The 57671-nt window shown below is 36.3% G+C and carries 56 protein-coding genes (1 of these 56 running past the window's edge); 22 read left to right on the top strand and 34 right to left on the bottom strand.

Features of this window, described 5'->3' with window-relative positions:
- Nucleotides 1–155 carry the 5' portion of a hypothetical protein gene (locus tag CXF85_RS10330; RefSeq protein WP_101228443.1) on the bottom strand. It extends 52 nt beyond the left edge of the window, so the window shows 155 of its 207 coding nt (coding positions 1–155); it begins with the start codon at nt 153–155; its stop codon lies beyond the left edge, outside the window.
- A complete protein-coding gene (locus CXF85_RS22775; protein ID WP_157829071.1) occupies nt 143–283 on the bottom strand; it encodes a hypothetical protein in 141 nt (46 codons plus the stop codon). The genes CXF85_RS10330 and CXF85_RS22775 overlap by 13 nt, the downstream gene beginning before the upstream one ends.
- 714 nt (nt 284–997) lie before the next feature.
- On the opposite strand from CXF85_RS22775, the gene CXF85_RS10325 reads away from it, so the two are divergent.
- From CXF85_RS10325 to CXF85_RS10310, 4 genes are all read left to right on the top strand, one after another.
- Nucleotides 998–1879 (top strand): LysR substrate-binding domain-containing protein, encoded by an 882-nt coding sequence (locus CXF85_RS10325; protein WP_232771151.1) that lies wholly within the window; start codon nt 998–1000, stop codon nt 1877–1879.
- 124 nt (nt 1880–2003) lie between these two features.
- A complete protein-coding gene (locus CXF85_RS10320) occupies nt 2004–2516 on the top strand; it encodes a hypothetical protein (protein ID WP_101228441.1) in 513 nt (170 codons plus the stop codon).
- 34 nt (nt 2517–2550) lie between these two features.
- Nucleotides 2551–2679, top strand: coding sequence for a hypothetical protein (locus tag CXF85_RS23300; protein ID WP_269801172.1), 129 nt, complete (start codon nt 2551–2553; stop codon nt 2677–2679).
- 242 nt (nt 2680–2921) lie between these two features.
- Nucleotides 2922–3875 carry a PDC sensor domain-containing protein gene (locus CXF85_RS10310; protein ID WP_101228439.1) on the top strand — a complete coding sequence of 318 codons (954 nt, stop codon included), beginning with the start codon at nt 2922–2924 and terminating at the stop codon, nt 3873–3875.
- A gap of 54 nt (nt 3876–3929) precedes the next feature.
- Here CXF85_RS10310 and CXF85_RS10305 read toward each other — a convergent pair whose 3' ends face one another.
- On the bottom strand, nt 3930–4658 hold the full coding sequence (locus CXF85_RS10305; protein WP_101228438.1) for a hypothetical protein: 729 nt from the start codon (nt 4656–4658) through the stop codon (nt 3930–3932).
- 106 nt (nt 4659–4764) lie between these two features.
- Here CXF85_RS10305 and CXF85_RS10300 point away from each other — a divergent pair, with 106 nt between their 5' ends.
- From CXF85_RS10300 to CXF85_RS10290, 3 genes are all read left to right on the top strand, one after another.
- The gene (locus tag CXF85_RS10300) at nt 4765–6549 is read left to right on the top strand and encodes a putative bifunctional diguanylate cyclase/phosphodiesterase (protein WP_101228437.1); all 1785 of its coding nucleotides are present in this window, start codon (nt 4765–4767) and stop codon (nt 6547–6549) included.
- Nucleotides 6550–6987: 438 nt separating this feature from the next.
- Entirely contained in the window at nt 6988–8229 is a 1242-nt protein-coding gene (locus CXF85_RS10295) for a lipase family alpha/beta hydrolase (protein ID WP_101228436.1), read from the top strand.
- 46 nt (nt 8230–8275) lie between these two features.
- Nucleotides 8276–9076 (top strand): substrate-binding periplasmic protein, encoded by an 801-nt coding sequence (locus CXF85_RS10290; RefSeq protein WP_101228435.1) that lies wholly within the window; start codon nt 8276–8278, stop codon nt 9074–9076.
- A gap of 27 nt (nt 9077–9103) precedes the next feature.
- On the opposite strand, the gene CXF85_RS10285 is transcribed toward CXF85_RS10290, so the two are convergent.
- Genes CXF85_RS10285 through CXF85_RS10275 form a run of 3 tightly spaced genes read right to left on the bottom strand, consistent with a single transcriptional unit; the run spans nt 9104 to nt 9945 of the window.
- Nucleotides 9104–9484, bottom strand: a complete 381-nt coding sequence (locus CXF85_RS10285; RefSeq protein WP_101228434.1) for a TM2 domain-containing protein — start codon at nt 9482–9484, stop codon at nt 9104–9106.
- 13 nt (nt 9485–9497) lie between these two features.
- Nucleotides 9498–9728, bottom strand: coding sequence for a membrane protein insertion efficiency factor YidD (gene yidD, locus CXF85_RS10280; protein ID WP_101228433.1), 231 nt, complete (start codon nt 9726–9728; stop codon nt 9498–9500).
- On the bottom strand, nt 9721–9945 hold the full coding sequence (locus CXF85_RS10275; RefSeq protein ID WP_101228432.1) for a DUF4177 domain-containing protein: 225 nt from the start codon (nt 9943–9945) through the stop codon (nt 9721–9723). The genes yidD and CXF85_RS10275 overlap by 8 nt, the downstream gene beginning before the upstream one ends.
- Nucleotides 9946–10184: 239 nt before the next feature.
- Here CXF85_RS10275 and CXF85_RS10270 point away from each other — a divergent pair, with 239 nt between their 5' ends.
- Nucleotides 10185–10910 (top strand): YebC/PmpR family DNA-binding transcriptional regulator, encoded by a 726-nt coding sequence (locus tag CXF85_RS10270; RefSeq protein ID WP_101228431.1) that lies wholly within the window; start codon nt 10185–10187, stop codon nt 10908–10910.
- Nucleotides 10911–11096: 186 nt separating this feature from the next.
- Here CXF85_RS10270 and CXF85_RS10265 read toward each other — a convergent pair whose 3' ends face one another.
- From CXF85_RS10265 to CXF85_RS10255, 3 genes are all read right to left on the bottom strand, one after another.
- Nucleotides 11097–13055 (bottom strand): alpha/beta hydrolase family protein, encoded by a 1959-nt coding sequence (locus tag CXF85_RS10265; RefSeq protein WP_101228430.1) that lies wholly within the window; start codon nt 13053–13055, stop codon nt 11097–11099.
- A gap of 200 nt (nt 13056–13255) precedes the next feature.
- Nucleotides 13256–14452 carry a metallophosphoesterase gene (locus CXF85_RS10260; protein WP_101228429.1) on the bottom strand — a complete coding sequence of 399 codons (1197 nt, stop codon included), beginning with the start codon at nt 14450–14452 and terminating at the stop codon, nt 13256–13258.
- A gap of 145 nt (nt 14453–14597) precedes the next feature.
- Nucleotides 14598–17654, bottom strand: a complete 3057-nt coding sequence (locus CXF85_RS10255) for a TonB-dependent receptor domain-containing protein (protein WP_101228458.1) — start codon at nt 17652–17654, stop codon at nt 14598–14600.
- A 560-nt stretch (nt 17655–18214) separates the two neighbouring features.
- Between CXF85_RS10255 and CXF85_RS10250 the strand changes: the two genes are divergently transcribed.
- On the top strand, nt 18215–20449 hold the full coding sequence (locus CXF85_RS10250; protein ID WP_101228428.1) for a winged helix-turn-helix domain-containing protein: 2235 nt from the start codon (nt 18215–18217) through the stop codon (nt 20447–20449).
- Nucleotides 20450–20655: 206 nt separating this feature from the next.
- Here CXF85_RS10250 and parC read toward each other — a convergent pair whose 3' ends face one another.
- The 7 genes from parC to CXF85_RS22770 form a co-directional block, all read right to left on the bottom strand.
- The gene (gene parC, locus CXF85_RS10245) at nt 20656–22959 is read right to left on the bottom strand and encodes a DNA topoisomerase IV subunit A (RefSeq protein WP_101228427.1); all 2304 of its coding nucleotides are present in this window, start codon (nt 22957–22959) and stop codon (nt 20656–20658) included.
- A 148-nt stretch (nt 22960–23107) separates the two neighbouring features.
- Nucleotides 23108–24400 (bottom strand): GGDEF domain-containing protein, encoded by a 1293-nt coding sequence (locus CXF85_RS10240; protein WP_101228426.1) that lies wholly within the window; start codon nt 24398–24400, stop codon nt 23108–23110.
- Nucleotides 24400–26301: a tetratricopeptide repeat-containing diguanylate cyclase gene (locus tag CXF85_RS10235; protein ID WP_232771148.1), complete on the bottom strand. Its 1902-nt coding sequence runs from the start codon at nt 26299–26301 to the stop codon at nt 24400–24402. Before CXF85_RS10235 ends, CXF85_RS10240 begins: the two co-directional genes overlap by 1 nt.
- A 103-nt stretch (nt 26302–26404) precedes the next feature.
- Nucleotides 26405–27625 carry an organoarsenical effux MFS transporter ArsJ gene (gene arsJ / locus CXF85_RS10230; protein WP_101228425.1) on the bottom strand — a complete coding sequence of 407 codons (1221 nt, stop codon included), beginning with the start codon at nt 27623–27625 and terminating at the stop codon, nt 26405–26407.
- A 1-nt stretch (nt 27626) separates the two neighbouring features.
- Complete coding sequence (locus CXF85_RS10225) at nt 27627–28682, bottom strand: ArsJ-associated glyceraldehyde-3-phosphate dehydrogenase (RefSeq protein ID WP_101228424.1); 1056 nt, start codon at nt 28680–28682, stop codon at nt 27627–27629.
- 422 nt (nt 28683–29104) lie between these two features.
- Entirely contained in the window at nt 29105–29521 is a 417-nt protein-coding gene (locus CXF85_RS10220) for a hypothetical protein (RefSeq protein ID WP_101228423.1), read from the bottom strand.
- A 173-nt stretch (nt 29522–29694) separates the two neighbouring features.
- On the bottom strand, nt 29695–29841 hold the full coding sequence (locus CXF85_RS22770) for a hypothetical protein (protein WP_157829070.1): 147 nt from the start codon (nt 29839–29841) through the stop codon (nt 29695–29697).
- Between the two features lie 205 nt (nt 29842–30046).
- Here CXF85_RS22770 and CXF85_RS10215 point away from each other — a divergent pair, with 205 nt between their 5' ends.
- Nucleotides 30047–30571 carry a hypothetical protein gene (locus CXF85_RS10215; RefSeq protein WP_101228422.1) on the top strand — a complete coding sequence of 175 codons (525 nt, stop codon included), beginning with the start codon at nt 30047–30049 and terminating at the stop codon, nt 30569–30571.
- A 165-nt stretch (nt 30572–30736) separates the two neighbouring features.
- Here the strand turns inward: CXF85_RS10215 and CXF85_RS10210 are convergent, their stop codons facing one another.
- Nucleotides 30737–31210: a hypothetical protein gene (locus CXF85_RS10210; protein ID WP_101228421.1), complete on the bottom strand. Its 474-nt coding sequence runs from the start codon at nt 31208–31210 to the stop codon at nt 30737–30739.
- A gap of 192 nt (nt 31211–31402) precedes the next feature.
- Nucleotides 31403–32179 (bottom strand): formylglycine-generating enzyme family protein, encoded by a 777-nt coding sequence (locus CXF85_RS10205; RefSeq protein WP_157829069.1) that lies wholly within the window; start codon nt 32177–32179, stop codon nt 31403–31405.
- 129 nt (nt 32180–32308) lie between these two features.
- Between CXF85_RS10205 and CXF85_RS10200 the strand changes: the two genes are divergently transcribed.
- The 8 genes from CXF85_RS10200 (at nt 32309) to CXF85_RS10165 (ending at nt 37834) form a co-directional block, all read left to right on the top strand.
- Nucleotides 32309–32698 carry a hypothetical protein gene (locus tag CXF85_RS10200; protein ID WP_101228419.1) on the top strand — a complete coding sequence of 130 codons (390 nt, stop codon included), beginning with the start codon at nt 32309–32311 and terminating at the stop codon, nt 32696–32698.
- A gap of 62 nt (nt 32699–32760) precedes the next feature.
- Nucleotides 32761–33129 carry a hypothetical protein gene (locus CXF85_RS10195; protein WP_101228418.1) on the top strand — a complete coding sequence of 123 codons (369 nt, stop codon included), beginning with the start codon at nt 32761–32763 and terminating at the stop codon, nt 33127–33129.
- 61 nt (nt 33130–33190) lie between these two features.
- Entirely contained in the window at nt 33191–34171 is a 981-nt protein-coding gene (locus CXF85_RS10190) for a hypothetical protein (RefSeq protein ID WP_101228417.1), read from the top strand.
- Nucleotides 34172–34199: 28 nt separating this feature from the next.
- Nucleotides 34200–34577 (top strand): hypothetical protein, encoded by a 378-nt coding sequence (locus tag CXF85_RS10185; protein ID WP_101228416.1) that lies wholly within the window; start codon nt 34200–34202, stop codon nt 34575–34577.
- 112 nt (nt 34578–34689) lie between these two features.
- The gene (locus tag CXF85_RS10180) at nt 34690–35985 is read left to right on the top strand and encodes a hypothetical protein (protein ID WP_101228415.1); all 1296 of its coding nucleotides are present in this window, start codon (nt 34690–34692) and stop codon (nt 35983–35985) included.
- 105 nt (nt 35986–36090) lie between these two features.
- Nucleotides 36091–36513 carry a hypothetical protein gene (locus CXF85_RS10175; protein ID WP_101228414.1) on the top strand — a complete coding sequence of 141 codons (423 nt, stop codon included), beginning with the start codon at nt 36091–36093 and terminating at the stop codon, nt 36511–36513.
- A gap of 143 nt (nt 36514–36656) precedes the next feature.
- Complete coding sequence (locus CXF85_RS10170) at nt 36657–37232, top strand: hypothetical protein (RefSeq protein ID WP_157829068.1); 576 nt, start codon at nt 36657–36659, stop codon at nt 37230–37232.
- A 278-nt stretch (nt 37233–37510) separates the two neighbouring features.
- The gene (locus CXF85_RS10165; protein ID WP_101228412.1) at nt 37511–37834 is read left to right on the top strand and encodes a hypothetical protein; all 324 of its coding nucleotides are present in this window, start codon (nt 37511–37513) and stop codon (nt 37832–37834) included.
- Between the two features lie 77 nt (nt 37835–37911).
- On the opposite strand, the gene CXF85_RS10160 is transcribed toward CXF85_RS10165, so the two are convergent.
- A complete protein-coding gene (locus CXF85_RS10160; RefSeq protein ID WP_101228411.1) occupies nt 37912–38775 on the bottom strand; it encodes a hypothetical protein in 864 nt (287 codons plus the stop codon).
- A gap of 396 nt (nt 38776–39171) precedes the next feature.
- Between CXF85_RS10160 and CXF85_RS10155 the strand changes: the two genes are divergently transcribed.
- The gene (locus tag CXF85_RS10155; protein ID WP_101228410.1) at nt 39172–39396 is read left to right on the top strand and encodes a hypothetical protein; all 225 of its coding nucleotides are present in this window, start codon (nt 39172–39174) and stop codon (nt 39394–39396) included.
- A 22-nt stretch (nt 39397–39418) separates the two neighbouring features.
- Here CXF85_RS10155 and CXF85_RS10150 read toward each other — a convergent pair whose 3' ends face one another.
- The 10 genes from CXF85_RS10150 to CXF85_RS10105 form a co-directional block, all read right to left on the bottom strand.
- Nucleotides 39419–39748: a CPCC family cysteine-rich protein gene (locus CXF85_RS10150; RefSeq protein WP_198555579.1), complete on the bottom strand. Its 330-nt coding sequence runs from the start codon at nt 39746–39748 to the stop codon at nt 39419–39421.
- 69 nt (nt 39749–39817) lie between these two features.
- Nucleotides 39818–40384: a hypothetical protein gene (locus tag CXF85_RS10145; RefSeq protein ID WP_101228408.1), complete on the bottom strand. Its 567-nt coding sequence runs from the start codon at nt 40382–40384 to the stop codon at nt 39818–39820.
- 46 nt (nt 40385–40430) lie between these two features.
- Nucleotides 40431–41234, bottom strand: a complete 804-nt coding sequence (locus CXF85_RS10140) for a hypothetical protein (protein WP_101228407.1) — start codon at nt 41232–41234, stop codon at nt 40431–40433.
- Nucleotides 41235–41367: 133 nt separating this feature from the next.
- On the bottom strand, nt 41368–41739 hold the full coding sequence (locus CXF85_RS10135) for a hypothetical protein (RefSeq protein ID WP_157829067.1): 372 nt from the start codon (nt 41737–41739) through the stop codon (nt 41368–41370).
- Nucleotides 41740–41932: 193 nt separating this feature from the next.
- The gene (locus tag CXF85_RS10130) at nt 41933–42403 is read right to left on the bottom strand and encodes a hypothetical protein (protein WP_157829066.1); all 471 of its coding nucleotides are present in this window, start codon (nt 42401–42403) and stop codon (nt 41933–41935) included.
- 573 nt (nt 42404–42976) lie between these two features.
- Nucleotides 42977–43492 carry a hypothetical protein gene (locus tag CXF85_RS10125; RefSeq protein ID WP_157829065.1) on the bottom strand — a complete coding sequence of 172 codons (516 nt, stop codon included), beginning with the start codon at nt 43490–43492 and terminating at the stop codon, nt 42977–42979.
- A gap of 167 nt (nt 43493–43659) precedes the next feature.
- Nucleotides 43660–45396, bottom strand: a complete 1737-nt coding sequence (locus CXF85_RS10120; RefSeq protein ID WP_101228403.1) for an ABC-three component system protein — start codon at nt 45394–45396, stop codon at nt 43660–43662.
- Nucleotides 45386–45640, bottom strand: coding sequence for an ABC-three component system middle component 6 (locus CXF85_RS10115; RefSeq protein ID WP_101228402.1), 255 nt, complete (start codon nt 45638–45640; stop codon nt 45386–45388). Before CXF85_RS10115 ends, CXF85_RS10120 begins: the two co-directional genes overlap by 11 nt.
- Nucleotides 45637–46548, bottom strand: coding sequence for an ABC-three component system protein (locus CXF85_RS10110; RefSeq protein WP_101228401.1), 912 nt, complete (start codon nt 46546–46548; stop codon nt 45637–45639). Before CXF85_RS10110 ends, CXF85_RS10115 begins: the two co-directional genes overlap by 4 nt.
- Before the next feature lie 8 nt (nt 46549–46556).
- Complete coding sequence (locus tag CXF85_RS10105; RefSeq protein WP_332870688.1) at nt 46557–47504, bottom strand: WYL domain-containing protein; 948 nt, start codon at nt 47502–47504, stop codon at nt 46557–46559.
- Nucleotides 47505–47785: 281 nt separating this feature from the next.
- Between CXF85_RS10105 and CXF85_RS10100 the strand changes: the two genes are divergently transcribed.
- From CXF85_RS10100 to CXF85_RS10090, 3 genes are all read left to right on the top strand, one after another.
- Nucleotides 47786–49555, top strand: coding sequence for a TniQ family protein (locus tag CXF85_RS10100; RefSeq protein WP_101228400.1), 1770 nt, complete (start codon nt 47786–47788; stop codon nt 49553–49555).
- Nucleotides 49556–49698: 143 nt separating this feature from the next.
- Nucleotides 49699–50055: an MbcA/ParS/Xre antitoxin family protein gene (locus CXF85_RS10095; protein WP_157829064.1), complete on the top strand. Its 357-nt coding sequence runs from the start codon at nt 49699–49701 to the stop codon at nt 50053–50055.
- Nucleotides 50056–50122: 67 nt separating this feature from the next.
- Nucleotides 50123–50443 (top strand): DUF6957 family protein, encoded by a 321-nt coding sequence (locus tag CXF85_RS10090; RefSeq protein ID WP_101228398.1) that lies wholly within the window; start codon nt 50123–50125, stop codon nt 50441–50443.
- Between the two features lie 511 nt (nt 50444–50954).
- Here the strand turns inward: CXF85_RS10090 and CXF85_RS10085 are convergent.
- The 5 genes from CXF85_RS10085 to parE form a co-directional block, all read right to left on the bottom strand.
- Entirely contained in the window at nt 50955–52031 is a 1077-nt protein-coding gene (locus tag CXF85_RS10085; protein WP_101228397.1) for a TniQ family protein, read from the bottom strand.
- Nucleotides 52012–53034 (bottom strand): TniB family NTP-binding protein, encoded by a 1023-nt coding sequence (locus CXF85_RS10080; RefSeq protein ID WP_157829063.1) that lies wholly within the window; start codon nt 53032–53034, stop codon nt 52012–52014. Before CXF85_RS10080 ends, CXF85_RS10085 begins: the two co-directional genes overlap by 20 nt.
- Nucleotides 53027–55006: a DDE-type integrase/transposase/recombinase gene (locus CXF85_RS10075; protein WP_101228395.1), complete on the bottom strand. Its 1980-nt coding sequence runs from the start codon at nt 55004–55006 to the stop codon at nt 53027–53029. Before CXF85_RS10075 ends, CXF85_RS10080 begins: the two co-directional genes overlap by 8 nt.
- Nucleotides 55003–55665 carry a TnsA endonuclease N-terminal domain-containing protein gene (locus CXF85_RS10070; RefSeq protein ID WP_101228394.1) on the bottom strand — a complete coding sequence of 221 codons (663 nt, stop codon included), beginning with the start codon at nt 55663–55665 and terminating at the stop codon, nt 55003–55005. Before CXF85_RS10070 ends, CXF85_RS10075 begins: the two co-directional genes overlap by 4 nt.
- Before the next feature lie 114 nt (nt 55666–55779).
- Nucleotides 55780–57666, bottom strand: coding sequence for a DNA topoisomerase IV subunit B (parE, locus tag CXF85_RS10065; RefSeq protein ID WP_101228393.1), 1887 nt, complete (start codon nt 57664–57666; stop codon nt 55780–55782).
- Nucleotides 57667–57671: the final 5 nt, after the last annotated feature.

Here is a 57671-nt window from a genome sequence, read left to right as displayed (position 1 = left end):
TGCAATGTACCAGCGTTATATTTTAAATAAGCTAAACCAATTTCGATATCACTCTCTGTTTCAAAGACTGAACCAGCACTGAAAGTATTTACATAGTCTGTAGTGTTATTTTCACTTGTTTCTTTATTACGCTCAATCTCAGCTAAGTGTTCCATGACTCATCACTATTAAACGTGTAAACGAGATTAACAGCAACTTCACTTTCATTATAATGATCAATAGCTTCATATCCGCACTCACTCTCTTTAGCAATAGCACCTACCACTAAAGTAAACTGAGCCATGAAATCATGCGGCCAATCAGCACTAAAGAATACTGCATGAATACTTGCTTGCTTTGTCGAATGTTAAATAGAAAAAAGCCCCTTGTCAGCCTAGCTACCATCTGCGATATACGCAGATAAATGGTCCTCAATACGCATAAGTGAAAAAATTTAACCCATTAAGTTAAGTTATTTCGTTTGCTGAATTTAAGTGAAAAAATTACTATGATCTTGTTTTCTGAATCTTCCCCGATTCTTTTAGAACACTTAAGTACATTGTTTAATTTGATTCACTTATAGGACATCTTTTGATGTCCTTTTTTTTATGCTAATTTTTACTTAGGTAGATAGTTATATTAAATAATGTTCAACATGATAAGTGAAATAATTTAACCCATTAAGTTAAGTTATTTCGTTTGCTGAATTTAAGTGAAAAAATTACTATGATCTTGTTTTCTGAATCTTCCCCGATTCTTTTAAAACACTTAAGTATATTGTTTAATTTGATTCACTTTAAGGACATCTTTTGATGTCCTTTTTTTTTAGCTGATTCTTATTTATGTATAACGTTTTAAGTTCAAAAAACCAAAACGGTGCAAACAAACCAAAACAGTGCACAAAAAAAGATACAACTTATTCACACAACAACAATAATATTATAAATCAACACGTTAAAAACAGGCACGAGTATTGCCTCTCATATATGTCGTCATCTATATAATTTTAACTATGTCTATTCAAACACCAATACGTGGCTTACGTTCATTTTGTGTCGCCTCAAAATGCTTAAGCTTTAAACACGCAGCAGCACAATTATTTTTAACGCCCTCAGCAGTTAGTCACCAAATAAAACAATTAGAAGAACAATTAGGCTTTATGCTCTTCAAAAGAAACACCCGCTCAATTGAACTAACAAGTTCGGGTAAACAGTTTTACCAGTCAATACAGCCGATAATTCACCAATTGGAATCTACCATATCGGAATTTACCCACAATCAACAAAATCAAACCATTGTCATCAGTTTGCCTGAATTTTTTGCCAGTGAATTATTCATTCCTCGCTTAAGCGAATGGTCTGAAAAGAATCCAACAATTAATCTTCAATTAGAGACAGTAAAAGCGGGCAGTGAACCATCACAAATTGCTGATCTATCTATTGTATTAGCCAATGGAAAACCCAATGCAAGTATCGTTCAGGAATTGTTCCCTATCCGTTATGCTGCTGCTTGTAATAAAAAGCTCTATAAAAAATTGAAAAACACTGGCTTTAAAGCATTAAAAAATACGCCACTAATATTGCATAGGTCCCGACCTTGGTCATGGCATCAATGGGCTGAAAACTTAGGCGTTGACGATTTCGATCCTAAACAAATTATACAATTCGACAGTATGTTTGGTGTTGCTCGCGCAGCACAACAAGGCATGGGAATAGCATTAGTCCCTTTACCAATGAGTAAAACTTGGTTTAGTGAACAGCTCTTAGTTAAGTTATTTGACGAAGAACTTAATACTAATGATCGATATTATTTAATTCAGCATGAAAATATGGAAAGTAAAATAGAATTAACCTTATTTGCTAACTGGGTTAAAGAAACCTTCATCACTGAATACCTATAGTTAGTAATTTCATAAGTGAAATTAATTCATGCAATGAGTGTTTTTTAATAGTTTGTCAGCGATATGAAAATTCCCTAAATTAAATGTGTATCAAGGTGATACGCATTTTAACTGGAGAAATAACATGACAACTAAATCTATAATTTTTAAGACCCTTTTAGCGAGTATTACATTAGCGAGTCCTATCTCAGCTTTGGCTAGCGATCTCGCATTAAAAGTTGCGGTAATTAAAGATACTATCGGTAGTAAAAATATTATGGCTGGTGATTCAGCTACCGGAATAAAAAGACTGACAAGAGTTAATAGGGCTGAACAAACTTTTGAAAACAACATGAGTTTATGTGTCGCATATATACAATCGAATAACGTAATAAAATCAGAAAATGCCTGCTCTGCTGCAATTAAAAGCACTAAATCAATGCCATTACATAATGAACAAGCCATTTACCTTAAATCACTTAGCTATAGCAATAGAGGCGTTTCACGTTACTTCAGTGATGACTTATCAGGTGCTATTAATGATTTAACAACGGCCATATCAATTAACTCGAATTCTATTACTAAAAGTAATTTAAGGCTTGTTACTGGTCTTTCCGTTGAGCCGAATGAATCAACAACTAGCTTACTTTCCGATTAAAACTTCGCACATAATGATTAACTGGAGTACTGAGATGCTTAATAAAGTAATAAAAACCATCCATTCAATAAGCTTATTCATTGATGAGATAAAACATATATCAATTAGTCAGTGGGACGTAGAACATAATGAAGACAGCGGTAATGGCCACCAAAAATATTAGCAAAGGTAAAGTATGGTTAAATTAATACATAGCGTAGCAACATCTAAATTGAGCCTTAAATAATGCTTAGTGTGAATTACGTATTCATAGATGTTGCCTTTCTAACAACCGTCATACCCTTATCAATTAATGTATCTCATTCCTAACATTGTAAGTACGTAGCTAAATATATTTTAAAGATAAAAACAAAACTGAACTTCGAATGACAACAAGCGAAACAACATTTAGAACCCAAATAACATATGAACTACATTAGTGTAATTGAAAGATATCATGATTATAAAACGGCCATCCACGAACTCATGGCATCGATTATAACGGGTGCATTTGATGAAGATTTCTTCATAGATGATAAAAGCTTGGTTAGATCAATGAAGTGGCTAGGAAAAACTTACCCTTTCGTCAACTTAATGTTTACATTAGATAATAAAGGTATTCAATTAAGTCCTAATATATTTAATAACGTTTCTCAAGCGAATATAGCGAACTCGGGCGTAGGTATTGACCGGTCTTACCGGCCATATTATCTTAAGGCGAATGAAGAAGAAGGTGTGGTTGTTACTGAACCATACCTCTCAACATCTAATCATAATCTCTGCATATCTACAGCGATTAAGCATATCAACAAAGCGGGTGATGTCATGGGTATATTAGTGCTCGATATTGATCTTTCCCATGCGATAGAGTTTTTGATGGGTGACAGAAAACGTAAAAAATTCCATCCCTTTTTCATTTGTGTTTATTCTGCTATTGTCATTGGCCTATTTTTTATAGTTGGTATTCTTCTGTTTTCTGCTGGCAGTGAAATAGTCAGTTTATTTATAGCGCCCACTCCTGAAAATCTCCAATTAAAGCCTTTTGGCATCATTATCTATTTAACCTTAGCACTAGCGATATTTGACCTAGGTAAAACGACAATTGAAGAAGAAGTCTTGATGCAAAAAGACATTTTTAGGCATAGCTCCACCAGAAGAACTATCACTCGATTCATCGCTACGATATTAATTGCCGTTTCAATAGAAGCATTATTATTAATGTTTAAATCTGTATTAGGTTCCCCTGAATACCTAGTTAATGCGGTAGCTATGATGGCAACGTCTGTAGGATTACTTATTGGTTTAGGTATTTATGTTTATTTGGGTGCAAAAGCGGAGGCACTGTTGATAACGAATAATTTACACAACAAATTAAACTGAAATTATAACGTTGAATCTTTTTAATAAAAACGTCATATCTATTGAGCTTCAACATTAAAATTCATAGGCGGCTTTTAGTTGCCAGCTATAGTCTTGTAATGTATCAGCATTATAAACTAAGTAAGCTAAGCCAATTTCAATATCACTCTCTGTTTCAAAGACGACACCGGCACTAAAAGTATTTACATATTCTATAGAGTCATCATCACTTGTTTCTTTATTGCGCTCAATCTCAGCTAAGAGTGTCCATGATTCATCAAGAGTAAAGGCGTAAGCGAGATTAATAGCGACTTCACTTTCATTATCAATATTTTCATAGATAAAATTTCCATGAATAAAGTTATTTTCCAATATCTGATAGCTATAAAGTAAACCAGCTTCATAACCATATTGACTATCTTCAGCAATAACCCCAGCAACTAAGGTGAACTGAGGCATAAAATTATCTTGCTCTGTTAACATCAAAGATAAGCCTAATTCGTATTCCATGCCCATATCAGCATCAATGCCTTCTTCTAGTTCATTGCTTCTGCTTGAAGAAAACTCTGCTTGTAGTACATCAGTAAAACCATATTCAAGTGAAACACTGGTTTCAAGGGTAGTTGATATGTTGTTTTTATAGGTTGGACTAGTAAACCCTAAGTTAATTTGCCACTCACCTTTCTCTTGCGTATAGGCGGGTTCAACGATAAAAGTAAACTCTTGTGAGTCATTAGCAGCAGCACTACAACTGAATAACACAATAAAACAAAACGTGACATTAAAATAATTTATTTCATTCATAATTAGCTATATTTACCTAGTCATTTATATTAAGGTTAATCTGCATACATAATAAAGACTAGCACATTTCCAATTACCTAAACCTCTTCGAGGAAAATATATAATAATGAAATTTAGCTTTAATATAATTAAAAAAAATGCGATTACACTGCTTTTTTTATGCATATCTCTAATCGTTTTAGCTGCCTTTCTTGAATTGGAACACAGTGGTACTGCAAGAGTATTAACTGTTTTATTTATCACTTGTTTAAGTGTTAGCTATTTCATCCCCGACAAAAAATTAAAAAATTACATCGCAATATTTTCAGTTGCCCTCATTGTCTTTATCGGTCTTTACTTCCCTTTAGATATTGAAGAAATTGAAGAACTATATATTTTCATACCCATTTTATACTTATTTATTTTTCCGGGATCACTCTGGCCGATAGCAATAGCTTTATTACTTACAACTGCCTACATGCCCTCCTTAGCTACCACTGAACTATCTGATTTTATTGAAGATACCTTAGAGCTTATTTTTATCAGTTCATTTGCAACCATCATGGTTTTTTTCCAACAGAAATCATTAAAAGAAATGCAGTATTTTCGTCATGAAAGTTATACCGACTATTTAACACGTCTACCGAACAGGAAGATGTTTCTGAAACAATTAGCAATACAAGAAAAGTTAACGAACGCTTCTGACGACAACGCTAATTTCTCCTTATTAATCGTAGACTTAGATGGGTTTAAAAAAATAAATGATCAACTAGGTCACCTTGCTGGCGATAATATTTTGAGGATGGTGGCAACTAGACTTGAGCTGCTGATTACAGATAACATTAAAACGTATCGATTAGGTGGAGATGAATTCGCCTTCATTGTTAACTCAACAACTGAACTTGAAAATCTTAAAAAAGTAACTCAACAGTTATCACAACAAATTTTACAGCAGTCTAACATCCCTTATAAACTTGAACACAGAAGTTATTCCATTACATCAAGTGTTGGTATATCTAATTATCCAGCAGATGCTGACAACCTGGAAACGTTATGTACCAATGCAGACGTTGCTATGTATAAAGCAAAAAGTAACGGAAAAAACACGTCGTTTTTCTATGAGATGTCTCTCCTGGAAAACACGTTAAGGCGTTACGAATTAGAGCATGATTTAAAATCAGCTATTGCCAACAACGAGATGTATTTACTTTTTCAACCTAAAGTAGATTTAGCCTCTGGTGATGTTTTATCTGCTGAGGCATTATTGCGTTGGCAACATCCTAAACATGGCTTTGTTAGTCCTGCTGAATTCATTCCCATTGCCGAAGAAAGTAATTCAATTATTGAAATTGGTGATTGGGTCATTCGAACCACCTGTGAAAATATTGTCCAGTGGAAGAAAGAGTACAACTTCACCCGTATTGCCGTCAATGTATCGGCAGTGCAACTGGCACAGACTAACTTCATCAAAAGATTACGTCTAACTCTGGAAGAAACACAGTGTCAACCTGACTGGTTAGAGGTGGAACAAACTGAAAGTTGGATAATGAACAACCCTGAAGAGAATATTAGGGTGCTTGATAAATTAAAAAAATTGGGCGTTTATTTATCTTTAGATGATTTTGGTACCGCCTACTCATCGCTAAGTCAAATTGGACGTTTGCCCCTTGATGTTTTAAAAATTGATAAGAGCTTTATTGATAATTGTGTGAAAAAAACTCAAGACCATATGATTGTTCGTACCATTATCCAACTTGGCCATAATTTAAATATGAAAGTTATTGCTGAAGGTGTGGAAGATGAAGAGCAAAGAGATTTGTTGATTTCTGAAGGCTGTGATGAGTACCAAGGTTATCTATTTTCCAAACCAGTACCTGCAGAACAGTTTGTAGAGACATTAAATAAGAAGTAGTAATGATATTTAATGTCATTGACAAAATATCAGCTTATTTACCTTCTATGTATTGATACTCCCGTTACTTGTACTAATAATAAAAGCCTCAAACATGGGGCTTACACTTCATTATATTTTTATCTTCTTATTTTACATTTTCTGTATTTTATCGCTCGCCGCTGTCCACTATTTAATAAGTTAGCGAACTAAACATCAAAAAAAACAAAAAAGTGAAACCGCTCACAAACTCTGAAACATGCATCTTGAATGGTAACGGGTATTAGTTTGTCATTTTTATCTTGTTATCATCAGCTCCCCTTTGTTATAACAGCTACCCCTTATGATGGCTATTAACTGTAACTTCAATTAGTTAAATAACAATATTTTGTTTACACTGTTTATTATAAAGCCATTTTAAATGGTAACACTCAACTTAGTCTGCCTAAGGATAATGAAATGCCTAGCTTTAAAAAAACCACGGAAATAATCAGTGTAATACTAATAATTCTGTCATTAAGTGCCTGTTCATTAAGAACCATTAAAGAGCAATCAACAAGGTTTGATAAACTAGCGAAAATATCTGGAAAAGTGAGTGCCACCTATAAAACCGATAGCCCAATCGTGGTAGCGGTATTGACATTCGATGATGCTAAAATAGATATAATTAAACAAAAACTAGTTGATGGCAATGGTAACTATCAATTTAATTTACTACCGGGTGAGTACTTAGTTGGCGCTTATATAGACAGCAACAATAACCAAGTTCGCGATCAATATGAAAGTGCGGCAATGCATAATGAACTCGATGAAAGATTTACCAAAATAAATTTATCAGAAAATCAAGAATTCACATTACCCCTGTTAGAAATCAGTAAAGATCAAAACATAGGCACCACACAAAAAGTTGCATATAGCAGGAGTAAAGTCAGGAAAAATATTGGTCGTGTCATCTCTTTAGACGACGCTATGTTTAGTAAAGAAAATACGACTATGGGTTTGTGGCGTCCTTTTGACTTTTCCAAGAAAATTGGTGGTGGTTTAATGTTTTTACAAGAGTATGATAAAAGCAAAACACCGGTACTTTTTGTTCATGGTATCTCGGGCAGTCCGACAGAATTTAAAGCGGTAATTGAACAGCTTGATCGTAATAAATTTCAGCCATGGATCTTGTATTACCCTAGCGGTGTACCTTTAGCAATTATCAGTGACTACATGTTAAGTTCACTTATCAAACTACAAAGTCAATATGACTTTGAACACTTTCAACTTGTTAGCCATAGCATGGGAGGTCTTATTACTCGTACTTTCTTAAGAGAACATGAAAAAGCTAATACAAACTTTAACGTGTCGTTATACGTCACGATTAATAGCCCTCTCTATGGTATGGATAGTGCTGCAATCGGGGTAAAATCATCCCCTATTGTTATCGCCTCGTGGCGTGACTTAGCAACAGGTAGTGATTACATTAAAGCGGCACACCAATGGAAAATACCTAAAACCTTACCCTATCACCTATTTTTTTCTTATCTAGCGGGTGAAGACGGGGATGGTGTTGTGCCATTAAGAAGCCAACTATCTTTATCACTACAAGAAGAAGCGACAAAAATTTATGGTAGCCAAGCCTCACATGCGGGGATATTAGCTAAACCTGATTTTATTCAACGTTTAATAAAGATCATGCTCTCGCCTAACCTGTAAAGGCTACTTTTATTAGCCTTAAACGGGCAAGGAAATTGAATAAAACATGAAGCGATTAACACTATTCTCATTAATACTTTGCACGCTGAGTTTTTCAGCCTTAAGTTGTGACATGGTTATGGGATACCGCACCAGTGAAAGGCTGCCTTTAATTGCCGAACATCCGAACAAACAAGGTTTGTATTTTTCTTTATATCAGCAAGCGTTAACAAATATCGGTTGTACATTAACCGTAATAAGAGCACCTAAAAAGCGTATTTTAAAAATGCTTGCCGATGGTGAAGTCGACCTATATCCCGGCATGGGCTACTCCCTTGAACGTGATAAATACTTACTTTTTTTTGAAAATGGCTTAATGGTTAATACTGTTGCAATTTCTCATATCGATACCGCTGAAATCCACCAAATTTCGGGAATGCGAGATAAAACCTTACTTACTGCAATAGGAAGCAATCGATCTCCGATAAATAATGACGGTATTCATTTACGCCAGGCTCATGATGTTTCTATCAAAAGCGCTTTCAACTTACTGGTAAGTAAACGTGTTGACTTTTTTCTCGATGACGAAGCACATATTCGCTATTACATAAAACTACACCCTACCAAAGAGATAAGATTTCATCCTTGCTGTTCTACCCCACAACCTATGCTTTTAGGGTTTTCTAAGAAGTCAAAATATGCCCAAATAATTCCAAACCCTAATTTTTCTAAATTACTACCATACTCAGCTAAAAACTCCACGCAGATCTTATCTCCGATAAGCAAAGCCTTTGCGTTTAAAGAGGCCTTAAAAAAGATTAAAGATAACGGAACGGTCACGAAATTAGAGCTATTTTATTACCGCTAATTTACTATTGAATTGAGGTTGATTAACCTAAGAACTTACATCTTTGAGTAAACGTTTCATCAATTGATTGTTATATCGATGAATAATTTTTTGGCTATTAAAAAGTTGTGGTAATTCAATAATAAAAATCAGTAATACCAAACCGCCACCTAACAAAGGCAGTAGATGAGAAAAATATAATAAACCACCAGTTATCATCAGTACCAAATTAAGTAAACCACGTTGCCATTTACCTAAATAGAAATGATGTAACCCGGCAAGAAATGTCCAATTTAAGACAGCATAGGTATCAGGATCTTTTACTTGGGCAACCTCTAAAGCGTAATAACGTTTTTTTTGCTCACTGTTGAGCTTAGCTATTTGTTCTCGTAATTGTTCTTCTTCTTGACGTAAATACTCTTCAGTCATAATCACTCCATCATTATTCAATTGGCACAGGATCATCAATGACATTGATACAATCGGGATCGTTACAACGTTTAATGCGCTTAACCCCAATACTGACACCTTTAACCACACCAAAGCGTTCAATCGCTTGGTAGGTATAATGCGAACAGCTTGGGGTAAAATTACAGCTAATAGCGAAGTGCTTAACAGAGCCTCCTGTTTTTTGATATAAACGGATAGCCTTTAGTAAAGCGCTTTTAACCACGACTGCGTCCTAAAGTAATAATAACGGCTTCACGTGACCAGAATAGCCAAAAGCGTTTTTGTTCAATGACTTGAAAGGCTAATTGCCAGCCATCTGCGGCTTCTTGGTTTAATGTTGCTTCTAATTTTTTTAGTGGTAAACCACTCGAGCCTAATAATAAAGTACCGCAACCGCCTTCAGTAACATAAAGCACCTTGTACTCATCATACTTATCCATAGTATTCCTTTGATATTATTGTGATTAAAAGCAATAACTAAAGTATAAAAGTGACACTACAATAGCAAGTGTTTATTTTAGCGAGTCAAGCTCAATTAATTATTCAAATTCTCTCATTTAAATAAGGCCTATTCAGAACAATTTATTGTTAATTTATAAGCATCAGCACTAGTCAACGCCCCTGTGTGGCTGATAGAATCTAGCGCATTATATTATTGAACATAAAAGAAGACATTGAGATGGGCAGAGCATACCAAAACCGCAAATTATCTATGGCCAAAACCGCAGGGGCCAAAACTAAAGTTTACTCTAAGTACGGTAAAGCAATTTACGTTTGTGCAAAAACTGGTGGTGTTGATCCCGATGGTAACCTTTCTTTACGTGGTTTAATTGACCGTGCAAAGAAAGATCAAGTACCTACTCACGTTATAGAAAACGCTATTAAAAAAGCGTCTGGCGCTGGTGGCGAAGACTTCGTTGAAGCCCGTTATGAAGGTTACGGCCCTGGTAACTGTATGGTAATTATTGATTGCTTAACAGATAACGGCAACCGTACCATTAAAGATGTTCGTCAATGTTTCAGTAAAAATAATGGAAAGATAGGTACTTCAGGCTCTGTATCACATATGTTTGACCATCAAGCTGTGTTTGCCTTTAAAGGTGAAGATGACGAGATCGTTTTAGAAACACTGATGATGGCTGATATTGATGTGACTGATGTGGAATTAGAAGACGGTATTATTACTGTTTACGCTCCTCACACTGAGTTTTTCAAAATTAAGACTGAGTTTACTAACTCAATGCCTGATTATGAATTAGAAATTGAAGAGCTTTCTTGGGTACCACAAAACTACATTGAGGTTGAAGGCGAAGAAAACTTAGAGAACTTTGAAAAATTCATCGCTATGTTAGATGATTGTGATGATGTTCAGCACGTTTACCATAATGCTGAACTTAAAGATTAATTCTTCTGAATAGCGCTTGAGTAATTAAGCGAAAAATTCGTTAAAAAGCCAATATCATTAATGATATTGGCTTTTTTATTGATCGTGTTTAAAAGTGGAGAAGAAGTAGCCTTAGCATCAAATTAACCGCCTAAAGACTCTGCTAATACCTTTATTGACTGCCCTTATAACCTTCAAAAACAGCGTTTAATCGGCTTTAATATTCGCCTCTATAAAATCTAAGCTCGTTTGATAATACTCTTTTCTATTTTCTTCATTATAAAAACCATGGCCTTCTTTATCTTTATATAACCATTGATAAGGCTTATTAAGCTTATCTAACGCTTTTTTTAATATAAACGCATGTTCCGGTGGTACACGACGATCACGGCCACCATGAACGATTAATACAGGTGCTTTTAGTTTATCAATATGAGTAATGGGTGACTGCGCCTTTAAATCTTGTAAATCACTGCCATAAACCTTAGTAGCTTTATGCGATACCGAGTCTACTTTCATATAATCAGCATTCTCTCTTTGATAAACCAAGTCATAGGGCCCAGCAGAAGCCACCGCACATTTAAATAACTCAGGCTCAAGTATTGGCGACATCACCGCAGAGTAACCACCAAAACTTCCTCCCATGATACAGACCTTGTTGTCACTGATATCCTCTTTATTCATTACCCAACGCGTACCATCAATAATATCTTGCTGGATCATAGTCGATCTTTTTTGATGGGCAATTTCCTCAAAGGCTAGACCAAAACCACCTGAGCCACGGTAATTAACCTGTAAGACAGCATAGCCATTATTAGCAAACATCTGCGCTGTGTTATTAAAGTGCCAACCATCTTGCACACCATAAGGACCACCATGAACATAAACTACCAAGGGGTAACCTTGATCGGGTGCTACCGACTTTGGCTTAGTTAAATAACCATGAATGGTAACTTGATCACGTGATTTAAATTCAATGAGTTTACGTTCACTCATAATATTAGGATCGAGCCACTGACGCGATGCCAGTATAAAATCTGCTGAGGCCTTCTCGCGATTGTATAAGTAAAAGTCGCCTGGATTTATATCACTTCGCGCAAGAATTATAATTTCATTATCATTTACAGAATTAGCAAAAATATCGATATCATGACCTGCAAAGGCATCCGTTAATTTTTGGTGTAATTTACTGTAAGGACTTTTTGTATCAAAATAATGGTATTGCATGCCTTGCGCCATCAACTTAACACCAATGATATTGCCTGTACTAGGCTCCTCGATATTTTTATATATATCTGCCACAGGATGATGAAAAAGCTTAGTAATTTCCTTAGTTACCATATCATAAGCAAATAACGCACGTGTTTTACCTTGGATAGCGCTACTTAAATATAACGTGCTCGCATCATTATTGACGCCAACAAAGTCGTAATGATTGAGTGGGTCATCTGCACTGAACTTATGCCATTGCTTATCTTTATACCAATATCGTTGCACAATACCATCACGATTATACCCCTTAGCAACCACTGGAGCTCCCGATGCGTTAACCTTCACACGCATATTACCTAACGGTGTTTTCGCTATCACTTCACGTTTTCTATTATAAATATTCACCTTATAAATTTTTTGTGGCTTATCGCCATCCCCCCAGAAACTTCTGGCCCTGACTAAGATATGTTCGGGGTCTTCTGGTAACATATTGACAAGATAACCAGAGGCAGCGAGACCGAGTTTCTTTTTATTTTGACGCTTGCCTTTTATTTTAGTGGTCATACTGTAACCAAATAACTGTAAGCGCTTAGTACCATCGATATTAGCGGCATAAATATCACCACTAGAAAACAATTGCTCTGAATAACCTTTTTTCTCCGCTTTAAGGTATACAACTCTTTCATTATTGGCCCAATAAAATCGGCCAATATGGGTATTTTCACCAAATCCATATACCCTAATAACCTTCATGGTGGCGCGGTTTATTATTGCGAGGTTGGTAGCATTGTCTTGAGGGATAGTTGCAGCAAAGTGAAGGCCATCAGGGGAAAGTCTTAATTGGTTAAACTGCGCGGCTTTAGCGAAGTACTCTATCGGTAAAGGCAATGCTTCGGGAGAGCTCACCATAAAGAAGCTAAGTAATAGCAGTAATGTATTAATGCTGTTCTTCATTTAAAATTCCTTTTTATTATGTAAATTGGTTAACTGTTTTTATCATCCAAAACATTATTGAACAAGTACAAAAGCGTTTACCAATGTCTTTTTTTAGTCTATTTTTACTCTTTATTATTCATTAGCTTATAAATACTTATATGCACCAGCGTTGCGATACTAACAATAAAAAAAGGCTCGTAATGAGCCCTTTATATAATTTATTGGTGATATAAAGGCAGCACCTTACCATTTAAACTACCGCGCCATTTTTTACCGTTTTCAATAAAGAGTATCTCACCGTAATTTCCCCGTTTAATGCTCGAGTCAATGGCAATAACGCGCCCTTGGTAGCGTGTTTCAATTTGCTTCTGTGAGGTATGACCAACAATTAAGTGCTCAACATCAAAGTGTTTCAGCAGTAAATCAATTTCTGCAGACGTCGCGCCATTGTCTTTTAAAGGTGAGCCTTTTGCTCGAGCAGCCTTAATACGGTCTGCAGTAAAATAACCACGGTACCAAATAGGACCATTGCTCTTGTGTAAATATTTTGCCCAACCTTCTCTTGGTTTATCTAGTTCAGCTTTAATCAAACTCTCTTTAAATACCGTATTGATTTCAACTAAGCTGCGCTGCTCAGTAGCGAGACTGGGATGAAAACCACCATGAGCAAAAAGCATATCATTCACTTTGACCAATACCGATTTACTGCGTAACCAATTACCTATGATGCTACTTGGCTCAAATAACTTTTCAAAAGGCTTATTTAATTGCTTGGCCGTTTCAACATACTTAGGGTGTAAATAACGTAAATCACCATTGAGTACCATCACTTCATGATTACCTAACGTTAGGTGAATATCACCACCGGCTTGTTGAGCTTGTTGCTCTAAGTCGTATAAAAACCATAAAATTTCGGTGACTTTATCACCTCGATCAAAAATATCACCAGTGATAACGAAGTGTCCTTTACCAAAAGACCAGTTTTTATCTTGATCAATGATGTTGTTATTGGTTAATAATTCAATCATCAAATCATATTTACCATGAAAGTCACTTAACGCGGCGACGGGATAATCACCCGAAAATTCAAGCACCTTGTTTTCAATGCTACTTAAGGCGTGTATATCTGCAGGCATGTTACAAGCTGAAATAGTCAGTGGAAAACTAGCCACTTCAGTCGTACTTGTAACGACATCACCTTGGCACAGCCAATATGACTCAAGCTGCTGTTGTTGGTTAACAAAAACGTAAGGGCCATCATTAACAGGTGGTAATTGAGGTGATGATTTTTCGGTTAATGCTTCAGCTTTTGATTTTTCATCAACATTGGAAAAAGCAAAAGCTGAAACACTCGTTGTCAATATTAAGGTGGAGAGTAAAGCTGTGCGTAGCGGAATAAGTAAAGAGGAAAACATAGAAACTCCGGAAAATAAGGGAAATTAAAAGAATAGATGGGAAAAATTAAGCTAGTGATACAAAAATAAAACCACATCCATGTGGGGATTTAAAATGGAAGCAAACAGTGTTTGCCTCCAAAATTATTAATAAAACAATATTCGCCTAGAAGCGTAATTCTGCACCAAGGTAAACATAACGTCCTACACTACTTCCGTAACCACTATAGAAATGTCCTCGACCACCAGTACTGAATTCACCACGGTTATCAAAGATATTATTAACACCACCAGATAAACGTAAATCGCTATCGTTAGGTAAGTCCATAGAATAAGTTACTGAGATACTGTGTTTGATATATGAACTGATTTCATTAAAGGCTAAAGCTTCAGGATTCGCTATGCACTCGTCATTACCGGCAACACAGTTTTCATCGTTGCCTGCCATATCTTCAAGCCAATCTTCTTCATCACCTTGGCTAACTGAAATTGGCCCTTTATACTTAGTACTCCAACGAACACGCCAATCATCATTATACCAAGTCAGTGATGCTGAACCTTGAGTATCATAAATATCATTGTCGTAATAACCAACATAGTCTTCTGTAGATGGACCATCTGGCGATTGTACCGTTTTAGTCCAATCAAGCACGTGAGTCCAATCTGTTTTAAACTTGATTCTACCGTAGCTATTAAAGTCATAAACATACTCTAACGCTAAATCGACACCACTGGTGCTGATTTCATCAACGTTATAATTACGCTGCATAACTTCGATAAGTGAGCCATCTTCGTCACGCTTCAAGTCATTACAAAATGCGTTGTCTCCGCCTTTTTCATCCCAAGCTAATGATGAATCGTAACAATACTCCATAATGTCGTCATTTGAGTAACTAGAAAGTGCATCCGTAATGGCAATGTCATAATAATCAACGGCGATACGTAAACCTTCAACAAATTTTGGTGCTACGGTAAAACCAAAAGTAAAGGTATCTGCGGTTTCTTCAATTAAGTTTTCATTACCAACACTTGGTGAGTAATTATTATCACTTTCATCAAACTCACCATCAAGTTGAATGGCTGCAGCAATAGTTGGCTCTTTACGACAGTTATCATGACCAGCATCATCAGAGGTAGCAGTAGTCCCGTAACAAATATCAGAATATGAGTCATAATCACCCGCTGGAGGTGAAAGTAAATCGTCAATTGATGGTGCACGTTGCGCTCTTGCCCAGTTAGCACGTAAAGCATAGCCGTCTACAACTTCCCAAACTAAACCTGTTCTATAACTTTGTACTAAGCCTGTTCCTGACCAGCTGTAATCAGCAACACGTGCTGATACTTCCGCTGTTAAGCTTTTAGCGCCTGTCACATCTCTTAATAATGGAAATGCTGCTTCACCGAAAACTTCAGCAACTTTAACTTCACCAGAGTACTCAGGAACATAGTTAAACGTAACACCACCTTCTGTCGCGCCACCACCCGTTTCAACTTCCTGTGAATCTTTGCGCCACTCAAAACCAAAAGCAGAAGCTACTGGGCCAGCTGGCATTTCAAATAAATCACCCGCTACATAACCTGTGATAGTTAATTGCTCTACCGTTGTATCTATCGTTGGATTAGCACGAATATAATCAGCAACTTCTGGCGTAATAGAACCTTCACCAAAGACGTTCATAGGCAAACAACCAGCAGCTCTTGCTTGTTCGTCAGCACATTGAATTGTTACACCATCTGCAGCATATTCTGCATCTAGCGCATATGCGGCATTGATAGTATTGATTTCATTACCACGGATTTGTTCTTGAGTAGACTTACCGTAACCTACCGATACATCCCAATCCCAATTACCATCAAGCATAGTACCTTGTAAACCAGCCCAACTGCGGATGGTAGTACGGGTATTATCGGTATAAATATTACCTACTTCAGCGAAATTTCTATCCCATTTAATGCTACTACCACCAGCATCAGCTATTTCTTGTGGCACATAGGGGTTATCACGAGAAATTTTACCCATGATAACTTCACCAAATTCACCCGTAGCAGGATTATAAGTAACAACTTTATCACTTTCATCTTCACTTTCTGGTGCTTTACTATTAAATGATTTATTTAAGCTATGTTGAATTTGACCATAAAAAGAAATATCATCGCTGATTTCAAAATCTACTTTAATAGCAGTATTGATACCTTCATCAGGCGTCTTAAGCTGCACAAACTGATCGGTATCAATACCGTATTTTTCTTCTACCCAGTCATCACGTAGCGTTTGGCCTTCATACCAAAATCCACCAACACTACTTTTACCTTCATGAAAAACACCGCCTGGGATAGCATCATTTAAACCACGCCAATCAGCCTTGGTAGTATCACGCATACATTCGCCATCTTTTGGCTCTGCACTCGTGATCATCGCATTACACATTCTTTCATTGTCATAAAAATGCGACTCTTGTTGCTGAGCTCGCTTACGGTCTTCGTAGGTTAAGCCATATTGTTTATCATAAGTTGAACTCATGAACATGTAACCACGCCCTTCAGCGAATTCAGTACCGAAGTTTAGATCTAAAGTAAATTCTTCAGCCCCACCTTCTGTACTTGTACCACCACGCGCTTTTAGTGAGAAACCTTCTTTATCTTGTTGAGTAATAATATTCACTACACCAGCAATTGCGTCTGAGCCATAAGCTGCAGATGCACCACCCGTGATAACTTCAACTTTATGTACCATGCCACTAGGAATGGTAGATAAACTTACCGAGTTACTACTATGGCTATTTGATACTACACGTCGGCCATCAATTAAGGTTAGTGTTCGACTAGAGCCAAGGTCTCGTAAATTAATGGTTGAAAGGCCGGTAGCAGTAACACTCGATTGACTATTACTGTTACTGCTGCTTTCAGATATTTGTGGTAATTCATCGATTAAGATTTCTGACAACGAACCTAAGCCTGTATCTTGGATGGCATCACTACCCATAGTTGCTAATGGCGTTGTTACGCTAAAACTATCACGACGTAAGCGTGAACCTGTTACGGTAATTTTCTCATCTGCTTTAGCTTTTTTTGCTTCTTCTGCTGGTGCTGTTTGTACAACAGGTTTAGCAACTGCATTTTCAGCATCTGCAGCGAAAGTAGTTGGTGCAAAGGCGATAGCACTACCAGCAATGGCAGTATATATAGCAGCTTGAATTGCGATGGTGATTGGACTCTTATTCATCATTCATCTCTCTTAATGTTTTTGTTTAGTTATATTTTTATGTTTTTATATTTTTATTATTTTTTACATTTCTATTTTTGGTTATCTCTAAAGGAAGCTAATTGGCAACTAATAGAAATGATTGAGCTACTTATAAAACGTGTCATGACAGATCCGGTAATAAGCAAAACTCACAAAAGCAAACACTCCAACTTCTAGTAACTTTTTGTTAATAAACGTAGATGAAATTAAGCTTTCCTCTGTTTTAAAAAACTTAGCCCTCTTATGCAATCTATAGAAAGTCATTTGTACATCGATTTAATATCTATTATTAGAAAACAAGCACATAACACTTCAAAAACAAACAGTTACAATTTTGACAAATAAACACACTTTAACGACATTGTGAGATGATTTTAAACAAAAAGACAAAAAGTCAGATAAAAAAGTTACTTAGTTTTGATAATTTTGTTAGCATGAATTTAACCTAAGGAGAGGTTAGAAGATAAGAAGAAGGACTGGTTTCGACAATTCTCTCATTCCATAAAACATACCAAACTGAGCACCCAATAGTTCACATCATGCGTAATAAGTCATTCAAAATTAGCCGTTATCAAGTAACACCTTCTGAATTTAGTATTCAAATTAATGACGGTGACAAAAAATCATTACAGCCTAAATTTATCGAAGTACTCGTTTATTTAGCAAAAAACCATGGCCGGGTTGTACCAAGGGATGAACTCATTGATCACATTTGGGGGCAAGACAGTTTTGTCGGTGAAAAAAGTTTAACCAATGCTATCTGGCATTTGCGTAAAACCCTAACGAGCGTCGAAGGTGAAGAAGAAGTAATAAAGACCATTCGCAAAGCTGGCTATCAGTTAATGCCTACACCACAGTGGGAAACGATAACATCAACAACAAGCAAGGTAGCCAACCCTGAATTGGTTGAGAGCTCCATCAATTATTCCGTAGATAGCTCAGTTGAAAACTCGGTAGATAACTCTGCATACCAAGAACAAAGCATTATTAACAAACAGCAACCAGAAAACGTCTCAGAAAATAGCGTACGCAGTACTAAAAAAATAAAAATAAACAGTACCTATGTACTACTCACGTTAATCATCTCTTTGTTAGTAATGCTATTTATCCAGCAACTACCTAATGATGAAAGTCCTAAAATTACCGCTATTACTAAACATCCCGGTAGTGAGCTTTTTCCTTCCCCTTCTCCCGATGGCCGTTTTTTAGTTTATAGCCAGGTACTAACAAATAAACCCACTAATTTATTTATGAAAGATACTCATCAAGTAGAATTGCCGCCCAAGCAATTAACCTTTGATAATGCTATCGAAGGACACAGTGTTTGGAGTAACGATGGACAATATTTGTATTTTTCCCGTAAGCATAAAGCAAATAATACTTGTCACTACATACAGTTAAAAGTACTTAGCCAGCAAGAAACAAAAATAGCCACTTGCCCTATGCAAGGTGGTTATTATTATCTGGATATATCTCCTGATGATAAAACACTTGCTGTGTATAACAAAGGTGCGTTAGCAAAAAGAACAGGCATTTACTTTATTGATTTAACGTCAAAAAACTTCGCTATGACCCGCTTTTCTTGTGACCGTGATTGTAGCTATAAAGATAGAGATATGGCCTTTTCTCCTGATGGGAAATATATGGCTGTGTCGAGACGAGTTAATCGCTTAAGTGAAAATGTTTACCTGATTAATCTGGAAACCCAAGAGACCGAACAGCTTACTTTTGATGAGGAAGATATTGTCGGTATGTCTTGGTTTGGTGATAGTCAAAAGTTAGTCTTTGCTGCACAACGTGCTGATAATCGTTTTGGTCATGTTATCGATATTGAAAGCAGAGTCAGCCAGGCATTAAACTTAACTGGCTTTAGTTACCCAAGTATTGCCAAACAATCACAACAGCTGTATTACCAAGAACGAAAAGAGAATTCTTCATTGGTGAGCTTACAGCTCAATGGTGCCATAGCCAGTAGCCCTTTCCCGGTATTACAATCAAGTTTCACTTATGAATCACCTGATTACAGTTTTATAACTGACTTAGTGGTATTTTCTTCTAATGAATCGGGCTTTGATGAACTTTGGTCAGCAAAACCCGATGGCAGCTCACGTAAACAGTTAACCAATTTAAAGCAAACTATTCGTTATCCTAAATGGTCACATGACGGGAAAAAAGTTGCCTTTTTAGCGCCCTTATCTGAGGACAGAGGAGATGGAATATATATTTACTCCATTGAAAACGAACGGGTTACCTTATTGAAAAGTCCTTTTATACAGCATAACCGCCCAAATTGGTCATTTAATGATAATGCGATTATCTCTGCCATCTATGGCGACAAACATACGGACATTTATAGTATAAATATTGTTGATTCTAGTACTAAACGTCTTACTTTTGATGGTGCTCGTCACGGTGTAATGATAACTGCCGATACTTTGCTTTATACCAAACTTAAGCGAGGTTTATGGCAAAAAAACATTCATGATACCCGTGATGCAGATAAGGTAATTGATGGCGAATTCTTTAATACCTTATACGCATGGACTTTTGAGAAAGGTCACGTTTATTATCAAAAAACCTTTGATGACCACTATCAATTAATAGCTTACGATATTAAAAACAAAATCCAAACCCCGTTGGTTAGATTACCGTTAAACTCCATATCGATGAATGACAGCATTACTTATATAACAACTAAAGATCGTTTGCTTTATACCAGCAGTAGCTTTCCACAAGCCAATATAAAAATGCAGCCAACCAAGTATTTGCTTTAGTTCTGCAAGTATTCGATAGGTCATGTACTGAAGGTGACCGCTAAAAACAATGTCTTAAAGTACAGGATAAAAGCTAACCTAATAAAAAGGCCAACAAATATAAATAATTTGTTGGCCTTTTTGATATGTGTCGAAACTAACTGACTATTTAAAGGCTATGCCTTTAACAATAGAATACTAATTATCAATACTTAGAAGTAATAACGCTATTCACTCGTTTTAGCTGCTTCATCATCATTTTCAGTAATACCTGTAGCGCCTTCAATCTCTATTTCTGAAACACGTTGCAAACCTCTAGGCAGTTTATTACCACGACGACCACGTTCGCCTTTATAATGCTCTATATCTGCCGATTTTAACGTAAGCTTGCGCTTACCGGCATGTAAGGTAATTGCTGCGCCTTCAGGGATTATACAAAGTAAACTAACAAATTCTTCTCGTGTTTTCGACCGTGCCGAAGGTATATTGATAATCTTATTGCCTTTACCTTTACTCAATACTGGCAAGTTTTTAACTGGGAAAACTAACATACGTCCTTCACTGGTAATCGTCAGGCAATTGTCATTTTCAATATCATTAATATAGGTCGGCGCCATCACTTTCGCGGCTTCTGGTAAGCTAATTAATGCCTTACCATTTTTATTTCGACTGACCATATCAGTAAAGCTGCTGACAAAACCATAACCGGCATCACTGACTAATAGGTACTTAGCATCATCATCATCCGACATTATGCTATGAACAAAAGCTTTGCCTGGCGAAATATTGAAGCGTCCAGTTAATGGCTCCCCTTGAGAGCGAGCCGTTGGCAGGGTATGGGCGTCGGTGGTAAAAGCACGACCATCAGAGCTAATAAAGACCACAGGACGATTACTTCGACCTTTTGAGGCACATAAGTAACTATCACCCGCTTTATAACTTAAGCTGGTAGGGTCAATATCATGTCCTTTAGCACAACGTGCCCAGCCTTTGTCGGATACCACCACAGTTACCTGCTCACTTGGTACTAAATCTTTTTCGGTTAATGCTTTTGATTCGCTACGTTCAACTAATTGAGAACGGCGATCATCACCATAGAGTTCTGCGGCTTCAAGAATCTCTTTTTTCATCAGCGTACTCATACGCGCTTTTGAGTTAAGGATTTTTTCTAAGTATTCTTGTTCTATACGTAATTCATCTTGCTCTGCACGAATTTTTATTTCTTCAAGCTTGGCAAGTTGACGTAGTTTTATTTCTAAAATTGAATGCGCTTGCGTATCTGATAATGAAAAGCGAGACATCAATTCCGCTTTTGGATTATCAAAACCACGGATAATTTCAATGACTTCATCAATGTTTAAGTAAGCAACTAATAAACCATCAAGAATATGTAAGCGGGCCAATACTTTATCTAAACGGTACTGTAAACGACGACGTACTGTTTCACGACGATACTCAAGCCATTCAGATAAAATGACCAGTAAGTTTTTAACCGCTGGACGATTATCTAACCCTATCATGTTGATATTAACGCGATACGTTTTTTCTAAATCGGTACTAGCAAATAAATGCTGCATTAATTGTTCAACATCAACACGGTTTGAACGTGGAATGATGACAAGGCGTACTGGGTTTTCGTGATCAGATTCATCACGAAGATCAACCACCATCGGCAGTTTTTTCGCTGTCATTTGTCCGGCAATTTGCTCTAATATTTTACCGCCAGATGCTTGATGAGGCAGTGAGGTAATAACAATATCTCCCTGCTCTACATCATAAACAGCGCGCATTCTTATACTGCCACGCCCTGTTTGGTAAATTTTTTCAATTTCAGCTTTAGGGGTAATAATCTCGGCGTCTGTAGGATAGTCAGGGCCTTTAACAAACTCGAGTAAATCACTTACTTCTGCTTTAGGGTTTTCAATTAAATGCACACAGGCATCAGCGACTTCACGGACATTGTGCGGAGGAATATCGGTTGCCATACCAACAGCAATACCGGTAATACCGTTCAGTAAAATATGAGGTAAACGCGCAGGTAGCGTTTTTGGCTCTTGCATGGTGCCATCAAAGTTTGGCTGCCAATCAACAGTACCTTGCCCTAATTCAGCGAGCAGCACTTCACTAAAACGTGATAATCGAGATTCGGTATAACGCATTGCAGCAAACGATTTAGGATCATCGGGTGCACCCCAGTTGCCTTGACCGTCAACTAAAGGATAACGATATGAAAAAGGTTGCGCCATCAACACCATCGCTTCATAACAAGCACTATCACCATGAGGATGAAATTTACCTAATACGTCACCAACAGTACGTGCCGATTTTTTATATTTAGCCGTCGCAGATAAACCAAGCTCTGACATAGCATAAACTATACGTCTTTGTACGGGCTTTAAGCCATCACCAATATGTGGCAATGCTCGATCCATAATTACGTACATGGAATAGTTTAAATAAGCTTCTTCAGTAAAACGCCTTAATGGGACTTGTTCTACTCCATCAAGGCTATATTCGAGCGCATCTGACATGAATTGGTTTTCCTGATATGTCGAGTCTAATTATTTGTATTTTTTAAGGTTATGGCTTTGCTTATGCCTTCAGAACCACAACCTGATGATATCGGCTATAGCTTATCTGATTATGCGCTTAGACAAAATAGGTAAAGTAACAAAAGCATTAATTAGCCCGCCTTTCTTGCTCTGCGGCAATATCCTGATAACACACAACGGTATTACGGCCTTGTTCTTTCGCTTGGTGCATTGCCAAGTCTGCATTATGCAATAAATCATCAAAAGTTATTTGGCTATGTTTCATCGTTACAACACCAACACTAATAGTGACCTTGCTTTGTAACATTATTTCTGAAAAGTCATATTGTGCTATTTTGTCATTAATACGCATAGCAATTGCTTTCGCTTTATTACTGTCAGCGAAAGGTAATAAAGCGACGAACTCCTCTCCCCCTAAACGAGAAAATACGTCGCGAGAACGCATAGTCTCTTTAACTAACTGAGACACTATAACTAATATTTCATCTCCAACCTGATGACCAAAGTTGTCATTAATTTTTTTAAAGTGATCTAAATCCAACAATAACACTGATAATTCGGTTGGTTGTGAAGTAAAATTCACCACCATTTTCTGGCCCCGTTCAAACAAAGCACTGCGGTTTGCTAAACCCGTTAAGCCATCTGTTCGCGTTAATAAGATAAGTTTATTACGTATTCTTAACTGCCTGAAAAAAAGTAATACAAAGACAATAGCGGTACCGATAATCAGCGTCAAATTATCTTGCTGCGCTGATTTTTCATCTTGTACTTCAGCAACTCGGCGAATTTTCAACTTATTTTGACTTTCTAGCAAAGCATTATTAGCTTTTTTTCCCTTTACTTCAAATGATTGCTCTAAAGAAGCAATCATAGCCAAACGCTTATTTTTACGGTAAATATAATATTTTTTCTGATAGGATTTTTTTTCCAAGTACGCTAATTCATATTTACCTAACCTAGCGTAGTGGTCAGCTAAAAGTAAATGCAGTTGTAAGAATTCAGGATGAGATAATTGTTGCTCGGAAATTTTTTCCGATAATTTATCTGCTTGTTTTAAGAGGGTAACAATAGCTGCACTATCAATCTTTTTTCCACTCTCATTTTCTTTTAACAAAACTTGTGCGACCAGAAGTAAGTATTGCTCCGCAGCATTAAGGGGCGCTTTCGATAAAGTCAGTTGTGCAAGTGCTACTTCAATTTTTTGACTATTGTTCGTTACTTCTTTTAATTGAGCAATAAGGGTAAGTAAATCAGTATTTATAGGCAACATTTTCATTACCGGTAAATTCAATGCTTTACTTTTATTCGTTTTCCCTTTTACTTCTGTGGACATATTTTCAGGCTCGCTTGCCTGACAAATCGAAGAAAAAGATAACAATAGGAATAACATCATCAAAACACTTTGACTGATAAATTTCATTAGCCACACACCTTATTTCTTCCTGATGCTTTAGCTTGATGTAATTGTTCATCGGCTCTTTTGATTAAACTGAGTAAATTGATATCATTTTCTAAGCTAGCGATGCCCACACTGACACTAACACTACCCACATAATCCCACGGGTATTCATGAATACTTAAGCGAATACGCTCGCCAATTTCCATTGCCGATTTCATTGTAGTTTTCGGTAAACAAACCATAAACTCTTCACCGCCAAAGCGACCAAAAACATCACTTTTTCGCATCATATTAGCGCTAAGCAAAGCCACGTTCGCTAACACTTTATCGCCGATGCTATGACCTGAACTATCATTTATGTTTTTAAAATGGTCGATATCTATCATCAATATACTTAAATCAGATTGCTTTGATTTTGCAAGCTTAAAAGCGTCTTGAGACTTTATCATTAAACTACGTCTATTGGCCGCGCCAGTAAGTGGATCAATACTAGAAGCAATTTTAAGCTTGTGCTGACTTTGAACTAGTTTCACCAGAACCCAAGCAAAAGCTAAAGCGACTAAAGCACTAATGATGAGGTAAAGTCGTTGCTCTTCATTTTCTAAAGTTACTTTATTCAAACTGGCCTCATGCAGTACTTTTTGGCTATGTAATACCTTACTTTGTTTATCTGCTTTTTCCGCTTCAAGCCTAAGACGAACTTGCGTAATAGAGCGATCATCTTCTTTTTCATATAACTTATCTGTTAACGTTATCACTCTAGACTTTGTCTCATAAGCTTGTTGAAACTGTCCTTTTTTGTGAAAAACGGCGGCTTTGAGGTTGATAATACTGACATAACCCTCTTTTTTAACCATGGGCATGTCCTGATGATTAGCCAATATCTTTTCAATATGAACGATGCTTATTAGTACTTCATCAAAGCGCTCTAAGTCATATAAAACATTAGCCTCATCGAAATAAAACTGTAAGCGAAAATCGAGCTTCTCAGTAAACTGTAAATATTTCTTAGCCATCAACAAGTATTGGTATGCCAGATCAGGGTTACTGTCCGATTTAGCTAGATGTGCCCAAGACATGCCAGAATAAAGAGTAAACATATTATCAGTTGGGGTATCTTTATTTGATTCTTCGATAATAGTTTCGAATACAGCTATTGCTTGTTGATAATTCTCATTATTAATATAATTCGTCGCAATATTATTTAAACTGTTATGTGCGGCTAGTAACATACCGGCCTTTTTAAAGTGTACATACGATTGCTGATAATAAGCCATTGACTGTTCATCTTGCAGTAAATAGGAATAGACAATGCCTAATTCAGTATTAACAGTGCCTTTAAGCTCTTCATCATCGGTTTGTCCGGCAATGTTATAGGCATCATTAAGTAAAACTAAGGAACGTTTTAAATCATCTGTAAGGTAAGAAATTGCGCCTAAGTTAATAAGACCCGTGGCAACTTGTATTTTATTGTGTAAAGACTCAGCAACTTCCAAGCCATTTTTATACTCTTTTGTGGCTTGACTAATGTCACCTAGACTCTCGTAAGCAAAGCCCTTTAGATATAATAATTCACTAATAATTATGCTTGGACTGGCAAGCCTTTTCGCTATTGATAGTCCCTTATCTACCGTTTTCTTAGCAATACCATATTTATTCTGCTCAAGATATATCTCGGTGAGTAACTTAAAATAGAGTAAGTTTTGTTCAACAGTTAGCGCATCAAGTAAGTTTTCATAAACAGTTAGTTTTTTGAGGGAGCCGACTAGGTCTGATTTTTTAAGCTCTTTGACTTCTTCTGCAACAAGATTAAATTCTTTCAGATCAATTGTTTCTTGAGCAACACTAAGCATTGGCAATAGTAGGCAGGCAACAATGATAAAGATTTGTATCGCTTGATAGTTTTTTTTAGCAAAGCACAACAAACAGAAATTCCTTAATAAGCAGTTCGGTATTCACCGATAAATGCGATTAAAGCAGTATAAAGCTATTTCACCTGAGAGTTAAACCGTAATATTTACATATTCATGCTATTTTTCGAACAAAATAACTGGCAAGTAAAGTGAATATGAAGGCAAAAGACATACAGGCGAGCAAGCCTACTTGCTGATAAATTAACCCCGAGAGTATAGTCCCAAGTAACCTGCCCAAGGCATTGGCCATATAATAAAAGCCAACATCCATAGAGACACCTTCATCCCTAGCAAAGGCGACAATAAGATAACTATGCAGTGATGAATTCATCGCAAAAACAGCACCAAATATAAAGAGCCCTATGATAAGCACTTCATTACTTTGTGGAAAAAGATAGATAGCGAGACATAAAATCAACGTTACCAACGCCAATAATACTGACCAGAGTATGACTTTCTGATGTGAGTATTTTTCTCCACTACCACTAAGAAGTGACAGAATTTTTGGTGCATTCGCTTGAATGATTCCATAAAAGATAATCCAACAGGCGAGAAAAGTACCGATTGCTTGATGTTGCCACTGTAATTGACTTGCCAAATATACAGGTAAAGCAATAACAAACCAGACATCACGACCCGCAAACAGAAATAGACGCGCCGCGGATAAATAATTTAACGATGCATTCTTTGAAAATAACTCACTAAATTTTGCTTTATAGCGGGTTTTACCGAGTTCACCACGTAACATAGGGTAAGTACTTAAAGCGACAATGATTAATGCAATTGCCATTAACAGCACTGATAATTGAAAGTCAAACGTAGTGAGTAATAAGCCTCCTAGAAAAAAACCAACACCTTTAAGGGTGTTTTTTGAGCCAGTAAGTAAAGCTACCCATGTGAATAACTTGTTATCTCCCTCTTCCTTATTTGCCTTAACAACCAGCAACTTAATGCTCGATTTAGCGCTCATTTTGTTAAGATCTTTGGCAATACCCGACAATGCTTGCGCAAACATGACATAAGCAACGCTTAAGTATTCACTTGGCAGCGCTAACATCAGCAGGGCTACAACCTGAATAACGATACCAATGAGCATGGTTTTGTTTAAACCAATGCGAGCACCAAGCCAACCACCGACAAGATTAGTGACGACACCAAAGACTTCATAAAGAATGAATAATGTCGCTAACGCAAAAGGGCTATAACCTAACTGATAAAAATACAGCAACACCAACATGCGCAGTGCGCCATCTGTCAGGGTAAATGCCCAATAGTTAGCGGTGATTGCACTATATTTTTTTACCGGTTGCGATAAAGAGCTAAATGAAGCCAAACTATGACTCGTTAAGCTTTGCTTCAGAAGTGCCGGTTAAGCTATTTGCCATTAAGGTCATCAGCTCAGCGGTACGATTCGCATAACCCCATTCATTGTCATACCATAAATACATTTTCAGTTGGCTGCCATTAATAACCATGGTCGATAGGGCATCAACAACACAAGATCTGGCATCGGTTTTATAATCAACTGACACTAAAGGTTTAGTTTCATAACCCAAAATCCCCTTTAGCTCACCTTCCGCGGCATCAGACATTAGCTGGTTTATTTCTTCAATAGTGACATCTCGTTGCATTTCAAAAACACAATCAGTTAATGAAGCGTTTGCCAGTGGCACTCTAACCGCATGACCATTTAATTTTCCTCTTAATTCAGGAAATATATCAGTAATAGCTTTAGCTGAGCCGGTAGTGGTTGGAATTAAAGACTGACCACAAGCACGTGCGCGGCGTAAATCTTTATGCGGGGCATCTAATATGGTTTGGGTATTGGTAATATCGTGGATGGTGGTCATGCTGCCATGTTTTATACCTACCGACTCTTGCAATACCTTAACCACTGGCGCCAAACAGTTAGTCGTACATGAAGCTGCAGTGACTATACTATGCTCATCAAATTGATATAAGTGTTGATTAACACCCATAACGATATTAACCATATCACTATCAGAATCATCGCCGGCTAACTTCATCGGCGCAGTAACAAGTACCTTTTGAACTCCTTGAGTAAAGTAAGCTTGTAGCTTTTCTTTATCGCGCATTACGCCTGATGCTTCGATAACAAGGTCGCATCCAGACCAATCTGTTTCAGCTATATCAACGTTTTGGCTTACCGTTAACGTACTACCTTCAATATACATAAGTTTGTTTTCAGCTGTTGCCTCATATTGCCAACGACCATGAATAGAGTCAAAATTAAGTAAGTGCGCCAGCGTTGGTGCATCACCTGCAGGGTCATTAATTTGCACAAACTTCACTTCCGGCCAATGCCATGCAGCCCGTAAAATTAACCTTCCCATACGACCAAAGCCGTTTATACCTACTTTAATTGTCATTTATCAACTCTTATTTCATCTGTTATTAGTGGTGAGACTTCAATTGAACTCATGTTATAAGACATAAAAAATCCTCTATAAAGAGGATTTTCTAAGTTAACTATATTACATATTTGTGACGGCTTAATGACAAACATTAATCACTGTAACTTATCTGCTTAGTGCCCTGAAAATACCAGCACTTTAACCGGTAGTAACAACGCTTGCATGCGCAGGATTATTGCAATTAATAGTCCTTAAACCATAAGCTGACAAAAACCGTTCCCCTACAGGTACTAATTTTACTGGTTCTACTTATTAATCAATTCCCATGAATAAATCCATATATTGACAACCAGCGCATAAAATAAAGCATAATGTGTCAAAATAATCATCACCTTGCATTATATATTAAACGCTATTGTGATTGTGGTAAATACAATTTACTCTCTATCCCCTCTCTCATTCATAATGCCTTTAATTTTTCCTCTAATATCTTGCAACTCAACGTCAGGATCGGATAAATCAACAATAATTTGTTCCATATCGTGTCGTTGCTTACGATTAAACAGGAAGTTCTCTTCACATTTCAGAGTACCAAGAATTGCAGAACTAAGGGCAGCTAATGCGGCAAACATGGTAGATATCTCTTGAGAATAACCACGAAAATCAATCCAACTTTCAATAGCAGGGATCAAAGCAGCAAAACTAGCCATGAAAATAGAGAGTAGCAACAGGCCCCTCATAGTTATCTTCCAGGCTGTTGCATATCGTGAAAATTGATTTCGCTTATTGATACAATAAGCTAAGTAATCATCAGCTTGAGCACTGACAGATAAGTCTACTTTATTAAAAAACATAATAAGTCCTTATATTTAGACAAAATCTTTCTAGCACTATAGTTACTCCCATATAAACAAGTCACAACTTGCCAATATCCGTTAAAATAAATAGTCTCTGGAACTGAATTTTTAATACTATAAATTGTTAGTGCTATTTTTACTTAAAGTTAAGTACACTCAACACGTTAAGTTTAAAATAGATCTCTATCAAAATTCTTTGAATCAAAAAGTTGTTCAGCCCCTTTGGCATTTAAATTTTCCCCAAATAATTTAACAGTAGTTTCCTTGGGGTGTACATCACGATTTGATACTAAAATAATTTTTCCATTGATATCCATTATTTATTCCTTATTATTGAAGAATTAGCACAAGGAAACCCTCTACCTCCTTGTTAGTAATATTAAAAGTAGTAGCTAGAGAGTAAGTTAGCTAATAACTTAACTGAGAAACTCACTGTGTCACTTGAAAATATAACAAGCTATCACTAAAGTTTTTTCATCATTATTCTAAAAAAGCGTCATTGACTGATAATAAGGAAAATTCATGGAAGTTATTTTTAATGGAAAAAATGATAAAATAAATGAGTGCGTTAAATTTATTAACGAGTTGTTTGAAGGTAGTAATTCTGAACACGTTGATTTTTGGCAAGATATAACATCAGCACCACAATTTGATTATTCAAAAACCTCCTCAAAAACTATTTCTGAGCAAATACGAAACTGTAATACTAACGTTACCATAAAACTATATAAACCTTGGTGGCGATTTTCAAAAGCCAATGCATATGTTACAGGCAAGCACCCTAATACTTTATTTTTGAATAAAAGAAAGCTTTATAGAAGCCATGAAAGCATTGTGAATACTATCTTTCATGAGTGTGTACATATTGCCGATTATGGAGACGATGACAACAAAGTTACTTTTGGTCATGGCAGTAACGCCTCTAGAGGAAAGGAAAATACAGCCCCTTATTGGATAGGAAAACTAGCAGGGCAATATTTCCTTCATCAAGATGATGATGATATGGAAATAGAAAAAGTTGAATTAGATGATGATTTAATTGAATAAACAATATATTTTTCTTAAAGACAGATTATTTAATCTAAATTAAATAATCTGTCAAAGTAACATTGTCAACTTTTTAGTAGGGTATTTGCGTTTACTAAGAAGTTTAGCTTCAGCTAAACCCGAATTATTCAATTTTACAGTACCACCGAGCATAATAGGCACAAATTAAAAAGCCTCGTTTTTACCCCCAGATAAAATAATTGCATGATTTAGAGCCTTAACTAAACGTTCAGGTATATTATCAATATTATTAATATAAATTCGGTGGTAATCATTAGGTGTAAATACTTGAAGTCTTATGCAGCCTGCTGTTACACCCGATTCAATAAAAGTATTCACGCGAGGATATGCCAAGCTGAAGTCGATTTTAAAGGGGCTTCTTTTTAAATCCCTTCCTCCGCTTACCACAGTGTACGACAAGACTTTAGATTTATAATCAAAGGTCACATCTTGTAGTTCTTTATGATAAACAAATCCTACTCTTTGGTTAGTGTTAGTGTGATCGTAATGGCAAACAGACTCTTCGAATTTTTTCACAATAAAATCCATGGTATGTTCTAGTGATGGATCCTCATTTGCCAATGAATTAAACGATATAAAACTCATAAATATAAAGTTGATTATCATTGTTTTTTTCATCTTCGAACTTCCCTCTTGAATGTTTTTCAAGCAGATTGACATAGAAATTATCAACTATCAACTATCAACTATCAAACATGATGATTTGATGAAACATCTTTAAAGCGCTACATTAATAACCAATAAAAACAATATTAAAAACGCCTGCGGCGTAAAAATGGGCTGCGCCCAAAAGGGAAACATTCACTGCGTTCATTGCTTGTCCTGGGCTAAACGAAAGCCGAGACTGAGGTAACGCTCATCGCGCGTAACGGAGTGGCGATCGGCAGAGCGCAGGTTCGACACTGAATCGCCCCACGAACCACCCCGAATAACACGATTTTCACAATCACCATCAAGCCAACTACTGCCATCATTAGGTGCGTTTTCGTAGGTGCTATTCCAACAATCGTTAGTCCATTCCCATACGTTACCAGCCATGTCATATAGGCCATAAGGATTCGCCATAAAGCTTCCTACAGGAGAGGTATGAGTATAACTGTCACCACATTCACCGCCTTTGCAATTGGCAAAAGTGTCGTAAGTAAAATCTTCATTGCCCCAAAACCAACGCGATGTTGTGCCGCCTCTTGCCGCATATTCCCACTGCGCTTCTGACGGAATGCGATAACGTTTGCGGGTAGTTTTCCCTAACCAACGGGCATAACTACGGGCATCATCAAAACTTACGTTTATTACCGGACGGTTACCGCGCCCCCAACCTTCATCTTCTGGTATTGGTTTACCCGTTGCACGGGCGTATTCATCATACTGGGCAAAGGTGACTTCATGTTTACCCATGTAAAAGTCTTTCACACACACTTTATGAATGGGTTGCTCCCGTTCCGAAACTTTACTGCCCATTTGAAAACAGCCACCTTTAATAGCGACCATTTCAGGTTCATTTACTGCAAAAGCATTCGTTGTAAAAAACAACACGCCTACTGATAAACATAATTGGGGTAAGTATTTTATTTTTATTAGCTGCATCTTATCGCTCATTCCTTTATATATGAATGTATATTAACTGTGCAACTAGCAACTAGCAAAACTATTTGATTGGTTACTTATAAAGCACTATAGTCATTAGCAATAAAAAATAATTAAAAAGGATTTACCATGCCTATATCTAAGCCCATTACCACCCTACTGCTTTCCTTAGCGACAACCTCACTAGTTTTTTCTGCTTTGCCTGCAAGTGCAAAAATCAAACAACCTTGGGGTTTTGTTTCTTGTTCAGGTTATATACAAAAAACATATGACACCAAGCAAAATGTCGCCATTTACTCAAGTGTTTTTTATAACTCAGAACCCGCTGTTTACAGCTCAGGTAAGGTAATTAGCTCATTTAGTAAATATCGCAGCGCTAACTATCCTAAGTTTAATGAAGATAAATGTACTTACTGGGATTATGAAACTGAGCGTAAAGCCAAAGATGAATTGAACGATAGTATTGCAAGTAGCAAAGGCTATGAGTTTAAGGTGATTAGAACGGGTTTTGAGTATTAGTAAATTAATGTTGAAAAACAAAAAGGATAGTTCATGAAATTTGGTCGTTGGTCGTTGCAAGCATGGTGCTATTAGCCCCTTTTGCCAATGCAGAAAGCGGTAGTTTAAAGCTTCAATGTAAAACTATTCATACAGGTGCGTTCGGTTCTGGAAAAGAATTTACGCCCGAGGAAGTAACAGTTTTACTAATATTTACAAAAAACATGAAAACTTTAAAGCCTACCGACTGGGTTGAGGGGTGTAAAAATGTAGAAAAATCTGATGAATTCTATAGTTGTGACGGAAAATATTTTTCCGGTGATCGTAGCTATACCATAAAGACGAAATTGAATAGAAGGACACTTAATTTCACTAAATACAGGTTATTTAGCGATGGCATGAATGACTTACTAAAAGGCACTTGTGAAGTTGCCAGTGAACCTAAAATTTAGAGGTATCAAAACAGGTTTTTAGTATTAATAAGTTAATTTAAAAAATAAAAAAGGATAGTTCATGAAAGTCACTATAATTCCCATTCTACTGCTTTTAATAAATTTCAACGTTAATGCTAATACTCCAACACTTATAGACTTAACAAATAAAATTGACCAAATAGCCTATTTACATGTTCCCAAATCAGATGTTTACCAAGGGCAGTATTTCGTGATTTATGATGCGACAGATAGAGCGAATAAGTACGGTCACGTTGCAATGATAGATAAAAACACCTTCGCGGTAACTAAAATATTAAAAATTTATCAGCATAGACGGGTCATTGAGGAAATACATAGCGATGACAAGGGCGTTTTATATGTCAAAGACTCTAAAGGAAATATTTACCGCTCTAAAAACAAGGGGGGAAATTGGTTACAGCTAGATTTGAATCGACAAACCAAGTTATTTGAATTTAAAGGTATTAAAGAAACCCATGATAAATATCGAACGGGTTATTCCAGTTATAATTCAGACATTAGGGTTAATAGCTCAGGGGATGTATTACTTTATAATTCATATAGTGGCGATAGAATAAGTGTAATAAAAGCAGGAGAAAACACCGCGCCCTTAGGTCCGTTACTTAATACCATTATAGATAAAGAAATTAGAAACATTAGAGATAATATCTATATGGGCGATTGCCGCAAGGTAATAATCAACGATGAAAAAGGAACATACCAGTCGAGCGATTTTGGTACTACTTTTCTAAATATTCCCAGTGAAAATTATACATGGGGAGCAACGGATGATTGTAAAATACTCTCTAAAAAGGGCTATTCAACTTACTTCGTAGGACAAAACAAACTAAGTGATAGTCGAAGTGATTTAAACATAACGAGGAATGGCCTTATGCATACCAACATATCTAAATATGATAGCTCTAGTAATTTACATATTGGTCATACTAGCAATTTAGCGTTAACTAAAACTGAAATTGAAGTTAAGAATTATAAACAAATTAAATCTTTAGATACTTTAGTTATCACAAAACGAAAATAAAAAAAGGATATAACATGAAAATTGGTCGTTGGTCGTTGGTCGTTGGTCGTTGGTCGTTGCAAGCATAGCTTTTTTACCTTTATTTGCTAATGCAGAAGAAACTGATTTGAAGCTAAAGTGTAAAGTAAATGAAGAGATCAGCAATGATAGAAGATCATTTAGAAAAGAGCGTATTGAATATCTTACATTCACTGATGGCATGAGTCGTGTAAAGTATGGCCGTCTAAATATTAAGTGTGAGAAGCTTACAAAGACAGAAGATCATTACGTTTGTAATTCAACAACTGACTCAGACATAATGAAACTTGACAGAAGGTCATTAAAGTTAAAAGGTTCAATTTTTACTGAACACAGAACAATAGACTTTGAAGGTGTCTGTGAAATTTCTACTATGCCTAAGATATAAAATGGGATGATAAAACAGAGTAAAAAAACAAGAGAACCAAAATCTGACATCAAAATATTAAAACTCAATCTTATTGTTTAAATAATGTTTTCAACTTAAAAAGGAATTTAAAATGTTCAGTAAAATGACAACTTATCTAATTGTTGTAGCCTATGCTCTATTTCTTAGTGGCTGTGCGTCAAATGTCTATTTTCTTGATGCCGCAAGTAAAAATGATGAACTAAAAAACAATAATGCCACCTCTGGCAATACCGTTAAGTTATATATTGATGCCTTCGGTAATTTGTACCCTGATAATGGTTATCAAACCAACCAAATAAATGAAGACCTTTCTGGTAGTCTTTACGATCAAAGTACTGCTGGAAACCTATGTAGTTCTTCAAATAGAGCACTAACGGGTGATGCAAAACTCCTGTGTAAAACTGTAGTAAATGAAACCTGTGACGTGAAGAATAAGCCATGCTTCCCAAATGAACAATGGTTGAGTGCACAAACACAATTATGGAAAAATGCAGGAACTAAAATTTATAGTTACGCTTCAAATAATAAGGCTAAGCGAATATTTTTCTTAATACACGGTTTCAACAATACGGTTAAAGACAGTGCGCCAATGTACGAACTAGTTAAGAAGGAAGTTACAACTTTAACCGGAGAAGAAAACAAACCACTTTTTGTTGAAATTTATTGGGACGGATTTGAAGGCTTACCCTTATCTGGCGCATGGAGTAGTGCTCAATCATCAGGCCCTTTAGTAGGTTTCAACTTAAGACAACTCTTTAAAGGAGTACAAACCGCCTACGCTAATAACAATGTCGAACTACCAAACGTGAGTGTTTTCACTCATAGCTCTGGAGCCTTTATTATTGGAGCTACACTTGGCGACCCTTATGGCGCTTTGCCTGACTTAAAAGATCCTAAATCTCCTGAATATGCCCATTTCAAAAAATTAAGAAATGGTCAAAACAAAACCCACCCTATTCCGAACTTCCCTCAATTTAGAGTCGGTATGATAGCCGCAGCTACACCATCTGAAACATTCACTCATTTTAATGAGAACCCAACAGGTGAAGAAACGGGCATATTATCAAACAATACTTCGTTAATTTTTAGCATTAATGAAAATGATTTCGCATTAAACAAAGGGTTTGGCTTACAGAACGTTAATGCGCTTGGTGCCTCTGGTGCAGGAGCTGATTTAGCATTGTATTGTGATGAACTAGCTTACCTAAAAGATGGTCAAGTAGAGTCTTACGCTTTTAATTTTGCTCATCCTAAGTCATGGTTTTTAGATTTATGGGATGAGCATAATGTTAAGTCATATTTATCACATGATAATAAAAAGGTATTTTTACAATCATTGCTGGGTATGGACTTCACCTATAAAAATTTGTGCAGCAATAAAAGCTAGATAGCTTTTAACTTAAAGATGAATGTTTTTAAGGAATAATAATGAGACAATTGGCTCTGATAATTACATATCTAGCTATAACTATCTGCAAGGTTAAACCTGATAATGCCTGATTTAGAGTGGACAAAAATAATCCCTATTTTCATTGCCGGATTTTTTGGCGCATTTATAGCCCCGTTAATGAAGTTTAGACTTGATAAACGAAATGCTAAAAAATCATCAAAACTTGAAAGCCGTCCTGCGCTATATGAAATGCTTGTTCACTATTTACTTTATGATGAATGTGATCCCAATGTAAATTTAGGACTTCTAAAAAGTAAATTGCTTGTTTATGGTAAAGATGATGTCATTGAATTATCGACTAATTATATGCATAAAAAGGCTGAGAATAACGGTGAACATATATTTGATGAATTGTATGTTGTTATTAAAAAAATTAGAACAGAGTTAGAAATGGGCACTGATTTTAATAAAGAAGTATTACAATCTTTTGTTGAATTAACGAATAAAACTAAAAACGATCACTAAATTTTACAGGAATTAAAATAATGAAAAAGACAATCACCTTAGCGATATTGTTAACGACTATAACATTCAATGCTTTGGCAACTGAAGGTCCTTCTTTGGAGGACTGCCAAACCCTAAAGTAAAAGCTACGGCTGGTAAACAATTTGAAAAATCATGAATTCACAGATAAACAGCCAAATAAAAATAGGATTATTACTGATATGAAAAACATTATTTTGATGCTGTTACTACTCCTGCCTTTGAGTGCTCATACGAAGGAGCCAACATTAGAAGCTACGTTAGAGTTTATTCAGAATAAGTTCATTACAGAAAGCCCTTTCATTTTTTATAAATATGATTCTGGTGAATTAAGCGAAACGATAAGTAGTAAAACTACATATTCATTTGAATCTAACTTAACCACTGGAAGAATTACTTTTGAGTACACTAAAACCTACATTACATCTGGTAATACAGAACATCATAAGTATGAGTTTTTCTTAAAGGATTTAGATCCAAGTAGTATAGAACTTATCGAACATGGTCAACTGCAAATCCGATTAAATACAACATACAACAAAAAAACCATTATAACGTTATCGACTCTACAAAATAGTGAGTTGAAGTTAAGTTCCGCTTCATTATTTTTTCCAGAACAAAAAAGAGAGTTAGCGACAAGAATAAGCAAAGCATTCAAACATGCCATTACCTTAGCAGGTGGTAAAGAAGAGGCATTTTAAGGCTGATGAAAAATTGATGATTGTGATTTTCATCACTTTGATGGTGGAAAGCCAGTTTCTATGTCTGGTCGTGTAGACTTATTTAAGAAAGTACGCGCAGAAGGTAAAACACCTATTAATGAGGCGTGGAATGGCTATGAGATTCACAAGCACTAGAGCATTAAAAACAATTTAATTAACTACAAAAAAAAAGGAAATAAAATGAAAATTATTCATTATTCATTATAGCGACTACAAGTTTTAATAGTTTTGCTTCCAAAACAACATTCAATTGTAATTTGAATGACAATGCCAACTTTGAGGAAAGACCTTATATTAAAAATGGGAAGGGATATACAAACAAATCCTGGGTATCCTCAGAAGATAAGGATTTTTCATTTACACTTGCCGAAGACAAAGCAAGCATCACTGGTTCTATGACTTTTCCTTCAGATAACAAATGCAGATTGGATGAGCAAATTCTTTTTTGTCACTCTACTGATGGTTATTATTCAGGAAATTACAAATTAGAGTTAAATCGTTCAACATTAAAAATAACTATACGCGAAGGTGATGGACACAGAAGTAAGGGTCATTGCGAAATAGCTACAAAAGCATTTTAGTTAATACAAGTTTAACTTAAATAACATAACCACTGCATATATATAAATTTACTTATGCAGTGACTGCTATTTTTAGATCAGCCCCTTACACCAGTAATAGCGCTTCTCGGCTTAATCATCAATTTTTTAGGTACTGATTTTCCGTAACTTCGAATAGCTGAACGGATAATATCGTAAAGCTCTCTTGTCACCGTTTTCTTGACTTCATTACCACATATCCCAGAAACGTATCTGGTGAAGCGAGTTTTAAATTCTTTATCTAATGCCTTTTTATTTTCACTGGTTAGGTAAGTGGTTAAATCAAAGGTTATGTCACCGCTGCTTGATTTAGCGTCCCCACCCACTGAGCTGATTTTTATTTGATTACCGGCCAACTCTTCAATGTCAAAGCCAGCAGTGATCATTGGTTGTCCATATTTTTCTCTGCAATCAATAACGCCCTTGGTTGGTGCTTCAAAACTGTCACCTGTTATTTTTAATACTTCACCATCTGACTGAATAAACTCCGCTTTAAAAAAAGGATAACGCAATTCTATATGCGTTATTTTTCCATGCTTGTCACTTGAAAATAAATCAGAAAGAAATTCTACTTCTTCCCCTGATGCGAACGGTTTATTCTTTTTAGCCGATTTCGAATCGCCACTTACAATTTTGGTTGTGCCATCACTACTTTGATAAAACTTTTGCTCTATTCCTAAGCGTTTAGCGGGTATTGTCGCAGCATTTTTTATTTTCCATTTTATTCGTGCAATACCTGCTTTGGTGAATTTGGTTTTATAGGAAATAACCACTACGGGTCTACCTTCGCTGTCACTGAAGGTTTTATACTCTTTCCAGTCTGTCCACTGTTGCTTTTGCTTTTGCCAATCCCAATTTCTTATGTCTTGAGATGATTGTGCGCATAATGGTAATAACATGAGTATTATTATGAAGTAACGCATTAACAGTCCTTATTACGCTTTTTTAAGTCTGCTATCACAGTAAAGTAACATTGACCAAAGGTTGATTACTGATAGTATTGAATGACTTGGTTATAAATGCAATAAGTAAGGATATTAATAAAACGCCTATTCATTTACTACTGCTACTTAGCCTGTTAACTGTGGTGTTATAGCCAAGCTATTAAAAGTATTGAAAGATTACTGTGCATTTTTGTATTTGTTCTCAAGAAAACTCAATTAAAAATCATCTTAATATTATGCATGAGAACTAGGTATATCCTGAGCTTGATTTACTTGTGCCAAAAGCCAGAAAACGAATAAAAAATTTAAAGCTAGATTAAAAAACGGACAGTTATTTACTGTCAACAACTTACTACTAAGCACAGAGGAGCAAAAATGATTGTAGGTGTAGTACTTTGTACAGAATGCGGCATAGTTGTAGATGTTGTTGACCCTAATGGTGGTGGCCGTATTTGTTTAGACTGCTGTAATTGGCATGGTAAACAAGAGTGCTGTAATCAATGTAACAGCAATAATACCAAGGAGATGCTTTATCTAGCCGGCAAGCCCGATGAAAAATGCCCAAAATGTACAAAAGGCTTACTGCATTTTTGTATTTAGCGTTTTGACACGCACCACTTTTTTATTTTATTTTCCCCTTAAAAAAGTCTGCAAATGGATTGTAATGTACTTTAGGGGCATTCAGGTTAAAAGTGCTGTAGTCTTGTTTTTTATAACGTGATTTAGCATCCTTTTCAACCATCGAAATAGCAAATTCATCGCAAGCACCAAGCTTTAGAAAATTTTCTTGGCCCACAGATAAATACAGGCAATTAAACTCACTGTAATCATATGGGTGTTGCGCCCCATCATCTTGCCAACAGCACACTGAGCAGTATTCATATTTATCGCGCTCGGTTAGTGTTAAATAATCACAGCAGGGGCAAGCAAAGAGTTCCTTAGTGTCGCTCATTATTAACTCCATTTAAATTTTAGATGAAAAGTTATCATAGTTTTCATTCCCCCCACCAAGGATAAACAATTAAAACTGAATACCACTAATTTTGAGCTGCGCATTCTCCACAGAGTAATAAACTAATCCTGTTTGAATTTCATGCGCTTCAAATTCAAAACACCGTACTAGCTCAACTTCTGTTAATGATGCGTTAGGATACAATTGAAGTGTTGCGTCATCACATTGCGTTAAGGGTTGATAAGACTTAACAATACTAGTCCAGCGGACAATTTTGCTAAGCAACCTAACCTGTAGCATTTTAAATGTTAACTTTTCTAAACAATTTATCACAAGAGTATTTCCAACGCTCACATCAAAATTTTTCCCACAGGCCATTAACGCATCAAATACTTTTTGAGCATGCACGAACTCGCCTGTTTTTTGTTCTGCACTGTTTTTGTCATTAAGCACATTGTTACTGTCACCTTCAAGGCACTTTTCTAATGACTTACCCGACATGCCTTTAACCTCATCACAATCAATCGGCGTTGAATAAGCGAAGCTGTCACCAATAAAAAATACTAACGCAGTGAGCAAGAGTACATTTAACTTCATCAATTCTATTTCCTCTTTATGTTCAACATAATTTTGCATGCTCTAGCTCATACCACTGACTCAAACAGGTCGCTACGTATTCAGGTTAATTAAAGGCATTACAAACATAGGGCATAACTACCCTTCGCTTACTGCTGGTTGGAAGAAAAGGCTCTCGGCTTGAAAAGCTGGTGTATTTATCAAAAATATTATAATGGAATAAACAACGTTTAACTTGTTCAGTACCGTCGGTTTTTGGCTCTACCTCTACTTCGCCATAATTAAGGCAACCGGTAATAGTACCCTCTCGCAGCGCGTAAACAATATCACCGTTATCATAAAAACTTTCAATATGGTCAAGAAAGTACTCTTCGAATAACTCGCCTACTTGAGCATCAGGCTCGTTATTAATAAATTTTTGTGTATCGAAAAAAACAAAAAATGGGTGACCTTCATCGGTAAGCATTAAATAGATATACTTACCATTTTCAGAAAATTCAATGTGCGAAAGGTATGATGATTCGTCGTCGATAAAATGAGTTAACACGGTAATATCGGCGTTTTTATTTTTAACAAATAACGTTGTTTTTTCGGAAAAAAAAGGCTCGTAAGTTGTGAATGCTAAAATACACAACTGTTTTTCTTCATGAGTTTTAACAGGGGTATCAATATTGATGGGGATTGATTGACAGCGAATATCGTCAACCACATCAGGGTGATTCATAATATACGTTGCTAATTCTGGGCTAAATTGCTTTGCGAATGCCTCAACAGTATTAGTACTAGCCTTGGCATTCGTTGCTACATCTTCATTGTTTTTCTGGTAATTAGGGTTACTACAACAGCAACCCGCTAACGTTGCCAATACCGTTAAGGTAATAGAAAGGGTTATTATTTTTTTTATCATCATTTTAATTTGTTAAGTTCCCTGACGTTGTTTTATAAAACATCAATAATACCATGCGGTTCAAAGTACGTTAAAGGCAAAGTTAGTTACAAGGTTTTACCTTAAGTGGTTAGAACGCTATTAACTGGCGGTAATGTTAATGAGAAAGCTTTATTTTATTGAGGATATCGGTAATAGTGCCGCCGCCAACACCATCAGGGTCGTAATTTTTTTTCTCAAAATCTATTTCAATTTCCCTTGTATAAACAATAAACTCGTTAAAGTAATCGCTCTTAGCGTAATCATTCGCGTAATTACGATTAAATCCCCGTACGCATTCTTTAACAAAATGTACGGCTGAAACTACAAGTTTATGGTTGTTATGCCCAGAAGTGCTTTCAATCGCGTTGCTCACTAGTGTTAAATTTCTTTCTTGCACGCTATCGCATATTTGATGAATGTGATCGCTGAACTGCGCTAACTCGCTTTCAGTTAATTCAATGGTTAACAATAGTTCTTTGAAAAACAAGTATATCCTAGATAAACTAAGCATTATGTCTGATACCTTATTGACGTTATAAATAGTTATGTCCTAGTAACCCTACGCGCTAAAATAGAGTAACCAAACGAAAAACCTAGTACATCACAGCGCAATAGGACAAAGTACAGCCACCTTAAGCAAGTGCAACAATAACTTCATATTCCCATCCGTTTAATCGATATTAATTTCTAGCGTGTGCCTTTATACGCTTAAGCTCAACAATAAATTGCCTCAAAAACACCCTGAGTTTAGCTTCGTTTGGATACGAGAACGTAAATATATCAACCAAATTTTGCCTTGGTGCTTCAAGCTCTTGCTCTATATCAGTTATCATTTTTTCAAGGTCGATATCGTCACGAAGATAAAACTCCTGTGCGATTGCAACCGCTCTTAGTGCAGGGTTTTTATCAAAAATCACGCCATAGATCACTAATGTTATTGGCATTAGCCATCGGTCATGTAATTTTTTATTTACTGTTAACGTGTAATGAGATTGGCAATTTGTACATTGGTAGAAGCTAACGCTGCTTTTAACATCCTCATCCATTAATTGGAGTTTGCCCATACAGCGAAAGCAATGTTCTACACTGCACTTTTTATTGTGCATTATTTTTCGGTGTTTTGTGGCAATGCTATTCCAAAAAAAGGACATAAATGTACTCTAGAATTATCGATAGTAACGGCTTAGATATTTAGTGTTAAGTGTAACGCTTCTGCGGTCAAATTACGCCTACTTGGAACTTCAGTTACTAGCCATTAAGAGAAGTCCGCGCTAATTTTATCAATTTCAGTGCCTGTGATAGAGCCATGCTTGAAAGCGTTGCCCCTGAAGGTAAGTTGAGTATCTAAAAAAAGCGGAATAACAATTTACGTTAATATATTATAGAACCTAGCTTTTGCGTTTCCCAAAACCAAGTGTTTCCTAATGAGTAAATAGCATTCATCACCTCATTACGCCACCTACAGCCATATCTCACGTTTATAAGCATAAAAACAACCTACGACATCAAAATATAATTACATTGCTTTAAAATGCTCTATACATAGGCTAACTGCCGACAATGGCTATAAAAATTCAATGCACCACTAAGAAGCACCAATTGCAAATTGTTAAATAATAGGTTGCCGGGTAAAAAGATATTTTTTGGCGATTTCGATTTAGAGCGAGTGGCAATGTTTGCCAATATAAACATTGCTCAAGTTGAGGCGTTAAAGTTTAGACAGGTTAGTAACCTTCTAGCGCGTATTCAGGATATTTCTTGGCGTATTTTACATACTTGCCACCGTACTCTTCTTGAAGCGATTCTTGTAAGTCTGCAAGTTCATCAAAATCATACAGCGCAGCAAGAGACTTATCATCACGAATACTTTGAATATAATCAAGCAAGGTTTCAGCTTCACCTTTCGGGTTAATATGAACAATATTAATATCTACGTTAACTTGATATTCATCATTAAATTCATCTTCAAGTAAAAATTCAAAAAATACTTCTTCTTGAATATTCATATCAATGATACGGCGCAAGACAGGTTGGGGCGTTAGGTATTTTAAATTTCCATAAGTACAAATAAATTGCGCTTTATTAGTATTCCAAAATTCAATAACTTTTTTCCGGGTGTCTTTTGAGTTGACATCCTGCTTTATAAACTCAGCGATTGTTGACTTAAACGCCATTGGCCCAGATAATTTATCCGTAGTTTCTGAGTTTGATAATTGATCACAAAGTCTGTTTGCTAACACCTCAAACTCCTTACTCTCGAAGTAAGATTTCACTGACTCTGTAGCAAAAGAACATATTGGTAAACTAGCTAAGAGGGTTATTAAATAAATAAAACGTTTCACATTAATCCTTTTTTGTAAATATTATTTTTAATAGCCATACTTTTGTCTCACCTTTTGCTTATCACCTAAAAACGGACACCAAATAAACCACCGTTTTCACTATCCGTAATATTTAATTTTACACGATGATTTTCTAACCTAAAGTCTGGATACATTGACATATCAGGCATATCGTCTGAGTTCATTGTTACAATATATTGAAAACCATATTCTTTGGCCATTTTAGAGCCAATAATTAACGCTTTAGCAATTTGCCTTTCATCAACACCATCAAACATTGCGCTGTCATGAACCAGAACATCAGGTCTTTTAGGCTCTTTTGCCCATAACTTCATTAATGTCATATCAAAGCAAAAAATTTGCATCTTTGATTTTCCCGTACTTTTTTTGCCCGGAATATCAAACTCAAACTTAGGGCCATTGTCGGTAGGATCTATCGTGAATTTTCCTGACTCATCATATAGTTGATTAGAAAAGTCCGCAAATGCAATTATAGCGTCACTAATTGCTTTATCTCTTTCGGTATGATCAATTCTCATTCTTTTTTGAAGTTTATGGCGATCTATTTTTAAATCGCTTTTCTTTTCTTCAAGGTTTGCGGTTGCATCCAGTTTTTTACTTAATAGTTCTATTTCCGCATCTAATTTGGATAGCATGTTCTGGAGCAGCATATATTGCTCTAATGCACCATGAGACTGTAATAAACGCATAATTTCTGAACGCTCATTGTCTAGCGATATTTTTTCCTTTAACCGCAGACCAATTCTCGTGTTGATTTCGTCTATCTCTTGTTTTAAATGTTCTCGTCTATTACTGACAATAGAATCATGAAATGCAGATACTTCATCAAATCGCCTAGCAATTAGCTCAGGTAACTCAAACTCTGCTTCTTGAAACAATTTACTCACTTTACCTTTATCTGGCTCAGACTCTTCTTCAATAATCCTTTCTAGCTGAGCAAGCCACTCTTTATCGGTGGTATCGGCTGCCGACAAAGATGATAAGATCTTACTTAGCTCCGCCACTCTTGATTCTTTTGTTTGGTATTCAGGTAAAACCCTAAATTCAGATATTGAATTTCTAAGTGCGGATACTTTAGTTTTTTTAAGCAAAATATCCGTTTTCAACTCTGACGCAGATCCCATAATTTCTTTTAAAGAACCATCATTCGCGGCTTGCTTAAGCGCTTTAATGAACTTATCTTTTTGCCTAATATCTTCAAATTCTCTAGCAATTTTCCAATTTAATTTGAGTAAATAAGTCAATGCTACCTGAACACTGCATGTAGATTGTTGAGAAAAAGTTTTTTCAGGTGTATCAAAACCTTTGGGCGACCTTGCATAATACGAAAAAAGTGAACGAAATGAAGGGCCACTTTTAATTTGTCTTGCTGCATCAGTAACATTAAATATTTCTTTGCCAAGTACCGCAGTCCATTCGTTATTGCTAATGTACTTTTCGCCATCACCCTCAGTTAATGGCATAAAGTTATCAGGCATTGATTTGACAAAAATTTTATTAGCTGTGTCACCACACCTTTCTAAAGTGACAGTTTTCCCGGAGAGTTCTAGTTCCAAGCCGAATCTGTTGTACAAAAGATCAGGTGCTTTGAGTATATTCCCTTTACGTAAATCGCTACCGAGTAAAGCATTTATTAGCTCAACTAAACTACTTTTCCCTGCGCCATTTCTGGTTTTACCTTCGGTCGATTGATCATCTTTTTCTGCAAGAATTAGGTTAAGTCCCTCATGAAACTCAACTTGTTTAAAGCTTGGTAAGTCACTATAAATTTTATGCAGCATTACTTTTCACCTTTTGAATCAATCCATTTCTTTCGTCAATAGCACCTACCATGTATAAAAAATCTAATGCCAGGATAAACCAGTCATATGGCACGTCACTAAAACGTAACGATGCTTTATGCTTGTTTTGTAAACTACTCCATATCGAACTTACCGTTGAACGTGAATCAACTAATTCAAGGATCTCTGATGAAACAGAAATAATAGAGCGTTCTGGTGATAAGTGTTTAGTCGGTAAAATCATAACTTCCAACCTACTGGTGCATTTTCGAAAATATCACATCGTTCAAAAAAGTAACTTAGTACAGCAAGTGACGAAACCTGAGCCGAAATATCATCACTATTTCCTCCCGAAAATGAACGTAGCCCAGAAAATATTTTGTCAGGTGTAACCCCTTCTGTCGCTAGTGATTTATATTTATTTCTGAATGATTCCGCCAACTCTTCACCATACTCTGGATCAGGCCAATGTAGTAATAAGTCTTCCACTAAATTCTCTTTGCGCCTACCTGCACTTAACAATACTTCAACGTCATCAGAAAGCTTATTGAACTCAAGCTTATCAACAGATACAGGAGCAATAGTCATTTTTTTAATTTCTTTGCGTGACATTGCTCTTAATAAGGTTTTGATAGGTTCATGTGTTAGTGAAATCATATCTTTTTGAGTAGGAGCGGGACCGAAAAGATCAACTAATTGTTCTATATTTAAAGAAAGTATGATGTCTTTTATTTCACTTGGCCCCCAGGGAGGAGTGATTTCAATAGTTGGATTTTCATCTCTTAACTTTAGGATAAGATCCAACCCATATTTTGGCAGACCTTCAGGGCTATTGTGTAAGAATACCCACTTCTCTAGGCGATCTCCCCATTTGTCTACAGCCCCTAGAAAATCACCTTCAATTTTTTTTTGTAATTTACTTTTATTAAAACCTGAACTGGGAGCATATGATTGATATACACACTTTTCAGGAATTAAATAACCGTCAGCCTTACCATCGCCATCTCGACCAGCCGCTTTGATTAATTGAAAGTTATCAGAGTATTTCAACTTCATCACTTTACAAAAGAAATCTTCATATGCTTGTTCGTTTTTCTGTTGCAGCGCTACGTCAATATGCATGCCGTACCAAGCCCTTGTAATATTATCCATATATTTCCCTATCCTTTATAATTTTTAATGCCGTACCCTGGGGCAATCGACAAACTATCAATTCCCTGCAATTCATGAACGTTATCAAGCCTAAGCTGATACTGCTCGCCAACTAATGCGCCTTCTAATGTGCAATCTACGTTCCATTGTCTCATTAAGTAACCTAAAAGCGCTTCTCGTACGTTTAATTCAACTTTTCCGTCTACCATCGAGTAATCGAGTTCTATCGCTTTAAAATAAGTTATAGAGGGATGAGGTACTAATGTGATGTTGTGAATGCTGTTCCATTGCTTATCAAATTCTCTTCCCTGTATTGTCGCAATTGGCTTTTCAATTGCTGTAACGTTTTGTATTCGTGTACAAACAAAGTCTCTGAAAGCTTTATTCTTTTTATCGTAAGCACGTACATGCCAGCGCTGGCCGTTATTTGCGAGGCTATGTGGAACAATAGTGCGTTTAGTTTCGCCAGAAGACAATGAAATATAGTCACATGATATAGCTTGTCGATTGTTGATCGCACGCATGATGGTGGCGATAACATCTGAGCTTGGATGTATTAATCTTGTAGCATCAATGCAGACATTAGATGGCGTAATTCCATTGGAAAAACCATCACCGAAGCCACGGCATAAACTGTTAAGCGTGGCTTCTGGATTGTGTTCAAATACGGGAGAAAATTGAGCAGTACGGTAATACTGTTTTGTTTCGTGTTTTAAAGTGAGGTTATCTGAAGCTAGTTCTCGATACAAAGTTAAGTCACGCGAGCATGACGCTAACCCCGTTTTGAAGTGGTTAACTAAGTCGGCACGTGATATTTTCCCGAAAAATTGCAAGCAAAAATCAATGAACGCCAAGCGTTCACGTTGTGCGTAGTTGATATTTGTTAAATCTATCAAGTGACATTCAACATTATTTTTATGTTTATTAAGTACCAATCTAGCTGATAAAAAACACACAAGCAATCATTTTGATAATATCTTTTAGATTCTATCTATTTGATACTAAGAAACTTAGTGACTCTAACTTATCATCACTAAGGCAGCAAACGCTGACAGTATAATTAATAACGGTAATAATATATACCAAATACATGATAAGTAATGGCTTATTGAGTATAGAACACACATTTAATAAAGACTAAATTCTCATAAAAACCTCTCCGAAACAAAGAATAAATTCCTTTTAAAATACTCTGCTGAGTCTAAGCTTTATAAGTAACAGTTATTAGGATTTCATCATGTTACTCATTCGCCCTTACCCTCAATCAACCGATTCATTACCAAACTACTTGCTTAGGTTAACTGCCAACAATGGCTATAAAAATTCAATGCAACTGCTAAGAAGTGCCAATTGCAAATTGTTAAATAATAGGTTGCCGGGTAAAAAGATATTTTTTGGCGATTTTGATTTAGAGCGAGTGGCAATGTTAGCCAATATAAACATTGCTCAAGTTGAGGCGTTAAAGTTTAGACCGCTTAGTAACACTCGATGCTCGGCCTTTGCACAGGATTTCCTTGTAAAAAATCTAAACGTTACACACGTAAGGATTTGCCCGTTTTGTTATGAGGAACACAGGACAATTGCTTTTATAAACAGTTTGGCGGCCAAGACATATTGCACAAAGCATAATTGTGTATTGATATCAGTTCATCCGACAACAGGATATAGACTCACATGGGGAACACATTATTTATGGCGTGATGTAGCAAGCTGGAGCAATGATGTATCTAGAATTGAGGTTGGTGAAGCTGAGTTTACTTTCAATAAGCACATTGAGCTATTGGAAAGCACTAATTTAATCATTGGGCGGCAGTCAATAAATCTAGCAGAATACTGCGATTTGTTAGGTTTTTTTGCCCATTTCCATCCGTTTGCTATCGACTCTCAAAAGAAAACCAGTGCTAAAAGCGATACTGAGCTTTGTCGTCAATATTATTCAGCCGCCTATTGGTACATTGCAGAGTGGCCAACTCGTTTTTTTGAGATGTTAGCGCACTTTGAAAATCATCCTATGTCAGATAGGCGGTTAACTGGCATTAGAAAATGTTTTCGTGATTTATATGATGATATCTACAGCTCTGACAACAGCCGTTCAGGTGCTTATAAGTTGCTAAAGTCGGGGTTTGAAGAGTATTTACGCGACCATTTTTCTACTGGCATACTAATGCAATCACTAACGCAAGTAGATACACAAACAAAAGATAATTCAATATTCATCAGCGAATCACAAATTGCGAAAATCCTTTACTGCCATTTAGGGAAAGTGAAGGTTTATATTCGAGAAAAATTAATTTCGCCTTCTCACTTTTTAGTAAATGGCACACGTTTATTTCTTCGCACTGGTGTTATGAAACTTAAGTCAAAATTAGAAAATTGCTGCTCTATTGATGAATGCGCTGAGCTATTGGATGTCAGTGTTTATCATACTCGACAGTTATTAAGGGACGGCATTATTAACCCATTGCTTGAGCCAAATTTAACAAACAGAGATTGGTTGATTGAAAAGAGAGAGATAGAAATACTAATCAACCGGCTTAAAGCCAATGCTTCCATCTCTATGAGCAGTCCCACAACAGCAATCAGGCGCTTCAATTTTGCTGGTTATAGTTTTGCTGACTTAATCAAAAAGATGCTTAATGGTAAAGTTGACTATGCCTATTCAGGTAGTAACAATGCACCTTTTTCACTTATAAGATTCACACCCATTTTTCAAACCGATGATGATGTTTCATCCGAGTTACTTACTCCTCAAGAAGCTTGCTCAACACTTGGGATTAATAAAAACGTCATTTATGAGTTTATAAAAATTGGATTAATAGATTGCCTAAAGCAGAAAGTTAATCGCACTCCTAGACCAATCAAATTAATCCCAAAAGCCAGCATTATCCAATTCAAAACCTGCTATTTACTAAAACATCAACTAAATGGAATACCCGTCAGTGATATTGAACTAATTTCAGGCCCTAAAATCAACGGCGGGTTAATCAATGTATATCAACGTAAATAGTGCTAATGAACACTTTTATAGTTGTTACTAAGGGTATTGAAATGAATAAACGGTTAATCAAAACAATGCATATTCAAGAGCAGTTAGCACTCTGTTAAATTGATAATATGTTAATAAAAGCTTGTTAAATTATGGAGGGAAATATGAAACTGATAAAACTCAAGAAAGCCAAAATAGTAAAAATTGATAAACAACTTTTGCTAGAGTTTTCTGGTGAGGTGATAAAATATTTAAGTACAAGTGATTTAGACAGCTTAAGTTTCACGATTGAAAAAGGAACAATAATCGTATGGAAGCAATTTGAAATAGATATTCCAGAAGTTATCTACAGTGAACTTTCAGACTTATTTAAAGGTAATGATGAAATTATATCGAAATGGCTTCAGACACCTAAAGCTTTCTTAGTAAACGAAGCACCGATTGATATGTTGAAAACTGAACGCGACATAGCTGCTATTTTAGATCTCATAAACAGGATAAAAACAGGTGATTTATCTTAAATACATACTTTTGCTTACTCAAGCTATCGAGGTGGACTAAAGCGAATTTTATGGAGAGAACGTTAAGATGAGACTTGATACTATGATTTATAATGCCTATATCGTTTCTGTTCCAGCCCTGAGAATAGAAGTTATATATGGCACTGTCATAGAAGATCGTAAAGGCAGATTCATTAAGGGAAATTATGTCTGCTCTAGCGCTATTATCAGTAAAAATAGTGATGCTAAAATTTTCACTACTCGCAACTCAGTTTATGCAGCATATGGTAAGGTAAAAAAAATCATTGCAAGTGTTCATGAGTTTAAGCTCATTATCAAAGGTATGAACCCGAATGATGCGGCATTGTTCTTAGCATCTGTTGAGTCCACAAAAAACACAAGGCATTGATAGATCCGCATATCTCAAGCTCGCACAAAACCGACACACCTGGTTTCGATAAAATATTAATTAATCCACAAAGCTGTCAAGATTTACAAGTAAAAATCCCCCTCCTAATGTTCACTTGGATACGAATATAGCTATCTATTCCTTACCTAACGGGAACGGAACCGACTATAGCGGACATTAACCTCAATAGATTTCGGGGCTGTTTAGAGCGTTCAGAAAAATAAATCTACTTTTAACGTCCAAAAATTAAATTTGACTATAATGGGCTTAAAACGGCCACATAAGTGACCAGTGAATTTCGGTTAATATGATCATGATTTCACAAAAGCTCAATGACCGCTTTAGTAACAAAAAAGCTAACGTCAGCTTTATGATGGTTTAAAGGGTTTATGTTGGCAAACTAAAATGTAATTGGCTTCCGAAGCTAAATGCAATTCGCTGGCCCTGTTAGCAGATATTTTCCACCAATGCAGGAGAATATCTATTAACTAATTAACCTGTTAAATACCTTTCAATTTTTTTTTGAATATGTAGTTGTCAAAAAATTAACGTGTTTAATTTTTATTGTTAATGGTCCTTGGCTTTTATTTTTATATTCAGGGTGACTTTCTTTAATGAAATTCCCCAGCTCATTTATAGGAATAACAAATAATTTTTCTAACCACTGCACTCTTAAGGCCCAGTTCTCCATTGGAATTGGAGGCGACAATAATAACTCTATTAATTGAACTTTATATAAAGTCCCCTCAGAAGACATGATTGAGTCAAAAACAGACATCAATACATGTGGGATGCCTTTTCTTCCTCCTTCATTATTCCTTTTAATAAAAACATCATATAAAAATTTCTTCACACCTCCTGAATTTATTATATTTTGAACTTTAACCTGATCAAGATACAGCTCTTCAAGACTAAAATTTCTACGGTTATCCATTGACGCTGTTTTATGTTCTAATTCTTTAAGAAGAAATAATCCGATATTATTTTCAATAAAACGCCTGTATAGATTAGCATCAAGTAATGCGACAAAGTCTTGTGTATTTCCGCGAAAATTTAAAAATGTATTCCCTATATGAACACTATAAAGGTCAGGCTCAATTGCTTTTAGCTTAAATGACTCGAATGATGTATTACAAGTTATACAGCGCTCATTAACTAAACTATCTTCATTAACTTTTGTATTGCAATGGGTACAGCTATCGATCATTAACACGTTATGCTTAGTACAAACTAAACAACTTTTTAACCACCAATAAGGCGCTAGCACTCTGTCCTGTTGGTAACAAAGATAACAAAACTTTGTGCGAGCGTAGTCAAACTGCTGCTTATGATAATGAGCACACTCCCAAATGTCGGTTAACTCGCTTACATTTGGGTCTGATATGCTTTTGAATAGCGTCTGAATTTCTTTTCTGTCAGCCAATTTCATAGAACGATGAGGTTTAGATTTTGCTGTAATTTCTGACGAAAATGCGGTGTAAACATATCCATTGGCACGCGCAAGCCTAATCAAGTAGCTTTGAAAAGACTCTGAGCGATTAACTTTGGGTCGAAGTAATAACTGATGATTAATTTTTAGAGAGGACACGACTTAATTTCTCTTCAGTTGCCACTTGGCGATACTTCCAGTTACCTTTTCTCGAATAAGGCTTGTTATACTGTGTTTCCGCTATTTCGTGAACCACTTCCAAACTATCAAGTGGCACGTCAAAGTTAAGAGGGTTACTTTCCATAGGAACGCGTTGAATTTTTATGGAAGCCTTAAGTAATTGATCAATGGTTAACTTTGTTTCGCCAGCCCTAACCGCTTTTTTTGCTGCGGGTCGAATTATTTGCTTCATTAAACGACTTAGATTTCCCCCAGCTGCACACATTAACCGTACACCTAACTCTTCGTCTGCTAACCCCACTTTAGCTTCAAATGGTAGCTGGTTATCAACCTCATCTAGAAAGATTAACCACCCAGATGCTGTTTCCAAATCATATTCATCGATATGATGAATAACTGGGAATCTTTTGATTAAGGCGATATTGGTATCAATTACCTGCTTTGAGTAAGGCATTCCGAATAGAATAACGGGTCTTCCTGTTAGGTTAACCAATGTTTTAATCCATTCTGACGTATTCCATATTATATTATCGCTGCCATTTTCAATGGCATTTTGGAACTCGTCGATAAAAATAGCTTCAACTTTTACGCCATTACATTGCACAACAAAGCGGTCAGTTAATTCTCCACGCGTGCCTCCTTTACCTTGAAGCCAATCGCCTAAATCTCTTAACATATGCCCTGGTGCGCCTTTGGGAGATTTATCATCGAGTAATGTAGAAGAGAGAACAGGCACTACATCTCCTTCTTCCGCCTGATACCTAGGGTACTTAGCAAGATAGTGATCAAAAATAGTGGTTTTACCCATTCCACTTTGCGCGGTTATCAAAATACTGGTTGGCTGCTTTTTATAATCGATAATTCTTGCGGTATCCATTGCCTCATCGATGTCTTCGAATATTTCTTTAATTTGAGGTGTTTCAACAAATATGTTTTCTATTTGTCTAATTTTTTCATCAATGCCCGCTTGGTTACTACTCATTATCATTTTCCTTATTCGCCAATTTATCAGCTTTAAGTTTTGCCACAATATCAGCCATCCCCGTTGTTTTAGTTTCTTCAGAAGGCTTGTTTTGCTGATTGACTACTAGGTCTATCTTTGCTTTCTGCTCATCGCTAACAACTGAGCTATTGCCTCCACCTTCGATATTCCTGTACCTTGATAATTGTTTGCTTGCCGATATTTTCATTCTTCTATTAAGTACTATTTCTTTATCAATTATGTCTTCAATACGTTTTCTAGCTTGGGCTAGTGATAGTTCGTCAGTATTATCTAATGCATATTTATTACGATATTTTTGAATTATCTGGTGTTGATGCAGTGTAAGGTCTTTTGTGTAATCTTGATCAACTGCCGGCACATCAAAATATGTCTTAGAAATAGGGTTAAGTACTTTTATGCAGCTTAAGTTTTCCCGGTTAGTTTTAATTTTTTGCTCACTAATGTAACCACTTTGTCTTAACTTAGTTAGTGTATTACTTGAATACCAAAGGTTATTAATAACAATACCTTTTGATCGGTTATCTCTTGTGTCGTTTTCAGAAAATATAATATCTAATCGCTCAGGTGAAACAGGGTCTGTATCAACATTTACTTCATCTTCTAACCACGAGATATTGGGGATAACTTTATCTTCGCCTTTTGGAGTACAATGATATATATCTACTAACCAACAATAAAAAATGTCCATGAATGTTGTCATAGATATCACCGCATTTTTTTCTGGATTATAATCATTACTGTCAAACAGGCTTGCAAACACTTTTCCCGGTTTATCATCTAGAAGGGTTTGATTCAGGGTTTTGAAATACGATTCAACAGCCCCTTTATACCAAGGTTTCTTCACTGGATTTTTAACAATCGTTGTGCCTAAGTCTAATAGTGACTCTTCAAACATCTTACTCGTAAAGTCTCTACCTACATCCGTTGCTATATAAGTAAAAACGCCTCGACAATGCCATTTACCTTTTACACTTGGATATTCAGCCATTAATGCTGTTTTATCTGAGATGGCATTCTTTACCGCTTTAGAAATACTAAGGAAGCTCGGTGGCTCAAAACCAATATATGCCCCTAGAATAGATCGTGATTTTCTGTCAAGCACCGCCGTGACGGTTGGGCGGCCTAAGGGTAGTCTTAAATATTCATCAATAATGAACAAATCGAGCGTAGTATGATCTATTTCAGCACGGTCGAGAATTTTAGTTATTGGTTCAGCTTTACGCTGAGTGCTAAACAAGATATCAGCTTTTGCTTTTCCAAGCTGAGCGACCATGACATCATATGGGGCCAATTTCGCGGCTCTTTTTATGAAACTTTGATAAGTGATTAAGGGGAGTTGAATGTCATCCGCTCGTGTCGAATTTTCAATTAATACCCAATCTTTGAATTTTGTAAATGCCGTATTATAAGAGATTTTTTCTTTATTTTTTAATGTCATTAGTGCATCGTAAATATAAGAGTCTGTTTCTTCGGGCACCCTTGATTCTCTATTCCCTTTTAACTCAGTCATGGGGATTAGCCCTCTCATTCCCATCTCTACATATCGATCAAGCCATCTTTTTAACGTTCTCCAAGACACTGTTTTAACTTGGTATTCTTCAACAACTTCAACAATTAATGGATCAAGCCATTTAGGAGAGAATTTGGTCACGTTGTTATCAACAAGCACACATTTAACAAATTTCCAACGATATAGTGCTACTGCTTTCAGGTTTTCTGGATAACTTGAGAAATCACGCGACTTATCTCCTGAAACATTCTCCACCTTTGGCTTAGAAGACACTATTTGTGCTTCCCCCCTAAAAATAAGATCTGACATTTCAGAGTATGAAAGTTCACTAGCTATTAACGAGATAACATCTTCAATTTGAATAGTTGAGCCACCTATCGATTTGATTTCAAATTGTCGCTTATCCCTAATAAAGTAATCACCAATAGTAATTTTACTCATGACTCAAGCTCCAAGGTCATATTCCAAGATAATTCAAAGTTTTTGATATCCGTTTTTATTTTATAGTTGGCTAATAAGCAATAAAAGTCACCAATAGAAGCAATGACATTATGTTTATTGATAAAATCAAACGCACTGATTTTTTTATGTTCCTTAAGAAGGGCAGTTATCGTGCGCAGCATAGCGTCGTTAATAACTCTATTTTTTTTAGCTTTGAATAACGTTTTGAGGTTAGAAAAATATGGCTCAGCTCTAATTTCGCTATCAAGAGCAAAGTCCAATTTCTTTTTCAAATATATAGCTTGGCTTTGCCAAATTGGAAACAATAGCGCGAGTTCGGGGTCAATAAACTCCTCTTGCTTTACTTCAAAATATCGAATTGATGTATCTTTATACCAAACTTGAAAGTCAGGGGTGTAGTGAGGGTTTTTCTTAAGGAGTGTAGGATCATCAATGTCGGGGATATAATAATAACCTAATGGCTGACATTCGTATTTAATAACGTCTCGATTAAATTCTAAGTGATAACAATAATCCGCTTCAAGTTTCCCATCAGTGAGAACAGGCACGATTTCTGATTTGGTAGAAGCGAATTTACAAACCGTTGTTCCTTTCCGGTTTCTTAAATCGCGTCTTTTTGAAACATATAAATTCAACATACACCCTCCATCTTAATATGAAAGGTATAAGTGAAAAACAAGTTATTGTCAACTTATGATTTAACCATTGCCAGGTTATGATCTAACTTTGTCAGCTTATGGTTTACAGACCAATTAAACAATCGCCATATCACCTTTGCTTTGTAGCCAAACTTTTCTGTCCGGACTACGCTTTTTAGATAACAGCATATCCATAAGTTCCATGGTTTCGCTGTGCTCATCAATCGTTAACTGCACTAATCGACGTGTATTAGGATCCATCGTGGTCTCACGCAATTGCGGTGGATTCATTTCACCCAAACCTTTAAAGCGTTGTACGTTTACCTTGCCACGTTTTTTCTCTGCTTCAATTCTATCTAAAATGCCGTCTTTTTCGGCTTCGTCTAATGCGTAAAATACTTCTTTACCGATATCAATCCGGTATAAAGGCGGCATAGCTACGTAAACATGACCGGCTTCTACCAAGGGTAAAAAGTGCTGCATAAATAGGGCACATAACAAGGTAGCTATGTGTAGCCCATCGGAATCGGCATCCGCAAGAATACAAATTTTTCCGTAACGTAATTCTGATAAATCGTCACTATCTGGGTCAATGCCTAGCGCGACGGAGATATCATGTACCTCTTGCGAAGCAAGAATTTGGCCGGAATCGACTTCCCACGTGTTTAGGATTTTACCTCGCAGTGGCATGATAGCTTGAAACTCTCTATCTCTTGCTTGCTTAGCACTACCGCCAGCAGAGTCACCTTCAACTAAAAACAGTTCAGTGCGGGCTAAATCTTGACTACCACAATCCGTTAACTTACCTGGTAAGGCAGGTCCTTGGGTGATTTTCTTTCGCACTACTTTTTTACTAGCGCGCATACGCTTTTGTGCGTTATTAATACAAAAATCTGCCAATAATTCAGCTTTGTCTGTGTGCTCGTTTAACCATAAACTAAAGGCATCTTTTACTACCCCGGTAACAAAAGCAGCACATTGACGTGAGGATAATCGCTCTTTGGTTTGGCCGGCAAATTGTGGGTCTTGCATTTTTATAGATAAGATATAACTACACTTATCCCATATATCATCATGGGTTAATTTAACGCCCCGCGGGATTATATTTCGAAATTCACAAAATTCTCGCATTGATTCAAGTAGCCCTTGGCGCATACCATTAACGTGCGTACCACCTGCGATCGTTGGAATTAGATTTACGTAACTTTCGCCAATGCTATCGCCACCTTCAGGTAACCAAGTAATAGCCCAATCAGCCGCTTCAAGTTGCGAGGAAAAACTTCCGACAAAAGGTTGTTCAGGTAATGAGACATAACCTTTTACCGCTTCTTTTAAATAATCAACGAGGCCATCCTCGTAACACCACTCATATTTTTTATCTTCAATTTTATCGTGAAACTTTAGCGTTAAGCCTGGACATAATACCGCTTTAGCTTTCAATAAATGTGTGAGGTGGCGTACCGAAAATTTAGCGGTGTCAAAATAGCTAGCATCGGGCCAGAATTTAACACTGGTGCCTGTATTGCGTTTTCCTACCGTACCTGTTTCTCTTAACTCTTCAACTTTATCGCCATTTTCAAACGCCATTTCATAGACTTTACTATCTCGTCTAATACTGACATCTACTCGTGTTGATAAAGCATTAACAACAGAGATACCAACACCATGTAAACCACCTGAAAATTGGTAGCTTTTATTTGAAAATTTACCACCGGCATGCAGTTTACAAAAGATAAGTTCAACACCTGACACCCCCTCTTCAGGGTGAATATCGGTAGGCATACCACGGCCATCATCTATTATTTCAAGCGATTGATCAGCATATAAAATAACACTAATATTTTGTGCATGACCGGCAAGTGCCTCATCCACCGAGTTATCAATGACCTCTTGACCTAAATGGTTTGGTCTAGTGGTATCAGTATACATACCCGGACGGCGACGAACGGGTTCTAAGCCACTAAGTACTTCAATGGAATCGGAGTTGTATTGGTCAGTCATTTGAA

Origin of the sequence: Colwellia sp. 75C3 (assembly GCF_002836255.1) — a bacterium.
Lineage (GTDB): Bacteria > Pseudomonadota > Gammaproteobacteria > Enterobacterales > Alteromonadaceae > Colwellia.
The sequence above is the reverse complement of the archived record's forward strand: the minus strand, read 5'-3'. Positions and strand labels throughout refer to the sequence as shown.

Coding starts and splice junctions, on each gene's coding strand:
- CXF85_RS22775 (WP_157829071.1), bottom strand. CDS start 283: ATGGCTCAGTTTACTTTAGTGGTAGGTGCTATTGCTAAAGAGAGTGAG.
- CXF85_RS10320 (WP_101228441.1), top strand. CDS start 2,004: ATGACAACTAAATCTATAATTTTTAAGACCCTTTTAGCGAGTATTACA.
- CXF85_RS23300 (WP_269801172.1), top strand. CDS start 2,551: ATGCTTAATAAAGTAATAAAAACCATCCATTCAATAAGCTTATTCATT.
- CXF85_RS10310 (WP_101228439.1), top strand. CDS start 2,922: ATGAACTACATTAGTGTAATTGAAAGATATCATGATTATAAAACGGCC.
- CXF85_RS10305 (WP_101228438.1), bottom strand. CDS start 4,658: ATGAATGAAATAAATTATTTTAATGTCACGTTTTGTTTTATTGTGTTA.
- CXF85_RS10300 (WP_101228437.1), top strand. CDS start 4,765: ATGAAATTTAGCTTTAATATAATTAAAAAAAATGCGATTACACTGCTT.
- CXF85_RS10295 (WP_101228436.1), top strand. CDS start 6,988: ATGCCTAGCTTTAAAAAAACCACGGAAATAATCAGTGTAATACTAATA.
- CXF85_RS10290 (WP_101228435.1), top strand. CDS start 8,276: ATGAAGCGATTAACACTATTCTCATTAATACTTTGCACGCTGAGTTTT.
- CXF85_RS10285 (WP_101228434.1), bottom strand. CDS start 9,484: ATGACTGAAGAGTATTTACGTCAAGAAGAAGAACAATTACGAGAACAA.
- CXF85_RS10275 (WP_101228432.1), bottom strand. CDS start 9,945: ATGGATAAGTATGATGAGTACAAGGTGCTTTATGTTACTGAAGGCGGT.
- CXF85_RS10270 (WP_101228431.1), top strand. CDS start 10,185: ATGGGCAGAGCATACCAAAACCGCAAATTATCTATGGCCAAAACCGCA.
- CXF85_RS10265 (WP_101228430.1), bottom strand. CDS start 13,055: ATGAAGAACAGCATTAATACATTACTGCTATTACTTAGCTTCTTTATG.
- CXF85_RS10260 (WP_101228429.1), bottom strand. CDS start 14,452: ATGTTTTCCTCTTTACTTATTCCGCTACGCACAGCTTTACTCTCCACC.
- CXF85_RS10255 (WP_101228458.1), bottom strand. CDS start 17,654: ATGAATAAGAGTCCAATCACCATCGCAATTCAAGCTGCTATATATACT.
- CXF85_RS10250 (WP_101228428.1), top strand. CDS start 18,215: ATGCGTAATAAGTCATTCAAAATTAGCCGTTATCAAGTAACACCTTCT.
- parC (WP_101228427.1), bottom strand. CDS start 22,959: ATGTCAGATGCGCTCGAATATAGCCTTGATGGAGTAGAACAAGTCCCA.
- CXF85_RS10240 (WP_101228426.1), bottom strand. CDS start 24,400: ATGAAATTTATCAGTCAAAGTGTTTTGATGATGTTATTCCTATTGTTA.
- CXF85_RS10225 (WP_101228424.1), bottom strand. CDS start 28,682: ATGACAATTAAAGTAGGTATAAACGGCTTTGGTCGTATGGGAAGGTTA.
- CXF85_RS10220 (WP_101228423.1), bottom strand. CDS start 29,521: ATGTTTTTTAATAAAGTAGACTTATCTGTCAGTGCTCAAGCTGATGAT.
- CXF85_RS22770 (WP_157829070.1), bottom strand. CDS start 29,841: ATGGATATCAATGGAAAAATTATTTTAGTATCAAATCGTGATGTACAC.
- CXF85_RS10215 (WP_101228422.1), top strand. CDS start 30,047: ATGGAAGTTATTTTTAATGGAAAAAATGATAAAATAAATGAGTGCGTT.
- CXF85_RS10210 (WP_101228421.1), bottom strand. CDS start 31,210: ATGAAAAAAACAATGATAATCAACTTTATATTTATGAGTTTTATATCG.
- CXF85_RS10205 (WP_157829069.1), bottom strand. CDS start 32,179: ATGCAGCTAATAAAAATAAAATACTTACCCCAATTATGTTTATCAGTA.
- CXF85_RS10200 (WP_101228419.1), top strand. CDS start 32,309: ATGCCTATATCTAAGCCCATTACCACCCTACTGCTTTCCTTAGCGACA.
- CXF85_RS10195 (WP_101228418.1), top strand. CDS start 32,761: ATGGTGCTATTAGCCCCTTTTGCCAATGCAGAAAGCGGTAGTTTAAAG.
- CXF85_RS10190 (WP_101228417.1), top strand. CDS start 33,191: ATGAAAGTCACTATAATTCCCATTCTACTGCTTTTAATAAATTTCAAC.
- CXF85_RS10180 (WP_101228415.1), top strand. CDS start 34,690: ATGTTCAGTAAAATGACAACTTATCTAATTGTTGTAGCCTATGCTCTA.
- CXF85_RS10175 (WP_101228414.1), top strand. CDS start 36,091: ATGCCTGATTTAGAGTGGACAAAAATAATCCCTATTTTCATTGCCGGA.
- CXF85_RS10160 (WP_101228411.1), bottom strand. CDS start 38,775: ATGCGTTACTTCATAATAATACTCATGTTATTACCATTATGCGCACAA.
- CXF85_RS10155 (WP_101228410.1), top strand. CDS start 39,172: ATGATTGTAGGTGTAGTACTTTGTACAGAATGCGGCATAGTTGTAGAT.
- CXF85_RS10150 (WP_198555579.1), bottom strand. CDS start 39,748: ATGAGCGACACTAAGGAACTCTTTGCTTGCCCCTGCTGTGATTATTTA.
- CXF85_RS10145 (WP_101228408.1), bottom strand. CDS start 40,384: ATGCAAAATTATGTTGAACATAAAGAGGAAATAGAATTGATGAAGTTA.
- CXF85_RS10140 (WP_101228407.1), bottom strand. CDS start 41,234: ATGATGATAAAAAAAATAATAACCCTTTCTATTACCTTAACGGTATTG.
- CXF85_RS10130 (WP_157829066.1), bottom strand. CDS start 42,403: ATGTCCTTTTTTTGGAATAGCATTGCCACAAAACACCGAAAAATAATG.
- CXF85_RS10120 (WP_101228403.1), bottom strand. CDS start 45,396: ATGCTGCATAAAATTTATAGTGACTTACCAAGCTTTAAACAAGTTGAG.
- CXF85_RS10115 (WP_101228402.1), bottom strand. CDS start 45,640: ATGATTTTACCGACTAAACACTTATCACCAGAACGCTCTATTATTTCT.
- CXF85_RS10110 (WP_101228401.1), bottom strand. CDS start 46,548: ATGGATAATATTACAAGGGCTTGGTACGGCATGCATATTGACGTAGCG.
- CXF85_RS10100 (WP_101228400.1), top strand. CDS start 47,786: ATGTTACTCATTCGCCCTTACCCTCAATCAACCGATTCATTACCAAAC.
- CXF85_RS10095 (WP_157829064.1), top strand. CDS start 49,699: ATGAAACTGATAAAACTCAAGAAAGCCAAAATAGTAAAAATTGATAAA.
- CXF85_RS10090 (WP_101228398.1), top strand. CDS start 50,123: ATGAGACTTGATACTATGATTTATAATGCCTATATCGTTTCTGTTCCA.
- CXF85_RS10080 (WP_157829063.1), bottom strand. CDS start 53,034: ATGAGTAGTAACCAAGCGGGCATTGATGAAAAAATTAGACAAATAGAA.
- CXF85_RS10075 (WP_101228395.1), bottom strand. CDS start 55,006: ATGAGTAAAATTACTATTGGTGATTACTTTATTAGGGATAAGCGACAA.
- CXF85_RS10070 (WP_101228394.1), bottom strand. CDS start 55,665: ATGTTGAATTTATATGTTTCAAAAAGACGCGATTTAAGAAACCGGAAA.
- parE (WP_101228393.1), bottom strand. CDS start 57,666: ATGACTGACCAATACAACTCCGATTCCATTGAAGTACTTAGTGGCTTA.